The 56881-nt window shown below is 66.3% G+C and carries 54 protein-coding genes, 1 tRNA gene and 2 pseudogenes (2 of these 57 cut by a window edge); 48 read left to right on the top strand and 9 right to left on the bottom strand.

Annotation, left to right across the window (positions count from 1 at the left end; all coding sequences use genetic code 11):
* Nucleotides 1-430: the 5' portion of an AmmeMemoRadiSam system protein B gene (amrB, locus tag IPM20_05455; GenBank protein ID MBK9131071.1), read on the bottom strand. It extends 365 nt beyond the left edge of the window; only the first 430 of its 795 coding nucleotides appear in the window; its start codon is at nucleotides 428-430; the stop codon falls past the left edge of the window.
* 259 nt (nucleotides 431-689) lie between these two features.
* Between amrB and amrS the strand changes: the two genes are divergently transcribed.
* Nucleotides 690-1805 (top strand): AmmeMemoRadiSam system radical SAM enzyme, encoded by a 1116-nt coding sequence (gene amrS, locus IPM20_05450; protein ID MBK9131070.1) that lies wholly within the window; start codon nucleotides 690-692, stop codon nucleotides 1803-1805.
* A 52-nt stretch (nucleotides 1806-1857) separates the two neighbouring features.
* On the opposite strand, the gene IPM20_05445 is transcribed toward amrS, so the two are convergent.
* Nucleotides 1858-3423 carry an AAA family ATPase gene (locus tag IPM20_05445; GenBank protein MBK9131069.1) on the bottom strand — a complete coding sequence of 522 codons (1566 nt, stop codon included), beginning with the start codon at nucleotides 3421-3423 and terminating at the stop codon, nucleotides 1858-1860.
* 191 nt (nucleotides 3424-3614) lie between these two features.
* Between IPM20_05445 and IPM20_05440 the strand changes: the two genes are divergently transcribed.
* From IPM20_05440 to greA, 10 genes and pseudogenes are all read left to right on the top strand, one after another.
* The gene (locus IPM20_05440; GenBank protein ID MBK9131068.1) at nucleotides 3615-4121 is read left to right on the top strand and encodes a hypothetical protein; all 507 of its coding nucleotides are present in this window, start codon (nucleotides 3615-3617) and stop codon (nucleotides 4119-4121) included.
* A gap of 15 nt (nucleotides 4122-4136) precedes the next feature.
* Nucleotides 4137-6131, top strand: coding sequence for an ATP-dependent DNA helicase (locus IPM20_05435; GenBank protein ID MBK9131067.1), 1995 nt, complete (start codon nucleotides 4137-4139; stop codon nucleotides 6129-6131).
* A 145-nt stretch (nucleotides 6132-6276) separates the two neighbouring features.
* Nucleotides 6277-6975 carry a tRNA (adenosine(37)-N6)-threonylcarbamoyltransferase complex dimerization subunit type 1 TsaB gene (gene tsaB / locus IPM20_05430; protein MBK9131066.1) on the top strand — a complete coding sequence of 233 codons (699 nt, stop codon included), beginning with the start codon at nucleotides 6277-6279 and terminating at the stop codon, nucleotides 6973-6975.
* Between the two features lie 213 nt (nucleotides 6976-7188).
* Nucleotides 7189-7533, top strand: coding sequence for a histidine triad nucleotide-binding protein (locus tag IPM20_05425; GenBank protein MBK9131065.1), 345 nt, complete (start codon nucleotides 7189-7191; stop codon nucleotides 7531-7533).
* 434 nt (nucleotides 7534-7967) lie between these two features.
* Nucleotides 7968-8261: a VanZ family protein gene (gene vanZ / locus IPM20_05420; protein ID MBK9131064.1), complete on the top strand. Its 294-nt coding sequence runs from the start codon at nucleotides 7968-7970 to the stop codon at nucleotides 8259-8261.
* Nucleotides 8262-8359: 98 nt separating this feature from the next.
* Nucleotides 8360-8509 (top strand): hypothetical protein, encoded by a 150-nt coding sequence (locus tag IPM20_05415; GenBank protein ID MBK9131063.1) that lies wholly within the window; start codon nucleotides 8360-8362, stop codon nucleotides 8507-8509.
* A 173-nt stretch (nucleotides 8510-8682) separates the two neighbouring features.
* Nucleotides 8683-9117, top strand: a complete 435-nt coding sequence (locus IPM20_05410; protein MBK9131062.1) for a DUF1249 domain-containing protein — start codon at nucleotides 8683-8685, stop codon at nucleotides 9115-9117.
* 292 nt (nucleotides 9118-9409) lie between these two features.
* Nucleotides 9410-10546 carry a glutamine-hydrolyzing carbamoyl-phosphate synthase small subunit gene (gene carA / locus IPM20_05405; protein ID MBK9131061.1) on the top strand — a complete coding sequence of 379 codons (1137 nt, stop codon included), beginning with the start codon at nucleotides 9410-9412 and terminating at the stop codon, nucleotides 10544-10546.
* 37 nt (nucleotides 10547-10583) lie between these two features.
* Entirely contained in the window at nucleotides 10584-13859 is a 3276-nt protein-coding gene (carB, locus tag IPM20_05400; GenBank protein ID MBK9131060.1) for a carbamoyl-phosphate synthase large subunit, read from the top strand.
* Nucleotides 13801-14278 (top strand): annotated as a pseudogene (gene greA, locus IPM20_05395) (transcription elongation factor GreA). The gene carB and the pseudogene greA overlap by 59 nt, the downstream one beginning before the upstream one ends.
* Before the next feature lie 13 nt (nucleotides 14279-14291).
* On the opposite strand, the gene yhbY reads toward greA, so the two are convergent.
* Nucleotides 14292-14591: a ribosome assembly RNA-binding protein YhbY gene (yhbY, locus tag IPM20_05390; GenBank protein ID MBK9131059.1), complete on the bottom strand. Its 300-nt coding sequence runs from the start codon at nucleotides 14589-14591 to the stop codon at nucleotides 14292-14294.
* A 48-nt stretch (nucleotides 14592-14639) separates the two neighbouring features.
* On the opposite strand from yhbY, the gene rlmE reads away from it, so the two are divergent.
* The 24 genes from rlmE to IPM20_05270 all read left to right on the top strand — a co-directional run bounded on the left by rlmE (nucleotide 14640) and on the right by IPM20_05270 (nucleotide 38294).
* A complete protein-coding gene (rlmE, locus tag IPM20_05385; protein MBK9131058.1) occupies nucleotides 14640-15263 on the top strand; it encodes a 23S rRNA (uridine(2552)-2'-O)-methyltransferase RlmE in 624 nt (207 codons plus the stop codon).
* 106 nt (nucleotides 15264-15369) lie between these two features.
* A complete protein-coding gene (gene ftsH, locus IPM20_05380) occupies nucleotides 15370-17289 on the top strand; it encodes an ATP-dependent zinc metalloprotease FtsH (GenBank protein MBK9131057.1) in 1920 nt (639 codons plus the stop codon).
* Between the two features lie 126 nt (nucleotides 17290-17415).
* Nucleotides 17416-18198: a dihydropteroate synthase gene (folP, locus tag IPM20_05375; protein MBK9131056.1), complete on the top strand. Its 783-nt coding sequence runs from the start codon at nucleotides 17416-17418 to the stop codon at nucleotides 18196-18198.
* Nucleotides 18199-18356: 158 nt separating this feature from the next.
* On the top strand, nucleotides 18357-19727 hold the full coding sequence (gene glmM, locus IPM20_05370) for a phosphoglucosamine mutase (protein MBK9131055.1): 1371 nt from the start codon (nucleotides 18357-18359) through the stop codon (nucleotides 19725-19727).
* A 115-nt stretch (nucleotides 19728-19842) separates the two neighbouring features.
* Nucleotides 19843-20607 (top strand): triose-phosphate isomerase, encoded by a 765-nt coding sequence (locus tag IPM20_05365; GenBank protein ID MBK9131054.1) that lies wholly within the window; start codon nucleotides 19843-19845, stop codon nucleotides 20605-20607.
* A gap of 41 nt (nucleotides 20608-20648) precedes the next feature.
* A complete protein-coding gene (secG, locus tag IPM20_05360) occupies nucleotides 20649-21020 on the top strand; it encodes a preprotein translocase subunit SecG (GenBank protein ID MBK9131053.1) in 372 nt (123 codons plus the stop codon).
* A gap of 63 nt (nucleotides 21021-21083) precedes the next feature.
* Nucleotides 21084-21168, top strand: a tRNA-Leu gene (locus IPM20_05355).
* A gap of 269 nt (nucleotides 21169-21437) precedes the next feature.
* Nucleotides 21438-21794 carry an NADH-quinone oxidoreductase subunit A gene (locus tag IPM20_05350; protein ID MBK9131052.1) on the top strand — a complete coding sequence of 119 codons (357 nt, stop codon included), beginning with the start codon at nucleotides 21438-21440 and terminating at the stop codon, nucleotides 21792-21794.
* On the top strand, nucleotides 21785-22261 hold the full coding sequence (locus tag IPM20_05345; GenBank protein MBK9131051.1) for an NADH-quinone oxidoreductase subunit B: 477 nt from the start codon (nucleotides 21785-21787) through the stop codon (nucleotides 22259-22261). Before IPM20_05350 ends, IPM20_05345 begins: the two co-directional genes overlap by 10 nt.
* Before the next feature lie 6 nt (nucleotides 22262-22267).
* Complete coding sequence (locus IPM20_05340) at nucleotides 22268-22900, top strand: NADH-quinone oxidoreductase subunit C (GenBank protein ID MBK9131050.1); 633 nt, start codon at nucleotides 22268-22270, stop codon at nucleotides 22898-22900.
* Complete coding sequence (locus IPM20_05335) at nucleotides 22893-24146, top strand: NADH-quinone oxidoreductase subunit D (protein ID MBK9131049.1); 1254 nt, start codon at nucleotides 22893-22895, stop codon at nucleotides 24144-24146. Before IPM20_05340 ends, IPM20_05335 begins: the two co-directional genes overlap by 8 nt.
* On the top strand, nucleotides 24146-24649 hold the full coding sequence (locus IPM20_05330) for an NAD(P)H-dependent oxidoreductase subunit E (protein MBK9131048.1): 504 nt from the start codon (nucleotides 24146-24148) through the stop codon (nucleotides 24647-24649). The genes IPM20_05335 and IPM20_05330 overlap by 1 nt, the downstream gene beginning before the upstream one ends.
* A 19-nt stretch (nucleotides 24650-24668) precedes the next feature.
* Entirely contained in the window at nucleotides 24669-25958 is a 1290-nt protein-coding gene (nuoF, locus tag IPM20_05325) for an NADH-quinone oxidoreductase subunit NuoF (protein ID MBK9131047.1), read from the top strand.
* The gene (locus IPM20_05320; protein MBK9131046.1) at nucleotides 25955-28369 is read left to right on the top strand and encodes an NADH-quinone oxidoreductase subunit G; all 2415 of its coding nucleotides are present in this window, start codon (nucleotides 25955-25957) and stop codon (nucleotides 28367-28369) included. The genes nuoF and IPM20_05320 overlap by 4 nt, the downstream gene beginning before the upstream one ends.
* A gap of 3 nt (nucleotides 28370-28372) precedes the next feature.
* The gene (nuoH, locus tag IPM20_05315) at nucleotides 28373-29431 is read left to right on the top strand and encodes an NADH-quinone oxidoreductase subunit NuoH (GenBank protein MBK9131045.1); all 1059 of its coding nucleotides are present in this window, start codon (nucleotides 28373-28375) and stop codon (nucleotides 29429-29431) included.
* A 16-nt stretch (nucleotides 29432-29447) separates the two neighbouring features.
* On the top strand, nucleotides 29448-29936 hold the full coding sequence (nuoI, locus tag IPM20_05310) for an NADH-quinone oxidoreductase subunit NuoI (GenBank protein MBK9131044.1): 489 nt from the start codon (nucleotides 29448-29450) through the stop codon (nucleotides 29934-29936).
* Nucleotides 29937-30021: 85 nt separating this feature from the next.
* Nucleotides 30022-30639, top strand: coding sequence for an NADH-quinone oxidoreductase subunit J (locus tag IPM20_05305; GenBank protein MBK9131043.1), 618 nt, complete (start codon nucleotides 30022-30024; stop codon nucleotides 30637-30639).
* 8 nt (nucleotides 30640-30647) lie between these two features.
* Nucleotides 30648-30953, top strand: coding sequence for an NADH-quinone oxidoreductase subunit NuoK (gene nuoK / locus IPM20_05300; GenBank protein ID MBK9131042.1), 306 nt, complete (start codon nucleotides 30648-30650; stop codon nucleotides 30951-30953).
* A 23-nt stretch (nucleotides 30954-30976) separates the two neighbouring features.
* The gene (nuoL, locus tag IPM20_05295) at nucleotides 30977-32929 is read left to right on the top strand and encodes an NADH-quinone oxidoreductase subunit L (protein ID MBK9131041.1); all 1953 of its coding nucleotides are present in this window, start codon (nucleotides 30977-30979) and stop codon (nucleotides 32927-32929) included.
* A 32-nt stretch (nucleotides 32930-32961) separates the two neighbouring features.
* Entirely contained in the window at nucleotides 32962-34482 is a 1521-nt protein-coding gene (locus tag IPM20_05290; GenBank protein MBK9131040.1) for an NADH-quinone oxidoreductase subunit M, read from the top strand.
* 43 nt (nucleotides 34483-34525) lie between these two features.
* A complete protein-coding gene (gene nuoN, locus IPM20_05285) occupies nucleotides 34526-35962 on the top strand; it encodes an NADH-quinone oxidoreductase subunit NuoN (protein ID MBK9131039.1) in 1437 nt (478 codons plus the stop codon).
* A gap of 134 nt (nucleotides 35963-36096) precedes the next feature.
* Nucleotides 36097-36849 (top strand): 5'/3'-nucleotidase SurE, encoded by a 753-nt coding sequence (gene surE, locus IPM20_05280; GenBank protein ID MBK9131038.1) that lies wholly within the window; start codon nucleotides 36097-36099, stop codon nucleotides 36847-36849.
* Nucleotides 36846-37502 (top strand): protein-L-isoaspartate(D-aspartate) O-methyltransferase, encoded by a 657-nt coding sequence (locus IPM20_05275; protein ID MBK9131037.1) that lies wholly within the window; start codon nucleotides 36846-36848, stop codon nucleotides 37500-37502. The genes surE and IPM20_05275 overlap by 4 nt, the downstream gene beginning before the upstream one ends.
* 6 nt (nucleotides 37503-37508) lie before the next feature.
* Nucleotides 37509-38294 carry a peptidoglycan DD-metalloendopeptidase family protein gene (locus IPM20_05270; protein MBK9131036.1) on the top strand — a complete coding sequence of 262 codons (786 nt, stop codon included), beginning with the start codon at nucleotides 37509-37511 and terminating at the stop codon, nucleotides 38292-38294.
* 148 nt (nucleotides 38295-38442) lie between these two features.
* On the opposite strand, the gene IPM20_05265 is transcribed toward IPM20_05270, so the two are convergent.
* The gene (locus IPM20_05265) at nucleotides 38443-38874 is read right to left on the bottom strand and encodes an Mth938-like domain-containing protein (protein MBK9131035.1); all 432 of its coding nucleotides are present in this window, start codon (nucleotides 38872-38874) and stop codon (nucleotides 38443-38445) included.
* A 156-nt stretch (nucleotides 38875-39030) separates the two neighbouring features.
* Here IPM20_05265 and alaC point away from each other — a divergent pair, with 156 nt between their 5' ends.
* The 4 genes and pseudogenes from alaC to IPM20_05245 all read left to right on the top strand — a co-directional run bounded on the left by alaC (nucleotide 39031) and on the right by IPM20_05245 (nucleotide 43770).
* Nucleotides 39031-40233 carry an alanine transaminase gene (gene alaC, locus IPM20_05260; GenBank protein MBK9131034.1) on the top strand — a complete coding sequence of 401 codons (1203 nt, stop codon included), beginning with the start codon at nucleotides 39031-39033 and terminating at the stop codon, nucleotides 40231-40233.
* A complete protein-coding gene (locus IPM20_05255; GenBank protein MBK9131033.1) occupies nucleotides 40230-41552 on the top strand; it encodes a homoserine dehydrogenase in 1323 nt (440 codons plus the stop codon). The genes alaC and IPM20_05255 overlap by 4 nt, the downstream gene beginning before the upstream one ends.
* A gap of 45 nt (nucleotides 41553-41597) precedes the next feature.
* Nucleotides 41598-42665, top strand: a complete 1068-nt coding sequence (locus IPM20_05250) for a threonine synthase (GenBank protein ID MBK9131032.1) — start codon at nucleotides 41598-41600, stop codon at nucleotides 42663-42665.
* 283 nt (nucleotides 42666-42948) lie between these two features.
* Nucleotides 42949-43770, top strand: a pseudogene (locus tag IPM20_05245) (CHASE domain-containing protein).
* Between the two features lie 780 nt (nucleotides 43771-44550).
* On the opposite strand, the gene IPM20_05240 reads toward IPM20_05245, so the two are convergent.
* From IPM20_05240 to IPM20_05230, 3 genes are read right to left on the bottom strand one after another with little or no spacing between them, the layout of a single operon-like run.
* On the bottom strand, nucleotides 44551-45624 hold the full coding sequence (locus IPM20_05240; protein MBK9131031.1) for a hypothetical protein: 1074 nt from the start codon (nucleotides 45622-45624) through the stop codon (nucleotides 44551-44553).
* Nucleotides 45611-46258, bottom strand: coding sequence for a prepilin-type N-terminal cleavage/methylation domain-containing protein (locus IPM20_05235; protein MBK9131030.1), 648 nt, complete (start codon nucleotides 46256-46258; stop codon nucleotides 45611-45613). The genes IPM20_05240 and IPM20_05235 overlap by 14 nt, the downstream gene beginning before the upstream one ends.
* Nucleotides 46252-46770, bottom strand: a complete 519-nt coding sequence (locus IPM20_05230) for a GspH/FimT family pseudopilin (GenBank protein ID MBK9131029.1) — start codon at nucleotides 46768-46770, stop codon at nucleotides 46252-46254. The genes IPM20_05235 and IPM20_05230 overlap by 7 nt, the downstream gene beginning before the upstream one ends.
* A gap of 167 nt (nucleotides 46771-46937) precedes the next feature.
* On the opposite strand from IPM20_05230, the gene IPM20_05225 reads away from it, so the two are divergent.
* From IPM20_05225 to lysS, 5 genes are all read left to right on the top strand, one after another.
* Nucleotides 46938-47375, top strand: a complete 438-nt coding sequence (locus tag IPM20_05225) for a prepilin-type N-terminal cleavage/methylation domain-containing protein (protein ID MBK9131028.1) — start codon at nucleotides 46938-46940, stop codon at nucleotides 47373-47375.
* Between the two features lie 37 nt (nucleotides 47376-47412).
* Entirely contained in the window at nucleotides 47413-48471 is a 1059-nt protein-coding gene (locus tag IPM20_05220; protein MBK9131027.1) for a phosphoglycerate mutase, read from the top strand.
* A gap of 2 nt (nucleotides 48472-48473) precedes the next feature.
* Nucleotides 48474-50225, top strand: a complete 1752-nt coding sequence (recJ, locus tag IPM20_05215; GenBank protein MBK9131026.1) for a single-stranded-DNA-specific exonuclease RecJ — start codon at nucleotides 48474-48476, stop codon at nucleotides 50223-50225.
* 52 nt (nucleotides 50226-50277) lie between these two features.
* Nucleotides 50278-51405, top strand: coding sequence for a peptide chain release factor 2 (prfB, locus tag IPM20_05210; GenBank protein ID MBK9131025.1), 1128 nt, complete (start codon nucleotides 50278-50280; stop codon nucleotides 51403-51405).
* 62 nt (nucleotides 51406-51467) lie between these two features.
* Nucleotides 51468-52967 carry a lysine--tRNA ligase gene (lysS, locus tag IPM20_05205; protein ID MBK9131024.1) on the top strand — a complete coding sequence of 500 codons (1500 nt, stop codon included), beginning with the start codon at nucleotides 51468-51470 and terminating at the stop codon, nucleotides 52965-52967.
* A gap of 85 nt (nucleotides 52968-53052) precedes the next feature.
* Here lysS and IPM20_05200 read toward each other — a convergent pair whose 3' ends face one another.
* Entirely contained in the window at nucleotides 53053-53232 is a 180-nt protein-coding gene (locus IPM20_05200) for a hypothetical protein (GenBank protein ID MBK9131023.1), read from the bottom strand.
* A 143-nt stretch (nucleotides 53233-53375) separates the two neighbouring features.
* Between IPM20_05200 and IPM20_05195 the strand changes: the two genes are divergently transcribed.
* From IPM20_05195 to IPM20_05180, 4 genes are all read left to right on the top strand, one after another.
* Entirely contained in the window at nucleotides 53376-54098 is a 723-nt protein-coding gene (locus IPM20_05195; GenBank protein MBK9131022.1) for a hypothetical protein, read from the top strand.
* Nucleotides 54099-54178: 80 nt separating this feature from the next.
* On the top strand, nucleotides 54179-54757 hold the full coding sequence (locus tag IPM20_05190; protein ID MBK9131021.1) for a hypothetical protein: 579 nt from the start codon (nucleotides 54179-54181) through the stop codon (nucleotides 54755-54757).
* A 118-nt stretch (nucleotides 54758-54875) separates the two neighbouring features.
* Complete coding sequence (locus IPM20_05185; protein ID MBK9131020.1) at nucleotides 54876-55547, top strand: hypothetical protein; 672 nt, start codon at nucleotides 54876-54878, stop codon at nucleotides 55545-55547.
* Between the two features lie 274 nt (nucleotides 55548-55821).
* Nucleotides 55822-56595 (top strand): 2OG-Fe(II) oxygenase, encoded by a 774-nt coding sequence (locus IPM20_05180; GenBank protein ID MBK9131019.1) that lies wholly within the window; start codon nucleotides 55822-55824, stop codon nucleotides 56593-56595.
* 29 nt (nucleotides 56596-56624) lie between these two features.
* On the opposite strand, the gene IPM20_05175 is transcribed toward IPM20_05180, so the two are convergent.
* A protein-coding gene (locus IPM20_05175; GenBank protein ID MBK9131018.1) for an HDOD domain-containing protein crosses the window boundary here: on the bottom strand, nucleotides 56625-56881 show its 3' portion. The gene runs 595 nt beyond the window's last position; only the last 257 of its 852 coding nucleotides appear in the window; the start codon falls outside the window, past its right edge — the gene reads right to left on this strand; its stop codon occupies nucleotides 56625-56627.

The raw sequence follows: 56881 nt of genomic DNA, 5'->3' as shown, positions 1-56881 counted from the left end.
GCACTTCCTGCAGGAAGGGCAACTGCACTTCCAGGCTGTGCTCGGCGCGATGCGCCTCGTCCAGGATGCGGACCTGGGGCAGGTTCAGCAGTCGCGCGCGGGCGGCGGTATCGAGCGGGACATCGCCCAGCGGCGTGCTGAAGGCCGCGGCGCTGCTCAGCGCGAGGCCGTCGAAGGCGACGCGGTGGGCGGGTCCGAGCAGCACGACGCGCCGGATGCGGCCACGCGCCGGCGCCAGTCGGGCGTACAGGCTTGCCGCCACCGGCCCCGAGTAGACATAGCCGGCGTGCGGGGCGATGACGGCCTTGGGCACGGAGTCCGCCGCGGCCGTGTGCACCGCGTCGAGCAGCGCACGAACCTGGACACGCAGCTCACGCGCGTCGGCGGGATAGAACTGGCCGGCCACAGCCGGGGCTCTGACAGTATGCATCGTCGTTTCCTTCCCTGCGGCGGGTGGTCGCCGGTGCTGGGGACAGGAGCTAACTGGGGGCGGATCACCGCGATTTCCAGGGCGTGCCCCGATCAAATCCATCGGTCTCGGAGCGCATCCACGCCGCATTCCCTCCGGAATGATGTGCCTGCCGTCGCCCTCAGGCAAGCGTCCGCTTGCGAATTGTGATGATTGCCCCCATTTTGCCAGTCATGATGACTGAATGTGTCCATGCTCGTGCTGACCGGGAGGCCGCGCCATGACCGAGCCCTCCGGTAGGGAATCCGACAGCGCCGCCACGGTGCCGACCCGCCACTGGCACGCGCTGGACGACGGTCGCGTGCAGTGCGACCTGTGTCCACGCTTCTGCAAGCTGCACGAGGGCCAGCGCGGACTGTGCTTCGTGCGCGCCCGCTGGGACGGTGGCGTCGTGCTGACCACCTATGGTCGTTCCAGCGGTTTCTGCATCGATCCGATCGAGAAGAAGCCGCTCAATCATTTCCTGCCCGGCACGCCGGTGCTGTCCTTCGGCACCGCCGGCTGCAACCTGGCGTGCAAGTTCTGCCAGAACTGGGATATCAGCAAGTCGCGCGAATTCGACACCCTGGCCGATGCCGCCGCGCCAGCGACCATCGCGCGCGCGGCGCGCGAGCTCGGCTGCCGCAGCGTGGCCTTCACCTATAACGACCCGGTCATCTTTCACGAGTACGCCATCGACGTCGCGCAGGCCTGCCATGAACAGGGCATCAGGACGGTCGCAGTGACCGCAGGTTATGTCTGCCCCGAGCCGCGCGCCGAATTCTACCGCCACATGGACGCCGCCAACGTCGACCTGAAGGCCTTCAGCGAGCGCTTCTACCGCAATATCGCCGGCGCGCAACTCGGCGCGGTGCTGGATTCCCTGGTGTACCTGAAACATCAGACCCAGGTCTGGTTCGAGCTGACTACGCTGCTGATTCCGGGCGAGAACGACAGCGAGGGGGAGATCGATGCGATGACGCGCTGGGTGGTCGCGGAGCTGGGGCCCGACGTGCCCATGCACTTCACCGCCTTCCACCCGGACTGGAAGATGCGCGACCATCCGCCGACGCCGCCCGCCACACTGACACGCGCGCGGGAGATCGCCCGGGCCAACGGCGTGCATCATGTCTACACCGGCAACGTGCACGACGCCACCGGCGGCAGCACGTTCTGTCATCACTGCGGCGAGGTGCTGATCCAGCGCGACTGGTATGTGCTGGGTGCGTGGAATCTGACCGCCGACGGCCGCTGCGGATCCTGCGGCACGCGCTGTGCCGGCGTGTTCGAGGAAGCGCCGGGCAGCTGGGGCGCGCGACGGCTGCCGGTGCGGCTTAAGGATTACGCCATCGATTAGAAATCGGGGACGGACTTAAGTCTGTCCCCGAATGACCGGATCCGTCCCCGATTTATCTGGCGATGCGCCGGGTGATCTCTGCCGCGATCAGCGCGGCATCCACGGGCTGGCCGGTGTCGATGGTAATTGTGTCGGCGCATTCCTCCGTCGTCAGCGCCTCCTGGGTGTCCATCTGCCGCTTCAATACCCCCGGCGTGGCCTCGGAGGCATCGCGGCCGACGCGCATGCGCCCCTCGACGCGCGCCCTCAGGACGGCCGCATCGGCCTGGAAATCCAGGATCATAAAGGGCACGCCGAGCTGCGCGGCGAGGGCGCGGAACGGCGCCCGCTGCGCCGCCTTGAGAAAGGTCGCATCGATCAGCGCCGTGAACCCCGCATCGATGATCGCGGCCGCGAGCTCTTCCAGGCGCCGGTAGGTACGCGCGCCGGCGTCAGCGCTGTAGAGGTCGGCGTCGAGCCCGGATTGCGTGCGCGCCTCGGGCGTGTAGCCGAACAGGCGTTTGCGCTCGACGTCGGAGCGGGCGCGGATCATGGCGCAGGGCGCGAGCAGGGCGTTGGTATGCGTCGTCTTGCCCGAGCCGGACGGGCCATGGGTGATCACCAGGGCGCGCGGTCGCGGGCGAAGGTAGTCGCGGGCCAGACGGATGTAGGCGCGCAGGGCGTCAAAGGCCGTCGCAGCCGTCGCGCCGCTCTGGCGCAGGCGGATGCTCTCGACCTTGGCGCGCACCAGCGCGCGATAGGCCTGATAGTAACGCAACAGGACTAGTCCCGCGTAATCGCCACTGTGGTGCAGGTACTCGTTCAGAAAGCCCAGGCCGAGATCGGCGCGCCCGTGCGCGTCGAGGTCCATGACCAGGAATGCGATCTCGCTCATGACATCGATCCAGCGCAGGCGGTCGTTGAACTCCAGGCAGTCGAAGGCCAGCGGTTCACCCGCGTGGAGCGTGATGTTGCCGAGATGCAGGTCGCCGTGGCACTCCCGCACGTGGCCAGCGGCCTTGCGCTGTTGCAGCACCGGGCGCAGCGCCGCGCCCGCGCGCACGGATTCGTCGTGCAATTCCCGCAGCAGCGCCGTCTCGGCCGGAAACTCCGGCGGCAGGCGGATCTGCGCGAAGTTTTCCTCCACCGGTTCGGCCACGGCCGCCGGCGTGCCATAGCGATCGCCGGCCGTCGCACGCGCGGCCGCGGCGTGAAAGCGGGCGAGGCCGGCGGCGAAGCGGGCGAGCAGTTCCGGTGTCAGTCGGTCCGCGGCGAGCAGGTGGTCGAACTGCTGCGCCGGATCGAACTGGATCATCCTGACGGCGTATTCGAGCGCCGCGCCCGCGCCGTTCAGTACGGGCCGGGCCGGGGTGCCGGTGATGGTCACGACATCGCGATAGAGCGCGGGGGCGAGGCGGCGGTTGAGCCGCAGTTCCTCCTCGCAGTAGTGACGCCGCTTGTCGAGCGTGGAGAAATCGAGGAAGCCGAGATCGACGGCCTTCTTGATCTTGTAGGCATAGGGCCCGGTGAGCAGCACCCAGGAGATGTGCGTCTCAATGACGCGAAAGCCCGCGACCGGGTGATCGTAGAGCGCGGCGTCCTGCAGCGCCTGTATCAGTGAAGGATCCTGCGCATTCATGACCTGGATGCATGTTGCGTCGTGCACTCGGCGGGGACAGATTTTCAAATCTGTCCCCGTGCCCGGTTTGTACCGCCTGATTCGGAGACAGACTTGGAACCTGCCCCAGACATTCCGGCATTATAGCCTCTGCACGACATGCCGCATCCTTAATGCTAGAATCGCCCCAATCAATACCTGACCGGAAAACCGTGGAATTTTATTCCGTCGACAAACTCATCGCCGAGGCGCGCCGCCTTGCCGCCGCCTACCGGCGGACCACCGGCCGGCCGCTCGCCGGTGTCAGCGCCGAGATCTGCCAGCATGATGCCGCGCGCCTGCTCGATCTCGAGCTGTGCCAGCCGCCGGTCAGCGGCTATGACGCTATCGGGCGCGGCGCGCGCGCCGGCAAGCGCGTGCAGATCAAGGGGCGCGCGATCTTCGATGAGAGTCGGGGCGGCCATCGCATCGGCCAGCTCAAGATCGAGCAGGAATGGGACAGTGTCGTGCTGGTCCTGATGGACGAGAATTTCGAGTCGTTCGAGATCTACGAGGCGGAACGCGCGGACATCCTGGACGACCTCGGGCGTTCCGACAGCCGGCGCAGCAAGCGCGGCGCGATGTCGGTGGCCCGTTTCAAGAATCTCGGCCGCCTCGTCTGGGAGCGCGCGGCCGGCGCGGTCGGAGACGGGGTGTGGGACAATCAGGCCAGCGCCTGATTCGTCGCGCGGGCCATGCCGGATCCCCTGATCGGCTCCGCTGAACTGCTCGGGCGCGACGGCCCGTTCGCGCACCGGATCCCGCACTTCGCGCCGCGCGCGCAGCAGCAGGCGATGGCCGCCGCGGTGGCCGCAACGCTCGACGCCGGCGGGCTGCTGGTCGCCGAGGCCGGCACCGGCACCGGCAAGACCTTCGCCTATCTGGCGCCCGTGTTCCAGCGCGCGGGCAAGGTCGTCATCTCGACCGGCACCAAGGCCCTGCAGGACCAGCTGTTCCAGCGTGACATCCCGGTGGTGAAGCAGGCGCTCGCAAGTCCGCTGCACGTCGCGCTGCTCAAGGGACGCGCCAACTACCTGTGCCTGTACCGCCTCGACCTGGCCGGCCAGTCGCGCGAGATCGCGCTCCCGCGCGCGGCGGCGCGCATGCACGAGGTGCGCGCCTGGGCCGGACGCACGCGCAGCGGCGAGATCAGCGAGGTCGCCGACATCCCCGGCAACGATCCGTTCTGGTACCTGGTCACCTCGAATGCCGAGAACTGTCTGGGCCAGGACTGCCCGGCCTACGCCGACTGTCATGTGATCAGGGCGCGGCGCGCGGCGCAGGAGGCGGATGTGGTGGTGATCAATCATCACCTGCTGTTTTCCGACATCCTGCTGCGCCAGGAAGGCTTCGGCGAGCTGCTGCCGCAGGCGCAGGCCTTTATCCTCGACGAGGCACACCAGTTGCCCGAGCTCGCCTCGCGCTTCTTCGGTACCGCATTGAGCGGACGCCAGCTCGGCGAATTGGCCCGCGATTCCCAGCGCGCCCTGTACGCGCTCAGCGCCGATACGCCGCAACTGGAGGCCGCCGCGCGCGCGCTCGAGCAGTGCGTGGAGGCGTTCCGGCTCGCGCTCGGCGACGGGCAGCGCCAGGCGGCGTGGCCGGCGGCATCCCTCCCGCCGGCGCTCGACGCCGCCATGCACCGCCTGCAGGACGGCGTGCTCGCGCTGCTCGAGCAGCTCGAGGCGGCGGCCGGGCGCGACAAGGAGCTGGAGAACTGCTGGCGGCGGGCGCAGCTGCTGGGCGCGCGGCTGCGCCAGTTCGCCGGCAGCACGGACGCGGCGGAGGACGACGCGGAGCCGGGCGAGCGCATCACCTGGTTCGAGACCGGCGCGCGCTCGTTCACCCTGCACGTCACACCGATGGATTTCGCCGCCACCTTCCGCGCCAGCGTGGAACGCTATCAGAGTGCCTGGGTGTTCACCTCGGCGACCTTGGCGGTCGGGGAGGATTTCAGTCATTTCTGCACTCGCCTCGGCATCGGGGACGCGCGCACCGCGCGCTGGGACAGCCCGTTCGACTACGCCGCCAACGCCGTGGCGTATCTGCCGCGCGGCCTGCCCGAGCCCGGCACGCCGGGTTATACCGCGGCCGTGGTGCAGGCTGCGTGCCCGGTGCTGGCGGCCAGCGGCGGGCGCGCGTTCATCCTCTTCACCAGCCACCATGCACTGCAGGAAGCGGCGCGGCTGTTCGCCCGCATGGAAGGGTTCGACTATCCGGTGTTCGTGCAGGGCACCTTGCCGCACAATGAGTTGCTCGAGCGCTTCCGCCGCGCCGGCAACGGCGTCCTGCTCGGTACCGGGAGTTTCTGGGAAGGGGTCGACGTGCGCGGGCCGGCGCTGTCCTGCGTCATCATCGACAAGCTGCCGTTCGCCCCCCCGGACGACCCGGTGTTCCAGGCGCGCGCGTCCCTGATGAGAGCGCGCGGCGGCAATCCGTTCCGCGACTACCAGCTGCCGGCGGCGGTCATCGCCCTTAAACAGGGAGTCGGGCGTTTGATCCGCGACGTCGACGACCGCGGCGTGCTGATGCTGTGCGACCCGCGTCTGTTCAGCAAATCCTACGGCCAGGTTTTCCTGCGCAATCTGCCGCCCATGCGCCGTGTGCGGGAGCTGGCGGAGATAGAACGATTCTATGCGGGCCCTGCAGGGGAGATCCCGCCGCCGGACGCCTTCGGTGTGCCCGGCTGATGGATATTAAAAAATAATCCATCTGTCCGATTCACGTGCGCCGGCTAATCCAGTAATCTGATGAACAGCCCGCGCCGGCGTTTGCTCCGCGGGGTGTTTCTACTGAAGAAAAAATAATTCTGTGCTGCACGGCAACACGCATTCCATGAAGATGCTCGCCATCGAGACCTCGACGATCGCCTGCTCGGCGGCGTTGTTCGATGGCGGCGACCCGATCGAGCGCTTCGAGATCGCCCCGCGGGGTCACGCCGAGTTGTTACTCCCCATGCTGGACGAGTTGCTTGCCGAGGCCGGCTGGTCGCGCGAGCAGATCGACGTGGTCGCCTTCGGGCGCGGTCCCGGCGCATTCACCGGCCTGCGCATCGCCGCCGGCGTGGCGCAGGGCATCGCCTTCGGTCTCGATACCCCGGTGGTGCCGGTTTCCACGCTCGCCGCGCTTGCCTACGGCGCCACGCGCGAGGGCAAGGGGTCGCGCATCCTCGCCGCCATGGATGCGCGCATGCACGAGATCTACTGGGGCGCATACGAGCTGGACGAGGGCGGGGCACCGGCCTTGTCCGGCACGGAGCAGGTCTGCGCGCCGATGGACGCTATGCTGCCCGCCGGCGCCGGCTGGTTCGGCGCCGGCGACGCCTGGGAGGTGTATGGCGAGGTCATGCGCCTGCGCCTGGGCCGGCGCCTCGCCGGTTGGGACGCCGGACGCTATCCCCGCGCCCGCGACGTTGCCCTGCTGGCGGCGCCCATATATAAGGTAGGCGGCGGATTGCCTCCCGAGCAGGCCCTGCCCGTCTACCTGCGCGACAACGTCGCGCAACCCAAGCGCAAACCTTCTCCCTCCGAGTGAGCCCGTAGCCCGGATGAAGCGCAGCATAAACCGGGACATTCCCCGGGTTCCAGCGCCGCGCGCTTGCATCCGGGCGACATGAGTCGCACCGTCATTTCTGCGCCCCGGCTTGCCGCGCCGCGGCCCGATGGGGGATCATACCCGGCATATCGTACGGGGACGGACTTCAGTCCGTCCCCACCCCGTTACCCGTGAATGGAAAGGTGCGTAACGATGAAAGACTGCCTGTTCTGCAAGATGGTCCGGGGCGAGATCCAGCCCAGCAAGGTGTACGAGGACGACCGCGTGCTGGCCTTCCGCGACATCAATCCTCAGGCGCCGACCCATGTGCTGGTCATCCCCAAGCAGCACATCGCCACCATCAACGATCTGGGTTCCGGGCATACCAGCCTGGTCGGTGAGCTCTATCTTGCCGCGCAGGAGGTGGCGCGCAGCGAAGGCCTTGCCGAGTCCGGCTACCGCACCGTCATGAACTGCGGTCGCGACGCCGGCCAGGCCGTGTTCCACATCCACCTGCATGTGCTCGGCGGCCGGCCGCTGCACTGGCCGCCGGGGTGAACGCGTGGCCTGTCCCTGCTTGATGCCGGCTGGGCCCTTGCGGCTTGCGCAGCGCTGACAGTGCATCGGCGTGAAGTCAGGGCTGGCACGCGGGGCGCGCGCCGGTCTTCAGGATGACGATAGCGCTGCATACGCTCGCCGCTCTCACTGTCCAGTGAATGGTGGCCAGGCATCCCCGACTGAATCCTGTGGCGGCGGAGATCGGGGCCTGCCGCACGGTCGCTTGCCTGTCCTGCCCCGGCATCCATCGGGATACAACCGGATTTTTTTGTTTCGCCGTCTCGGTGCGATACGGGCGCCGGTATATACTCCTGCCACCGGTAGGGTGGGGATGAAACGGCGACGTTGTTGGCATCATGATGGAATCGATCCAGATACACATCTTTCGCGCCCTGCTGGTGCTGGCCTTGCTGACGGTGGCCCTGCTGGCGTTCATGCAGATGCCGGAGATGGGGCCGCAGCGGGTGTCGGACAAACTGAATCACGCCTGCGCATTCTACGCGCTTGCGCTCCTGCTCGATTTCGCCCGTCCACAGACCGGGTTCGGCGTACGCAAGTTCGCCGTGCTGATGGCGTACGGCGTGGCGATTGAATGCGTGCAGTACTTTCTCCCCTGGCGGGAGTTCTCGCTGCTGGACATGGTGGCCGATGCCGTCGGCCTGCTGCTGTACGTCGCCAGTATCCCGCTGCTGATGCGGCTTCCGCTGTTGCGGCGGCGCTGGCAGTAGGCGGGGCGCTTCGCTCCGGCGCCCGGCCGGCCAGTCCGTCGTCCCGATGTTATACTCGCCGCGGTGATCAATCGTCGCCCGGCATCGAGGTGAGCATCATGGATTCCATCGTCATCAAACTCGTCGTGATCTCACTGATGGTCGGTGTGCTGATCGCCATCGCACTGGGGGACCGGCGCATTCGCAAGGAGCGCGAGCAGGAGGAGCGCGAGAAACGGGAGCGTGAGGCGGCCGGGCAATCCGAGTAGTTTCCGCCTACTCCTGTTCGCCGCCGTCGTCAAGCGATCTTGGTTGATCCGCGTTTCGCCGCGTTTGCGCTGACCCAAAAGTCGTAGGCCGGTGGTATAATTTCCCCAGACTTGCGGGCGCGTCTTCGCGCCCGATCCGAATGGTCCACGCGGCAGGAAGTCCATCACAGGTGATGACGGTACGGACGGCGCCCGGGCTGCGTAGCCTGATGCCGATATACGAGGGCAACTACCGGAGCCTCGCGCAACTGGTGCCCGGTCTGCGTTCGATGCAGGCCCCGGTCAGTTTCGTCCTCAGTGACCTGCCCCGTATCCGCCTGAGCATCGTCGAAACCTGCAAGTACACCGCGATGCTCGCCTTCAGCCATTCGCTCGCGCCCGGGGCGGACCGGATCCCCGACCTGGCGTTGGCGGTACGCATGTGCCACGACGCGCGCGTCGCCGAGGTGATCGGCTATCAGGGGCGCGCGCGCTTCGCGGCGGTGTATCCCTACCCCAACAAGGACATGCACGGCGTGTTCGAAAAGCGTCAGGTGAACCTGTTCCTCGGCGAGTGGCTGCGCTTCTGCCGCCTCGGCGGCCGCCAGCCCCTGATTGCCGCCGGCTAGGGTTCGGTCCGCTCACCCCGCAGTCGTTCCGGCGATCACCGGCCCGCCGTCCGTGGCGCCGGGTTCTGATGCGCGGGTTTAGCAGAGTCCATTAACTGTTCGCTGATCATCGGTTTTTTCATGGTTGTATCCCAGATGCCCGTGTCCGGGCGCCGCGTCCGCGCGTGGACACATCGAAGCGTCCTGAGTTAGAATCGCCAAGCTTTGAAAACTGGTCGTTTTCGGGTTTCCGACAACGGGAGGGGTGTGGCCGCTTCTCCCGTTTTGCGTATCTGTAAGGAGGGGATCTGCTTTGCATCAACCGGCCCTGTTAGCGCTTGCGGACGGTAATCTGTTTCGAGGGGTTTCCATCGGGGTCCCGGGACAGACGGTCGGTGAGGTGGTGTTCAACACCGCCATGACGGGTTACCAGGAGATCCTCACCGACCCGTCCTACAGTCGGCAGATCGTCACCTTCACCTATCCCCATATCGGCAACACCGGCGCCAACCCGGACGACGAGGAGTCGTCCCGCGTGTACGTGAGCGGCCTGATCGTGCGCGAGCCCTCGCCGATCGCGAGCAGCTGGCGCGCACGCGAACGGCTGGAGGATTATCTGCTCCGGCACGAGGTGGTCGGCATCGCCGACATCGATACCCGGCGCCTGACCCGCCTGCTGCGCGAGGGCGGCGCGCAGAGCGGCTGCATCATGGCCGGCGAGCATATCGATGAGCATGCCGCCGTCGAGATGGCGCGCGGCTTCCCGGGCCTGAACGGCATGGATCTCGCGCGCGTGGTGTCGACCGAGATCCGCTACGAATGGGCGCAGGGCAGCTGGACGCTGGAGCCCGCCTCCGCCTCCGCTGCCGGCCGCGCGCAGCCCTATCATGTGGTGGCCTACGATTACGGCGTCAAGCGCAACATCCTCTGCCTGCTGGTCGACCGCGGCTGCCGCGTGACGGTGGTCCCGGCCCAGACGCCGGTGGAGGAAGTGCTGGCGCTCAGACCCCACGGCGTGTTCCTGTCCAACGGACCGGGCGATCCGGCGGCCTGCGCGTACGCGATCGAGTCGATCCGTGTGCTGCTGGAGCGGCGCATCCCGCTGTTCGGCATCTGTCTCGGCCATCAGCTCCTCGGCCTGGCGAGCGGGGCGCGCACGATCAAGATGAAGTTCGGCCATCACGGCGCGAACCACCCGGTGCTGGACCTCGACAGTAAGCGGGTGATGATCACCAGCCAGAATCACGGCTTCGCGGTGGACGAGTCGACGCTGCCGGCCACCCTGCGCGTCACGCACCGCTCGCTCTTCGACGGCTCCAACCAGGGGATTCGGCGGACCGACGTACCAGCCTTCGGTTTCCAGGGCCATCCGGAGGCGAGTCCCGGTCCCCACGACGCCGCGCCGCTGTTCGATCATTTTATCGAGCTGATGCGGCAGCAGGGCCGTTGAACGGCGCCGATCCCGGATGATTTTTTGCTGAAAGAAAATGCCAAAACGTACTGATATAAAAAGTATTCTTATCATCGGCGCGGGGCCGATCGTGATCGGACAGGCGTGCGAGTTCGATTATTCGGGCGCGCAGGCCTGCAAGGCGCTGCGGGAGGAGGGCTACCGGGTCATCCTGGTCAATTCCAATCCGGCCACGATCATGACCGATCCGGGGCTGGCGGATGCCACCTATATCGAGCCGATCAACTGGCGCACGCTCGCCAGGATCATCGCGCAGGAGCGCCCCGACGCGCTGCTGCCCACGATGGGCGGCCAGACCGCGCTGAACTGCTCGCTCGACCTGGTGCGCGAGGGCGTGCTGGAGCAGTTTGGCGTGGAGATGATCGGCGCCTCGCGCGACGCCATCGACACCGCCGAGGATCGCGATCTGTTCCGCAAGGCGATGGCCGAGATCGGCCTGGCCTGCCCGCGCGCGGCCGTCGCCCACAGCATGGAAGAGGCCCTGCAGGTGCAGGCGCCGATCGGCTATCCGACCATCATCCGGCCGTCGTTCACGATGGGCGGCAGCGGCGGCGGCATCGCCTACAACCGCGAGGAATTCGTCGAGATCTGCGAGCGCGGCTTCGACCTGTCGCCGACCCACGAGCTGCTGATCGAGGAGTCGGTGCTGGGCTGGAAGGAATTCGAGATGGAGGTCGTGCGCGACCGCAATGACAACTGCATCATCGTGTGCTCCATCGAGAACCTGGACCCGATGGGCGTGCACACCGGCGATTCCATCACCGTCGCGCCGGCGCAGACCCTCACCGACAAGGAATACCAGCTGCTGCGCAACGCCTCCATCGCCGTGCTGCGCAAGATCGGTGTCGACACCGGCGGTTCCAATGTGCAATTCGCCATCAGCCCGGACGACGGGCGCTGCCTGGTGATCGAGATGAATCCGCGCGTGTCGCGCTCCTCGGCGCTGGCCTCCAAGGCGACCGGGTTCCCGATCGCCAAGGTCGCGGCCAAGCTCGCTGTCGGCTACACGCTGGACGAGCTGCGCAACGAAATCACCGGCGGCGCCAGCCCGGCCTCGTTCGAGCCCTCGATCGACTATGTGGTGACCAAGGTGCCGCGCTTTGCCTTCGAGAAGTTCCCCCAGGCGAAGCCGCTGCTGACCACGCAGATGAAGTCCGTGGGCGAAGTCATGGCGATGGGAAGGAATTTCCAGGAATCGCTGCAGAAGGCGCTGCGCGGACTGGAGACGGGTATCGACGGCCTGGACGAGATCGCCGACCTGTCCACGGAAGGCGCCGAGGCGGCCATCGTGCATCATCTGCGCACGCCGACGCCGGATCGCCTGCGTTACCTGGCCGATGCCTTCCGCAGCGGCATGGCGATCGAGCGCGTGCACGAACTCTGCCGCATCGACCCCTGGTTCCTGGTGCAGATCAAGGAACTGGTCGATCTCGAGAACGCCTTGCGCGGTCGCGCGCCGTCCGACCTCGATGCGGGCGCCCTGCGCGCGCTCAAGCGCAAGGGTTTTTCCGACCGCCGTCTGGCGCACCTGCTCGGGACGCGCGAGGACGAAGTGCGCGCGCTGCGCCACCGGCTCGGCGTGCGCCCGGTCTACAAGCGCGTGGATACCTGCGCGGCGGAGTTCGCCACCACCACGGCCTATCTCTACTCGAGCTATGACGAGGAGAGCGAGGCGGCGCCGACCGCGCGCGACAAGATCATGGTGCTGGGCGGCGGCCCCAACCGCATCGGCCAGGGCATCGAGTTCGACTACTGCTGCGTGCACGCCGCGCTCGCCCTGCGCGAGGACGGCTTCGAGACCATCATGGTCAACTGCAACCCCGAGACGGTGTCGACCGACTATGACACCTCCGACCGCCTGTACTTCGAGCCCCTCACGCTGGAAGACGTGCTGGAGATCATCGCGGTCGAGCAACCGCGCGGCATCATCGTGCAATACGGCGGGCAGACGCCGCTCAAGCTGGCGCGCGCACTGGAAGCGGCGGGCGCGCCCATCATCGGTACCACGCCGGACGCCATCGACCTGGCCGAGGACCGCGAACGTTTCCAGCAGTTGATCGAACGCCTCGGACTGCGCCAGCCGCCGAACCGCACCGCGCGCACGGTCGAGGCGGCGCTGGCCGCGGCGGCCGAGATCGGGTATCCGCTGGTGGTGCGGCCGTCCTACGTGCTCGGTGGCCGTGCCATGGAGATCGTCTACAACGAGGACGATCTGGCGCGCTACATGCGCACCGCGGTCTCCGTGTCGAACGAATCGCCGGTGCTGCTCGACCGCTTCCTCGACGACGCCATCGAGGTCGATGTCGACGCGGTCAGCGACGGCGCGGACGTGGTGATCGGCGGCATCATGGAACACATCGAGCAGGCCGGGGTGCATTCGGGCGATTCCGCCTGTTCGCTGCCGCCGTTCAGCCTGCCGGCCGCGTTGCAGGACGAGATGCGGCGCCAGGCCGAACTGCTCGCGCGCAGCCTCGGCGTGGTCGGCCTGATGAACATCCAGTTCGCCATCAAGGGCGCCGACATCTACGTGCTGGAGGTCAACCCGCGCGCCTCGCGCACCATCCCCTTCGTGTCCAAGGCCTGCGGCGTGTCGCTCGCCAAGGTGGGCGCGCGCTGCATGGCGGGCGCGACCCTCCGCGCCCAGGGCGTCACGCGCGAGATCGTGCCCCCGTTCTACTCGGTCAAGGAGGCGGTGTTCCCCTTCGCGAAGTTCCAGGGCGTGGACCCGATCCTGGGGCCGGAGATGAAATCCACCGGAGAGGTGATGGGCATCGGCCGGAGCTTCGCCGAGGCCTTCGCCAAGTCGCAGGCGGCGGCCGGCATCGATCTCCCGTCGGGCGGTAAGGCGTTCATCAGCGTGCGCGACGTCGACAAGGAGCGCGCCGTGTCCGTCGCGCGTGATCTCGTCGCGCTCGGTTTCGAGCTGCTCGCGACGGGCGGCACGGCCAAGACCCTTGAATCCGCAGGGGTGCCCTGTGCTAAAGTTATGAAGGTCGGCGAGGGGCGTCCCCACATCGCCGACATGATCAAGAACGACGAGATCAGCCTGATCATCAACACCACGGAAGGCAAGCAGGCGATCGCGGATTCCTATGAAATAAGGCGGGCGGCGCTGCAGCACAAGGTCACCTACACCACCACCATCGCCGGGGCCCGTGCCACCTGCATGGCGCTCAGGCAGTCGGGTGATTTCACGGTGAATGCCTTGCAGAAGCTGACGGAGTGGAATCTTTATGAACAAGGTACCGATGACGGTTCAGGGCGCCGAACGCCTGCGCCAGGAACTGCATGAACTGAAGACCGTGAAGCGCCCGCGCGTGATCCAGGCGATCGCCGAGGCGCGCGCGCACGGCGACCTGCAAGGAAAATGCCGAATACCACGCCGCGAAGGAGCAGCAGTCTTTCATCGAGGGACGCATCTCCGAACTGGAGGATAAGCTCGGCAACGCGGAGATCATCGACGTCCGCAGGCTCAATGCCGGCGGCAAGATCGTGTTCGGCGCCACCGTCGACCTGATCGACGAGGCCTCGGGCGAGGAAGCGACCTACCAGATCGTCGGCAACGACGAGGCGGACATCAAGGAGGGGAGGATCTCGCTCAGTTCCCCCATCGCGCGCGCGCTGATCGGCAAGGAAGAGGGCGACCTCGCCACGGTCCACGCGCCGGGCGGCGTCAAGAAATACGAGATCGTGGCGGTGCGCTACGTCTGACGCCGGGCGCCGCTCACTGCGCGACGGGCAGGACGATCAGCGGTTTCCGGGCCGGGCGGTACAGGACGGCGATGTGGCCGATGCTCTGCACCCAGGCGCAGCCGGTGGCGCGGCAGATCTCCTCCATCATCTCCCGGCGCGCTTCCCGGTCGGGGGCATTCAGTCTGACCTTCACCAGCTCATGATGGCCGAGTGCCTGCTCGATCTCGTTGACGACGGCGGGCGTCAGCCCGCGCTGTCCGGTGCTCACCACCGGCTTGCGCGCATGGGCGAGCGCGCGCAGGTGGGTCCGTTGTCGGGGGGTCAGTTCCATGGTGCGGGGCATTGTAATGGCAATCGGCGGTGATCGTAAGGTCCACACATGAAAAAAACCCCCAGTAGCCGGCGCTGGCTGCGCGAGCATCACAGCGACGCGTTCGTCCTCCAGGCGAAGAAGGAGGGCTACCGTTCGCGTGCCGCCTACAAGCTGCTCGAGATCGACCGGCGTGACCGTCTGTTCCGTCCCGGCATGGTGGTCCTCGATCTGGGGGCCGCGCCGGGCGGGTGGTCGCAGATCGCCGCGCGCCGTGTCGGTCCCAAGGGCCGCGTGGTCGCGCTCGACCGCCTGGCCATGCCGCCGCTGCCCGGAGTCGAGTTCCACCAGGGTGACATCGATGATGAGGAATGCATGGATAAGATATTGAAAAGCCTGGACGGCCGGGGCATCGACCTTGTAATTTCCGACATGGCGCCCAATATCAGTGGGGTGGACGCAATCGATCAGCCGCGCTCCCTCTATCTGGCGGAACTGGCGCTGGAGGTGGCGCGTAAAGTTCTCCATCCGGGGGGCGATATGCTGATTAAGATGTTCCAGGGGGCGGGGCTGGATGATTATATAAAGGAGCTGCGTCGTTCGTTCCGCAAAGTGATCCATCGCAAACCCCAGGCCTCGCGCGCGCGTTCCCGCGAGGTGTATGTCCTGGGACGGGATTTCCACCGCGAGTGACGCCGGCCGCACGGTTGGTTAATGCGGTCAAAGCAAGTAAGATGGAACAGGCGGACGGACAGGTCCGGCGCAACAGTATCCGGGGAGATACAGGACATTGAGTGACATGGCGAAAAATATCATCCTGTGGGTCGTGATCGCGGTCGTGCTGATCTCGGTATTCAACAACTTCAGTCCGCCGCAGGTCAGTTCGCAGCAGATCCCCTATTCCGAATTCATCCAGCGCGTCGAGAACGGCGAGATCAAGGAGGTCGTGATCGACGATCGCACCATCCACGGCTCGACGCAGGGCGGCGAAAAGTTCTCCACCTATAGCCCGGGCGATCCCGGCCTCGTGGGCGACCTGCTCGACAACAAGGTGCTGATCCAGGCGCGGCCGCGCGAGCAGCAGAGCGTGCTGATGCAGATCTTCATTTCCTGGTTCCCCATGCTGCTGCTGATCGCGGTGTGGATCTTCTTCATGCGCCAGATGCAGGGCGGGGGCGGCGGGCGCGGCGCCATGTCCTTCGGCCGCAGCCGCGCGCGCATGCTCGGCGAGGATCAGGTCAAGGTGACCTTCGCCGATGTCGCCGGCGTGGAGGAGGCCAAGGAAGAGGTCGTCGAACTGGTCGAGTTCCTGCGCGACCCCAGCAAGTTCCAGAAGCTCGGCGGCAAGATCCCGCGCGGCGTGCTGATGGTCGGCTCGCCGGGTACCGGCAAGACGCTGCTCGCCAAGGCGATCGCCGGCGAGGCCAAGGTGCCGTTCTTCACCATTTCCGGCTCCGACTTTGTCGAGATGTTCGTCGGCGTCGGCGCGGCACGCGTGCGCGACATGTTCGAGCAGGCCAAGAAGCACGCCCCCTGCATCATCTTCATCGACGAGATCGACGCGGTCGGCCGCCATCGCGGCGCCGGCCTCGGCGGTGGCCATGACGAACGCGAGCAGACCCTCAACCAGCTGCTGGTCGAGATGGACGGCTTCGAGGGCAACGAGGGCGTGATCGTCATCGCGGCGACCAACCGTCCCGACGTGCTCGACCCGGCGCTGCTGCGCCCGGGCCGCTTCGACCGCCAGGTCGTGGTGCCGCTGCCCGACATCCGCGGCCGCGAGCAGATCCTCAAGGTGCACATGCGCAAGGTGCCGATCAGCGACGACGTCGAGCCCGCCATCATCGCGCGCGGCACGCCCGGCTTCTCCGGCGCCGATCTCGCCAACCTGGTGAACGAGGCCGCGCTGTTCGCCGCCCGCGCCAACAAGCGCACGGTCGACATGATCGATTTCGAGAAGGCCAAGGACAAGGTCATGATGGGCGCCGAGCGCCGCTCGATGGTGATGAGCGACGAGGAGAAGCGCCTGACCGCCTATCACGAGTCCGGCCACGCCATCGTCGGCCGCCTGGTGCCGGCGCACGATCCGGTGCACAAGGTGACCATCATCCCGCGCGGCCGTGCCTTGGGTCTCACCATGTTCCTGCCCGAGGAAGACCGCTACAGCTACAGCAAGCAGCGGCTGGAGAGCCAGATCTCCAGCATGTTCGGCGGGCGTATCGCCGAGGAACTGATCTTCGGGGCCGATGCCGTCACCACCGGCGCCTCCAACGATATCAAGCGCGCGACGGATATCGCCCGCAACATGGTCACCAAGTGGGGTCTGTCCGAGAAGCTCGGCCCGCTGACCTACAGCGAGGAGGAGGGCGAGGTGTTTCTCGGCCATTCCGTGACGCAGCACAAGAACGTCTCGGACGAGACCGCGCACGCGATCGACAAGGAGATCCGCGCGTTCATCGACCGCAACTACGAGCGGTCGCGCCGGATCCTGACCGAGAACATCGACAAGCTGCACGCCATGGCCGAGGCGCTCATCAAGTACGAGACCATCGACAGCCAGCAGATCGACGACATCATGAAGGGCAAGGAACCGCGTCCGCCGCGCGACTGGGGCCGCTACGAAGGACCCAAGGCCGGGCCGGGCGTGAGCGGCGAGAAGTCCGGGGAAAAGGACAAGCCGGCCGACGGCGCCATCGGCGGGCCGGCGGGGCAGCACTGACGGGCTGAGCTTCATGCGCGCGGCGCGCGAACGGCGTGGCTGCGGCCGATGACGGACGCCAGCCCGCGTACGGGCCGAATGCTGGACTGCGGCGACCGCCGGCTCGACCTGACCCGGCCCGCGGTCATGGGCATACTCAATATCACCCCCGATTCCTTCTCGGACGGGGGTGATTTTTTTTCGGTGGACGCGGCGCTGGCCCAGGCCCGGCGCATGGCCGCGGAAGGCGCGGCGATCATCGATGTCGGCGGCGAATCGACCCGCCCCGGCGCGGCGGCCGTGAACGAGGCGGAGGAGATCCGGCGCGTCGTTCCGGTGATCGCGGCCATACGCGCGGCCGTCCCCGCCCTGGTCGTCTCGATCGATACCAGCAAGCCCGCGGTGATGCGCGCGGCGGTCGCCGCCGGCGCCGGACTGATCAACGACGTGCGGGCGCTGCGTGAGCCTGATGCGCTGGAAGTCGCGCGCGAGCTCGGCGTGCCGGTGTGTCTGATGCACATGCAGGGCGAGCCGCGCACCATGCAGCAGGCGCCGCGCTACGACGACGTGGCGCGCGAGGTGATGGAGTTCCTGGCCGCGCGCATCGAGGCCTGCCTGCGCGCCGGCATCCCGCGCGCCCGGCTGCTGATCGATCCGGGTTTCGGCTTCGGCAAGAGCGCGGTCCACAACCTGCAGTTGCTGCGCCGGCTCGACCGTTTCCGCGCGCTGGACTGTCCGCTGCTGGTCGGCCTGTCGCGCAAGTCGCTGATCGGGACGGTGCTCGGGCATCCGGTCGAGGATCGGCTTTATGGTAGTATCGCCCTTGCGACCATGGCGCTGTGGCAGGGAGCCGCCATCGTGCGCGCGCACGACGTCGGTCCGACCGTGGACGCGGCGCGGCTGTATACCGCGGTGATGGAGAGTGACTAGGTATTATGGGGACGGATTTGAAATCCGTCCCCCAACACCGCCGGAGGGGACAGATTTCACAATCTGTCCCCGGGTTAATGGGGACGGATTACAAATCCGTCTCGGGTTCAGCGATTTTGATTGAGGAGGCTGGGACGGATTTTAAATCTGTCCCCGATATGAGCAGCCGGCGTTATTTCGGTACGGACGGCATCCGCGGGCGGGTGGGCAGGGAGCCCATCACCGCCGATTTCGTCCTCAAGCTGGGCTGGGCGGCCGGCCGGGTGCTGGCGTCGCGCCAGCATGGCAAGGTGCTGATCGGAAAAGACACCCGCATCTCGGGCTACATGTTCGAGTCCGCCCTGCAGGCCGGCCTGTCGGCCGCCGGGGTCGACATCCTGCTGCTCGGCCCGATGCCGACCCCGGCGATCGCCTATCTGACGCGCACCCTGCACGCGCAGGCCGGCATCGTGATCAGCGCCTCGCACAACCCCTACTATGACAACGGCATCAAGTTCTTTTCCGCGCGCGGGCACAAGCTGCCGGACGAGACCGAGATGGCGATCGAGGCGATGCTGGACGAACCGATGGTGACGCGCGATTCCGCCGAGCTCGGCAAGGCGGAGCGGGTGGTGGACGCGGCCGGACGCTACATCGAATTCTGCAAGAGCACGATCTCCTCGGGCATCGAACTGCGCGGGCTGAAGATCGTGGTCGACTGCGCACACGGTGCCACCTATCACGTCGCGCCAAGCGTGTTCAGCGAACTGGGCGCCGAGGTGATCCGCATCGGCGCGTCCCCGAACGGACTCAACATCAATGATCAATGCGGCGCCACCCGGCCGCAGACCATCCAGGCCGCCGTGCTGGAGCACAAGGCCGATCTCGGCATCGCGCTCGACGGCGACGGCGACCGCGTCATCATGGTCGATCACTGCGGCGAAGCGGTGGACGGCGACGAGTTGCTGTACATCATCACGCGCGCGCGCCTGAAGGCGGGGCAGGAGATCGCCACGACGGTCGGTACCGTGATGAGCAACCTGGGGCTGGAGCATGCGCTGACGGAGCTGGGCGTGGAGCTGAAGCGGGCGCCGGTCGGCGACCGTTATGTCATGGACCTGCTGCTGCAGGGCGGCTGGACGCTGGGCGGGGAGTCTTCCGGCCACATCATCTGCCTTGATCGCACCACCACCGGCGACGGCATCGTCGCCGCGCTGCAGGTGCTCGAGTTCATGGTGCGCTCCGGCTGCACCCTGCACGAGCTGAAGGCCGGCATGAGCAAGTACCCGCAGCACATGATCAACGTCCCGATCGAGAAGGGCTTCAATCATGCGCGCTCGCCGGCCGTCACGGCCGCCGTCGCCGAGGCGGAATCCGCGCTGGGCAGCCAGGGTCGCCTGCTGCTGCGCCCCTCCGGCACCGAGCCGGTGGTGCGTGTGATGGTGGAGGGGACGGATCCGCAGCAGGTCAAGGCCATCGCGCAGCGCCTGGCGACGGTCATCGGCGAGGAACAGGCGCGCCAGTCCGGCGGCCGCGCCGGTCAGGTCTGAACCCGGTCCGGGCTTCCCCATTTTCCTCACTTCCCTGATTTGATTTATTCGGGCGGGGGCGGTAAGCTTCAGCGTTTTCCGCTGACTCGACGCCTTTTGTTATTGGGGTTTATCGATGCGACGACCGCTGGTTGCCGGCAACTGGAAGATGAATGGCTCGCGGGCAGGGAACAAGGGCCTGCTTGATGCCGTGCGCGCGGGCGCCGCGCAGACTCCGGGCGTGGACATCGCGGTGTGCCCGCCGTTCGTCTATCTGGCGGATGTCGAGGCCGCTCTCGCGGGCGGCGCCGTCGCCTGGGGCGGCCAGAACCTGTGCCAGGAGACCGGGGCGGGCGCCTTCACCGGCGAGATCTCCGGCGCGATGCTGCGCGATTTCGGTTGCCGCTACGTCATCATCGGCCATTCCGAGCGCCGCACCCTGTACGGCGAGAGCGACGCGGCGGTGGCGCGGAAATTCCTCGCCGCGAATGCCGCGGGGCTGATCCCCGTCGTGTGCGTCGGCGAGCTGCTGGAAGAGCGCGAGGCCGGTACGACGGAGGCCGTCATCGCGCGCCAGCTCGACGCCGTGCTCGATACGGCGGGCGACACGGGTGCGCTGGAGCGCGCCGTCATCGCCTACGAACCGGTGTGGGCGATCGGCACCGGCCGCACGGCGACGCCGGCGCAGGCGCAGGAAGTGCACGACTTCATCCGCCGCCGCGTGGCGGGGCGGGACAAGCGCGCGGCGTCCGCGCTGCGCATTCTGTACGGCGGCAGCGTGAAAGGATCGAATGCCGCGGAGCTGTTCGCGATGGCGGATATCGACGGCGGGCTGATCGGCGGCGCCTCGCTGAAGGCGGAAGAATTTCTGGAGATCTGCCGGGCGGCGCAGTCCGCCTGAGATTTCCGGCGCGATTGCGCCATTGCATACGGGTGAATGAAATGTTGCCGTTCCTGATTGTGTTGCACATCCTGATCGCCGTCGCGCTGGTCGGCCTGGTCCTGGTCCAGCGCGGTCGCGGCGCCGACATTGGCGCGGCCTTCGGCAGCGGCGCGTCGCAAACGGTATTCGGCGCGCGCGGTTCGGCTTCCTTCCTGACGCGGGCCACCGCAATCCTGGCCACGCTGTTTTTCATTTCCAGTCTGGCGCTGGCCTATTTCTACAGCCAGAAGACCGAGCGCCGAAGCGTGACGGAGCTGACGGCGCCGGTATCCAGTGATGAAACTCCCGCCGGCCCGGCCGACCTTCCGAGCCTGCCGGACGATCCGTCCTCGATGCCGGGGGAAGCGCCCGACCAGAGCGGGCAGCAGTAAGCAGCAACAGACGGGTTCCTGAGCGGAGCCCGCCACGCGCGCCGTGCGCCGCGTGAACGAATTGCCGATGTGGTGAAATTGGTAGACACGCTATCTTGAGGGGGTAGTGGCGCAAGCCGTGCCGGTTCGAGTCCGGCCATCGGCACCATTTGCGGGGCTTCACTCCTGAATCTCCCGCGCTAGTTAAATACCTTCGTATTTACCTGTTTATCCAGATAATTCCGGATTGTTTCCGGCTTGACACCGCGTAAAGCGCTGGCCTAGACTGGGCAGCTCTGGTGCGCAAATACTGCGGCCAAACATAATAAAAAACGCAGTCCAGTCCATTTGCAGGGGGGAGTCATCTTCGAGAGGTGAGCCGTAAGCCGGTGCGCCTCGGCGCAGGGTCATCCGGGCCTTAAGAATCCGACTGTATTCATGCTGGAAAATTATCTGCCAATACTGGTTTTCCTCGTTCTGGGGCTGTTCTTCGGAATCGCGCCCATGATCGCGGGCTTCGTGCTGGCGCCGAACCGCCCCGACAGTGAAAAACTGTCGCCCTACGAGTGCGGCTTCGAGGCGTTCGAGGATTCGCGCATGAAGTTCGACGTGCGCTACTACCTGGTCGCCATCCTGTTCATCATCTTCGACCTCGAGATCGCCTTCCTGTTTCCCTGGGCCGTGGTGCTCGATGAGATCGGTATGTTCGGCTTCATCGCGATGGTCGTGTTCCTGGCCATTCTCGTCATCGGCTTCATCTACGAGTGGAAGAAGGGTGCGCTGGAATGGGAATAGAAGGGGTCTTCAAGGAAGGAGTGGTTACCACCACCGCCGACAAGCTGATCAACTGGGCGCGCACCGGCTCGCTGTGGCCGATGACCTTCGGGCTGGCCTGCTGCGCCGTCGAGATGATGCATGCCGGCGCCGCGCGCTACGATCTCGACCGTTTCGGGGTGGTGTTCCGGCCGAGTCCGCGCCAGTCCGATGTCATGATCGTCGCCGGCACCCTGGTCAACAAGATGGCGCCGGCGCTGCGCAAGGTCTACGACCAGATGAGCGAGCCGCGCTGGGTGATCTCGATGGGCTCGTGCGCCAACGGGGGCGGCTACTACCACTACTCCTATTCCGTGGTGCGCGGCTGCGACCGCATCGTGCCGGTCGATATCTACGTCCCGGGCTGCCCGCCGACGGCGGAGGCGCTGCTGTACGGCGTCATCCAGCTGCAGAACAAGATCAAGCGCACCAATACGATCGCCCGCTGATCCGCCATGACCGATTCCCCGATCCATTCCCCCGAGACATTGAGCGAACGCCTGCGCCGGCGCTTCGCCGACGAGCTCGTTTCCTGTGACCTCGCGCTCGGCGAGCTGACCGCCGAGGTCGCGCCGGGGCGCCTCATGGCGGTGTGCCGGGCGCTGCACGACGAGCCGGAATTCAGCTTCAAGCTGCTGATCGACCTGTGCGGCGTCGATTACCTGGATTATGGCGACGGCAGCCGCGGCGGGCCGCGCTATGCCGTCGTCTATCATCTGCTGTCCATCGACCACAATCAGCGCCTCCGCCTGCGCGTGCGGCTCGACGACGAGTATCCGCGGGTGAGTTCCGTGATCGAGGTGTGGGCGTCGGCGAACTGGTACGAGCGCGAGGCCTTCGATCTGTTCGGCATCCTGTTCGACGGCCATCCCGACCTGCGCCGCATCCTCACCGACTACGGCTTCATCGGCCATCCGTTCCGCAAGGATTTCCCGCTCTCGGGCAATGTCGAGATGCGCTACGATCCGGAGAAGAAGCGCGTGATCTACGAGCCGGTGAGCATCGAACCGCGCATCAACATACCGAAGGTGATCCGTCACGATCACCGCTACCTGGTCAGGAACGGAACGGCGCGCGAAAATGGCTGAGATCCGCAACTACACCATGAATTTCGGTCCCCAGCATCCGTCCGCGCACGGCGTGCTGCGGCTGGTGCTCGAGCTGGACGGCGAGGTGATCGAACGCGCCGATCCCCACATCGGGCTGTTGCACCGCGCCACCGAGAAGCTGGCCGAGACCAAGCCCTACAACCAGAGCATCGGCTACATGGACCGGCTCGATTACGTGTCGATGATGTGCAACGAGCACGGCTACGTGCTGGCGATCGAGAAGCTGCTCGGGATGGAGCCGCCGCTGCGCGCGCAGTACATCCGCGTCATGTACGCCGAGATCACCCGCATCCTGAACCATCTGCTGTGGGTCGGCGCGCACGCGCTCGACATCGGCGCGATGACGGTGTTCCTGTACGCGTTCCGCGAGCGCGAGGATCTGCTCGACTGCTACGAGGCGGTGTCGGGGGCGCGCATGCACGCGACCTACCTGCGCCCCGGCGGCGTCTACCGCGACCTGCCGCCGAACATGCCGCAGTATCGTGAATCGCAGTGGCACAATGCGAAGGAGACCGCGGCGCGGAACCGCGACCGCCAGGGCTCCCTGCTGGATTTTCTCGAGGCCTTCACCGCGCGTTTCCCCGGCTACGTCGACGAGTACGAGACCCTGTTGACCGACAACCGGATCTGGAAGCAGCGCACGGTCGGCATCGGCGTGGTGAGCCCGGAGCGGGCGCTCCAGCTCGGCTTCACCGGCCCCATGCTGCGCGGTTCCGGTATCGAGTGGGACCTGCGCAAGAAGCAGCCCTACGAGGTGTACGACCGCCTCGATTTCGATGTTCCGGTGGGCGTGGAGGGCGACTGCTACGATCGCTATCTGGTGCGGGTCGAGGAGATGCGGCAGTCCAATCGCATCATCCGCCAGTGCATCGACTGGCTGCGCGCGAACCCCGGTCCGGTCATGATCGACGACCACAAGGTCATGCCGCCGCGGCGCGCCGAGATGAAGGGCGACATGGAGGCGCTGATCCACCACTTCAAGCTGTTCACCGAGGGGTACTGCGTGCCGGCGGGCGAGGCCTACGCGGCGGTCGAGCACCCCAAGGGTGAGTTCGGCGTGTACATCGTCTCCGACGGTTCCAACAAGCCGTACCGGCTCAAGATCCGCGCGCCCGGTTTCGCCCACATCTCCGCGCTCGACGAGATGTGCCGCGGCCACATGATCGCGGACGTGGTGGCCATCATCGGGACCCAGGACATCGTATTCGGGGAGGTCGACCGCTGATGAGCGGCAAGGAAAGCAAACGGGATCTGATCTCGGCGCACGCGCGCGGCGAAATCGAGGCATGGCTCGCCAAGTATCCGGCCGATCGCAGGCGTTCCGCGCTGCTGCCCGCCCTCAGCATCGTGCAGGAGCAGAACGGCGGCTGGCTCAGCACCGAACTGATGGACGCGGTGGCGGAGTATCTGGGGCTGCCGCCGATCGCGGTATACGAGGTGGCGAGCTTCTACAGCATGTTCGAGCTGGAACCGGTCGGACGGCACATGGTATCGGTGTGCAATAATATTTCCTGCATGCTGTGCGGCGCCGACGATATCATCAAGCACATCGAGCGCAAGTATGGCGTCAAGACCGGCGGCACGACGGCCGACGGCAGGTTCACCCTCAAGCGCGAGGAAGAGTGCCTGGCCGCGTGCTGCGGGGCTCCGATGATGGCCGTCGACGGCCATTACCACGAGAACCTGACGCCGGAGCAGGTCGATGCCGTGCTGGGCGCGTTGAAGTGATGCGGCGGGGAGCGATGTGATGGCCAACGAAGTCTGCTTTCGAACCCTGAAACACGCCGTCCCGTGGTCGCTCGAGACCTATCTGAAGGAAGACGGCTACCAGGCCTGGAAAAAGGTGCTCTCCGAGCGCATACCGCCCGAGGAGATCATCAACGAGTTGAAGAAATCGGCGCTGCGCGGCCGTGGCGGCGCGGGATTCCCGACCGGCCTCAAATGGAGCTTCATGCCGCGCAATTCGCCCGCGCAGAAATACATCGTCTGCAATTCGGACGAAAGCGAGCCCGGCACCTGCAAGGACCGCGACATCCTCCGCTTCAACCCGCACGCGCTGATCGAGGGCATGGCCATCGCGGGTTACGCGATCGGGGCCACGGTCGGCTTCAACTACATGCGCGGCGAATTTCACCACGAGCCCTATGAGCGATTCGAGGCGGCGCTGAAGGAGGCCCGCGCGGCCGGCCTGATCGGCAGGAACATCCTCGGCTCGGGCGTGGATTTCGAGCTGCACTCGCATCTCGGCGCGGGCGCCTACATCTGCGGCGAGGAGACCGCCCTGCTCGAGTCGCTCGAGGGCAAGAAGGGCCAGCCGCGCTTCAAGCCGCCGTTCCCGGCCAACTTCGGCCTCTACGGCTGCCCGACCACGATCAACAATACCGAGACACTGGCCTCGGTGCCGTCCATCATCCACAACGGCGGCGAGTGGTTCCTCAATCTCGGCAAACCCAACAACGGCGGCGTGAAGATCTTTTCGGTGTCGGGGCACGTCAACCGGCCCGGCAATTACGAAGTGCCGATGGGCACGCCGTTCCGGGATCTGCTCGAAATGGCGGGCGGCGTGCGCTCGGGCCGCAAGCTCAAGGCCGTGATCCCCGGGGGCTCCTCCATGCCGGTGATGCCGGCGGACGTCATCATGGAGTGCAATATGGACTACGACTCGCTGTCCAAGGCCGGTTCGGCGCTGGGCTCCGGCGGCGTGATCGTGATGGATGACTCGACCTGCATGGTGAACGCCCTGCTGCGCATCTCACGCTTCTATTACGCGGAATCCTGCGGTCAGTGCACGCCGTGCCGCGAAGGCACCGGGTGGCTGTGGCGCGTGGTCAAGCGCATCGAGGAAGGGGCCGGCCGGGCGGAGGACCTCGAACTGCTGCGCAAGACCGCCGGGCGCATCGAGGGGCGCACCATCTGCGCCTTCGGCGACGCCGCCGCGTGGCCGGTGCAGAGTTTCCTCAAGCACTTCCACGACGAGTTCGAATACCACATCAGGCATAAGCGCTGCCTGGTCGGCGCGGCGGAGCGGGCGGCATGACGGCGGCGACGGAACAGGCGCAGGACCCGAACGCGGTCAACCTGACCATCGACGGCGTGCGGTGCAAGGCCCGCCGTGGCGACATGATCATCGAGGCGGCGGACGCCGCCGGCATCATCATCCCGCGCTTCTGTTACCACAAGAAACTGTCCATCGCGGCCAACTGCCGCATGTGTCTCATCGAGGTGGAGAAGGTCCCCAAGCCCTTGCCCGCCTGCGCCACCCCGGTGGCGGAGGGGATGAACGTCCTGACCCGCTCGCCCAAGGCGATCGAGGCGCAGAAGGGCACGATGGAATTCCTCCTCATCAATCATCCGCTCGACTGCCCGATCTGCGACCAGGGCGGCGAGTGCGAGTTGCAGGAGATGTCGATCGGCTACGGTTCCGACCGCTCCGAGTACGCCGAGGCCAAGCGTGTCGTCAAGGACAAGGATATCGGTCCGCTGATCGAGACCGAGATGACGCGCTGCATCCATTGCACGCGCTGCGTGCGTTTCGGCGACGAGATCGCCGGGCTGCGCGAGCTCGGCGCCACCGGGCGCGGCGAGAACATGCGCATCGGCACCTATATCGAGAAGGCGGTCGGTTCCGAACTGTCGGGCAACGTCATCGACCTGTGTCCGGTCGGCGCGCTCACCTCGAAGCCGTTCCGCTACACGGCGCGCGCCTGGGAGATGCAGCGGCGGCCGTCGGTGGCGCCGCACGACTGCGTCGGGTCCAATCTCACCCTGCTCACGCGCGGCCAGAAGGTCATGCGCGCGGATCCGCGCGAGAATGAGGCGGTCAACGAATGCTGGATCTCCGACCGCGACCGCTACAGCTACCAGGCGCTGGGCGGCCCCGAGCGCCTGCTTCGGCCGATGGTCAAGCGCGACGGGCGCTGGCGGGAGACCGACTGGAACGATGCGCTCGCGTTCGCGCGCGACCGCCTGCGCCAGGTCATCGAGGCGCACGGTCCGGGCGCGTTCGGCACCCTGATCTCGCCCTCGGCGACGCTGGAGGAACTGTACCTGGCGCAGCGCCTCACGCGCAGCCTGGGCAGCCAAAACGTCGATCACCGCCTGCGCCAGGTCGATTTCCGAGACCAGGACTTCGCGCCCGTGTTCCCCTGGCTGGGCCAGTCCCTGGCCGAGTTGCAGGACGTCGACGCCGCGCTGCTGGTCGGCGCCTGGCCGCGCAAGGAGCAGCCGCTGGTCTCGCATCGCCTGCGCAAGGCCGCGCTGCATGGCGCCGCCGTGATGTGCGTCAATCCGGTGGCCTACGATTTCAATTTCCCGCTGGCGGCCAACCTCGCCGCCGGCCCGGCCGGCATGGAGCGCCACCTCGCGGCGATTGCCCGCGCGCTCTTCGTCGAGAAGGGCCGGGAGCCGTCGGACGAATTCGCCCGCGCGCTGGGCGCCGCCACCGTGCAGGATTCGCATCGCGCCATCGCCGAACGCCTGGCGGCGGCGCAGCGCGGCACTGTTCTGCTCGGTATGACCGCCTTCATGCATCCGGCCTTCGCCAGCCTGCAGTCGCTCGCGCGCCTGATCGCGCACGGGGCCGGCTTCACATACGGGTATCTCGCCGAGGGCGGCAACGCCGCCGGTGCATGGCTCGCCGGCGCGGTGCCGCACCGCGAGGCGGCGGGCGCGCGCGCGGTGAAACCGGGGCTGCCGGCGGCGCAGATGTTCGCCGCGCCGTTGAAGGGCTTCCTGCTGCACGGCGTCGAGCCCGAATTCGACGCCGCCGCGCCGGCCGCTGCGGTGGCCGCGCTCAAGGCGGCGGAATGTGTCGTCGCGCTGACCGCGTTCAAGGGCGGGGCGATGCAGGAATACGCCGATGTGCTGCTGCCGGTGTCTCCCTTCAGCGAGACCTCGGGCACCTTCGTCAACGGCGAAGGCCGCTGGCAGAGCTTCGCCGCCGCGGTGGCGCCGGCGGGCGAGGCGCGGCCGGGCTGGAAGGTGCTGCGCGTGCTCGGCAACCTGTTCGAACTGAACGGCTTCGATTACATGTCGTCCGAGGACGTGCGCGAGGAGCTGCGGCAGCAGGTCGGCGATCTGGCGCCGTCGAATTACGCGACCGGATCGTTCGCGCCGCCGGCCGCCGGCACCGATCCGATGCTGACGCGGGTCGCTTACGTGCCGATCTACGCGACCGACCCGATTGTGCGGCGCGCGGACGCGCTGCAACAGACCGCCGACGCGCGTGGTCTGGCGGTCGCCGCGCTGAACGCCGCGACCGCCGGCCGTCTCGGCCTGCGGGCCGGCATGTCCGCACGCTTCCGCCAGGACGGCGGCGAGGCCGAACTGCCGGTGGCGATCGACGAAGCGGTACCGGAGGGATGCGTGCTGATCCCCGCCGCGCTGCCGGAAACCGCTGCCCTGGGCGCGGCCTTCGGGCCCCTCGGTCTGCTGACGGGACGGGAGTAGGGGATGATCGAGTTTTTTCTCGCGCTGTGGACCGGAGTGCCGCCGTCGCTGCAGGCCCTCATCGTGATCGTGGCGAAGATCGTCGCGATCGTGGTGCCGATCATGCTGTCGGTGGCCTACCTGACCCTGGCCGAGCGCAAGGTGATCGGCTATATCCAGGTGCGCATCGGCCCCAACCGCGTCGGCCCGCGCGGCTGGCTGCAGCCGATCGCCGACGGCATCAAGCTGGCGTTCAAGGAAATCATCATCCCGACGCAGTCCAACCGCTTCCTGTTCCTGTTCGCGCCGCTGCTGGCGCTGGCGCCGGCGCTGGCGGCATGGGCGGTGATCCCGTTCGACGACGGCATGGTGCTGTCCGATATCGACGCCGGGCTCCTGTATATCCTCGCGCTCACCTCGATGGGGGTGTACGGCATCATCATCGCCGGCTGGGCCTCCAATTCGAAATACGCCTTCCTCGGCGCCATCCGTTCCGCCGCGCAGATGGTGGCCTACGAGATCGCGATGGGCTTCGCCCTGGTCGGCGTGCTGATGGCCGCGGGCAGCCTGAACCTGGGCGAGATCGTGCGCAGCCAGCAGGGCAGTTTCCTGCACTGGTTCTGGTTGCCGCTGCTGCCGCTGTTCTTCGTCTATTTCATCGCCGGCGTGGCGGAGACCAATCGCGCGCCTTTCGATGTCGCCGAGGGCGAGTCGGAGATCGTGGCGGGGTTCCACGTGGAATACTCCGGCATGACCTTCGCGTTGTTCTTCCTCGCCGAGTATGCCAACATGATCCTGATCTCGGCGCTGACCACGCTGATGTTCCTGGGCGGCTGGCTGTCGCCGTTCGAGGGCATCCCCGTGCTGGGGCCGCTGCTCGCCTGGGTGCCCGGGATCTTCTGGCTGCTGGCGAAGACGGCGTTTCTGCTGTTTCTGTTTCTGTGGTTCCGCGCCACCTTCCCGCGCTACCGCTACGACCAGATCATGCGGCTGGGCTGGAAGGTGTTCATCCCGCTGACCATCGTCTGGCTGCTGGTGATCGGGGTGGCGGTGATGGCGCATCTGGGTCCCTGGTTCGACTGAGCATGGGTGAGGCACGGTGAAAGACCTCCAGTTCTATTTCAAGAGCTTCGTCCTGTGGGAGCTGTTCCGCGGCCTCAAGCTGACGGGCAAGTACCTGTTCGCGAAGAAGATCACCGTGCAGTATCCGGAGGAGAAGACGCCGCAGTCGCCGCGTTTCCGCGGACTGCACGCGCTGCGCCGTTACGGCAACGGGGAGGAACGCTGCATCGCCTGCAAGCTGTGCGAGGCGGTGTGCCCGGCGCTTGCCATCACCATCGAGGCGGAGCCGCGCGAGGACGGATCGCGCCGCACCACGCGCTATGACATCGACCTGTTCAAGTGCATCTACTGCGGCTTCTGCGAGGAGGCCTGCCCGGTCGACGCCATCGTCGAGACGCGCGTGTTCGAATATCACTTCGAGAAGCGCGGCGAGAACATCATGACCAAGGACAAGCTGCTCGCGATCGGGGACAAGTTCGAGGCGCAGATCGCCGCGGATCGCGCGCAGGACGCGCAGTTCCGCTGAGCGGACCGCGCGCGGGGGGAGGGCGCCGCGGAGGCGGCGCGACGGATCGGACCGTTGGGGATATAAGACAAAAACAGGCATGAACATGGAACCGGTACTCTTTTACCTCTTCGCGGCCATCCTGGTCGCCGCGGCCATCGCGGTGATCACCGTGCGCAATCCGGTGCATGCCGCGCTGTTCCTGGTGCTGGCCTTTTTCACCAGCGCCGCGGTCTGGCTGCTGCTGGAGGCGGAATTCCTCGCCATCGTGCTGGTGCTGGTCTACGTCGGCGCGGTCATGGTGCTGTTCCTCTTCGTCGTGATGATGCTCGACATCAATATCGTCCCGCTGCGCGAGGGTTTCATCCGCTTCCTGCCGGTGGGCGCGCTGGTCGCGCTGCTGATCCTGACCGAGATGGCGCTGGTGGTGGGTCCGCAGTACTTCGGGCTGGACAGCGTCGCCGCGCCGGCGCGGCACGGGGCGGACTACAGCAACACCAAGGAACTGGGCGGCCTGCTCTATACCGTCTATGTCTATCCGTTCGAGATCGCGGCGGCGATCCTGCTGGTGGCCATCGTGGCCGCGATCGCGCTGACCATGCGCCGGCGGCCGGAGACCAAGTACCAGAACCCCGCCGAGCAGGTCGGCGTGCGGCGCGACGACCGCGTGCGCATTGTCAAGATGGCGGCGGAAAAGAAGCCGGGCAAACGGGCCGCGCCCTGAGGGGAATCATGATCGCCTTGTCGCATTTTCTCATCCTCGGCGCCGTGCTGTTCTGCATCAGCATGGCGGGCATATTCCTCAACCGCAAAAACCTCATCATCCTGTTGATGGCGATCGAGCTGATGCTGCTCGCCGTCAACATGAACTTCGTCGCCTTCGCGCATTACCTCGGCGATACCGGCGGCCAGGTCTTCGTGTTCTTCATCCTGACGGTGGCGGCGGCGGAGGCGGCGATCGGGCTGGCCCTGCTGATCGTGCTGTTCCGCAACCGGCGCACCATCAACGTGACCAACCTGGACTCCCTCAAGGGCTGAGGCGGCGGGACATCATGGACGCAATGGAAAAAGTCTACCTCGCGATCCCGCTCGCGCCGCTCGCCGGCGCCATCGTCGCCGGACTGTTCGGCCGCCGGATCGGCCGCGCCGGCGCGCACTGGGCGACCATCCTCGGGGTGGCCGTATCCTTCGTGCTGTCGCTGGTGGTGTTCAAATACATCGTGCTGGACGGCAACCCGGCCTATAACGGCGCGGTCTACACCTGGATGGTCAGCGACGGCATCCGCTTCGAGGTTGGGTTTCTGGTCGACCGCCTGACCACCCTGATGCTGCTGGTGGTGACCTTCGTCTCGCTGATGGTCCATATCTACACCGTGGGCTATATGCACGACGACCCGGGCTACCAGCGCTTCTTCAGCTACATCGCCCTGTTCACCTTCTCCATGCTGATGCTGGTGATGTCCAACAACTTCATGCAGCTGTTCTTCGGCTGGGAGGCGGTGGGCCTGGTCTCCTACCTGCTGATCGGCTTCTGGTACCAGCGCGAGAGCGCCATCTACGCCAACCTCAAGGCCTTCCTGGTCAACCGCGTGGGCGACTTCGGCTTCGTGCTCGGCATCGCCGCGGTGCTGGCCTATTTCAACACCCTGGATTACGCCGAGGCCTTCGCCGCGGCGCCGCTGATGAAGGACACGATGATCGAGATCATCCCCGGGCATCAGTGGTCGCTGCTGACGGTCATCTGCATCCTGCTGTTCATCGGCGCCATGGGCAAGTCGGCCCAGGTCCCGCTGCACGTCTGGCTGCCGGATTCGATGGAAGGCCCGACGCCGATCTCGGCGCTGATCCACGCCGCAACGATGGTGACCGCCGGCATCTTCATGGTGGCGCGCATGTCGCCGCTGTACGAGCTGTCCGCGACCGCGCTCAGCGTGGTGCTGGTGATCGGGGCGATCACCGCCTTCTTCATGGGCCTGCTCGGCATCGTGCAGAACGACATCAAGCGCGTGGTGGCCTATTCGACGCTGTCGCAGCTCGGCTACATGGTGGTGGCGCTGGGGGCCTCGGCCTACGCCGCCGGCATCTTCCACCTGATGACGCACGCCTTCTTCAAGGCGCTGCTGTTCCTCGCCGCCGGTTCGGTGATCATCGCCATGCATCACGACCAGGATATCCGCAACATGGGCGGCCTGAAGAAATACATGCCGGTCACCTACTGGACGGCGCTGATCGGTTCGCTGGCGCTGATCGGGTTTCCGGGCACCTCGGGCTTCTTCTCGAAGGACGCCATCATCGAGGCGGTGCATGCCTCGCACCTGCCGGGCGCCGGTTTCGCCTACGTCGCGGTCCTGCTCGGCGTGTTCGTCACCGCGCTGTACTCCTTCCGCATGTTCTTCCTGGTGTTCCACGGCGAGGAGCGCATGGACCACCACACGCGCGAACACCTGCACGAGTCGCCCTGGGTGGTGACGCTGCCGCTGGTGCTGCTCGCGGTGCCCTCGCTGGCGATCGGCGCGTTCACCATCGGCCCGCTGCTGTTCGGCGGCTGGTTCGGCGACGCGATCACTGTCGATCCCGCGCGCGACACCCTGGCGCACCTGGGCGAGCACTTCACCGGCGCCGCCGGCTTCGTCCTCCACGGAATGCTCGGCCTGCCGTTCTGGTTCGCCATGGCCGGGCTGGCCACCGCATGGTTCGTCTATATGAAGCGGCCCGACATCGCCGACACCGTCAAGCGCAATCTCGCGCCGCTCAACCGGCTGCTGGAGCGCAACTACTATGCCGACCAGTTCAACGATTTCTTCTTCGCCGGCGGCGGGCGCCGCATCGGCCGCCTGTTCTGGCGCGCCGGTGACGTGACGGTGATCGACGGCGCGATGGTGAACGGCACCGCGCGCGGCATCGGCTGGATCGCCGCGCGGATCCGGCACATGCAGAGCGGATTCCTGTATCATTACGCCTTCGCGATGATACTCGGACTCCTGCTCCTGCTGTTCGTGTTCGTCATCGTGTGAACGCCACGGGGGCCTGATCCAGGGATAGCTGCATGATGACGGAACTTCCTCTGCTGAGTCTGGTGATCTGGCTGCCCATCGTCGGCGGCGCGCTGGTGCTGGCGCTCGGCGCCGGCCGCAACAGCGACAACGCCGTGCGCTGGGTTTCGCTGCTGGTCGCGCTGGCGACCTTCCTGCTGTCCATCCCGCTGTACACCGGTTTCGATCGCGGCACCTATCACATGCAGTTCGAGGAGAACGCGGCCTGGATCCCGGTATTCGACATCTACTACGCGCTCGGCGTGGACGGCATCTCGATGCCGCTGATCCTGCTCACCACCTTCTTCACCGTGGTGGTGGTGATCGCCGGCTGGGAGGTGATCGAATACAAGCGCGCGCAGTATTTCGCCGCCTTCCTCATCATGGGCGGCATGATGGCGGGCGTGTTCGCCGCGCTCGACGCCATCCTGTTCTATGTGTTCTGGGAAGGCATGCTGATCCCGATGTTCCTGATCATCGGCATCTGGGGCGGGGCACGCCGGGTATACGCGGCGCTCAAGTTCTTTCTCTACACCTTCCTCGGCTCGGTGCTGCTGCTGGTCGCGCTGATCTATCTCTATTTCCAGACCGGCAGCTTCTCCATCCTCGATTTCCACGTCCTGCACATCGGCATGACCGCGCAGACGCTGATCTTCATCGCCTTCCTGATCGCCTTCGCCGTCAAGGTGCCGATGTGGCCGGTGCACACCTGGCTGCCGGACGCCCACGTCGAGGCGCCGACCGGGGGCTCGGTGATCCTCGCGGCCATCATGCTGAAGATGGGCGCCTACGGCTTCATCCGCTTTTCCCTGCCGATCGCGCCCGACGCGAGCGCCCAGCTTGACGGCCTGATGATCGCCCTGTCGCTGGTGGCGGTGGTGTACATCGCGCTGGTCGCCCTGGTGCAGGAGGACATGAAGAAGCTGATCGCCTATTCCTCGATCTCGCACATGGGGTTCGTGACGCTGGGCTTCTTCGCCGTATTCTCCATTCTCGAGGCCGGGAACGGCGCACGTGGCGCGGCGCTGGGCGTGGAGGGCGCGCTGGTGCAGATGATCTCGCACGGCTTCGTCTCCGGCGCGCTGTTCCTCTGCGTCGGCGTCATGTATGACCGCATGCACAGCCGCCAGATCAGCGATTACGGCGGCGTGGTCAACACCATGCCCGTGTTCGCCGCCTTCATGGTGCTGTTCGCGCTCGCCAATACCGGCCTGCCCGGCACCTCCGGCTTCGTCGGCGAGTTCATGGTGATCCTGGGCGTGTTCAAGGCAAACTTCTGGTACGCGCTGCTGGCGGCCCTGACCCTGATCCTGGGCGCGGCCTACACCCTGTGGATGGTGAAACGGGTGATCTTCGGCAAGGTCGCCAACGAGAATGTGGCGGGGCTGAAGGACCTGAATCCGCGCGAGGCGCTGGTGCTCGGCACCCTCGCCGCGCTGGTGCTGCTGCTCGGCGTCTGGCCGGCGCCGCTGGTCGATGTCATGCACGCCTCGGTCAATCACCTGCTGGAGCATGTCTCCGAATCGAAACTGTGATGGATACTCCAACCACGACAGCCAAGGCCGACCCGGAACGCCCATGGATTTCATAAGTCCCAACTTCGCCCCGGCGCTGCCCGAGATCTTCCTGCTCGGGATGATCTGCGTCGTGATCGTCGCCGATCTCTTCGTCGACGACCGCAATCGCATCATCACCTATCTGCTCGCGCAGGCGAGCCTGCTCGGGACCGCCGTGCTGACCGTCGCGCTGCATTCCCCCGCGCCCGTCGTGACTTTCTCCGGCATGTTCATCAGCGACAACATGAGCGACGTGCTGAAGGTGTTTCTCTATCTGATCACCGCGGTGGTGTTCCTCTATTCGCGCGAATACCTCAGCGTGCGCGGGATCTTCAAGGGGGAATTCTTCGTGCTCGGGCTGTCCGCGCTGCTCGGCATGATGATCATGACCTCGGCCTACAACCTGCTCACGCTCTATCTCGGGCTCGAGCTGCTGTCGCTGTCGCTGTACGCGATGACCGCGATCAACCGCGATTCGATCGCCGCCTCGGAGGCGGCGATGAAATACTTCGTGCTCGGCGCGATCGCCTCCGGCATGCTGCTCTACGGCATGTCCATGCTGTACGGCGCCACCGGCAACCTGGGCCTCGAGGAGATCGCCGACTACGTCCGCCGCAGCCCGGCCGACGACAAGGTGCTGCTGTTCGGCATGACCTTCGTGGTGGTGGGCCTCGCCTTCAAGCTGGGCGCGGTCCCGTTCCACATGTGGATCCCCGACGTCTACCATGGCGCGCCGACCGCGGTCACGCTGCTGATCGGCACCGCGCCCAAGATCGCCGCCTTCGCCATGGTCATGCGCCTGCTGGCCGACGGCCTGGGCGGCCTGCACGTCGAGTGGCGCACCATGCTGATGGTGCTGGCGGTGCTGTCGATCGGCATCGGCAACGTGATCGCCATCGCGCAGCGCAACATCAAGCGCATGCTCGCCTACTCGACCATCGCCCATGTGGGGTTCCTGCTGCTCGGCATCCTGGCCGGTACGCGCGTGGGCAACGCGGCCGCGATGTTCTACGTGCTGGTCTACTCGCTGATGACGCTGGGCGCCTTCGGCATGGTGATCCTGCTCAGCCGGGCCGGCTTCGAGGCCGACGAACTGGAGGACTTCAAGGGGCTCAACGAGCGCAATCCCTGGTTCGCCTTCCTGATGCTCATCATCATGTTCTCGATGGCGGGGGTGCCGCCGACGGTCGGTTTCTACGCCAAGCTGTCCGTGCTGCGCGCCGTCATCGACGTCGGCCTGGTCTGGCTGGCGGTGTTCGCGGTGCTGTTCTCGGTCATCGGGGCGTTCTATTACCTGCGCCTGATCAAGTTCATGTATTTCGACAAACCGGAGGATTCCGCGCCACTGGCGGTCAATTTCGACATGCGCGCGGTGATGAGCGCGAACGGCCTGCTCGTCCTGGGGCTGGGGATTTATCCGGGGGCGCTGATGGGCCTGTGCGCCGCCGTGATGAACTAGCCGGCCCGGTTTCCGCCCGTTTGCCTGGTTTCCTCCCGCGCGGCTTGTGCGGTTCCGTCCGTTCGAGGCAAAATGCCTGCCATGAAGATTGGCCGCACCCGCCCGCCTGAAGGACGCGCCGGCGTCCCGCACAGATGAAGATCCTGATCAGTAACGACGACGGTTACCGCGCCCCCGGGCTCGCGCGCCTGGTGGAGGGCTTGAGCGACCTGGCCGAGCTCACCGTGGTGGTGCCCGATCGCGACCGTAGCGGGGCCAGCAATTCGCTCACCCTGGAGAATCCGATCCGCGCCCAGGTGCTGGACAACGGCTTCATCCGGGTCAACGGCACGCCGACCGACTGCGTCCATCTGGCCATCACCGGCCTGCTGGACGAGGAGCCGGACATGGTCATATCCGGCATCAACGCCGGGGCGAATCTGGGCGACGACGTGATCTATTCGGGCACGGTGGCGGCCGCGATGGAGGGCCGTTTCCTCGGCCTGCCCGCCGTGGCGGTCTCGCTGGTCGGCCGGAACCTGGAGCATTACGCCACGGCGGCGGAGGCCGCGCGGCGTATCGTCACCCGCCTGCAGCGCGACCCGCTGCCTCCCGATGTGATCCTGAACGTGAACGTGCCGGACCTGCCGTGGGAGTATCTGGCGGGGTTCATGGTCACGCGCCTGGGACACCGCCACAAGTCCGAACCGGTCATCATGTCCACCGATCCGCGCGGTCGCCCGATCTACTGGATCGGCGAATCCGGCCCGGAGCAGGACGCCGGGCCGGGCACGGATTTCCATGCCGTGCGCAACGGCTATGTCTCGGTGACCCCGCTGCAGGTGGATCTGACCCGGCACTCGGCGCTCGAGCGCCTGCAGGGCTGGATGAAGGATATCGCGACATGACCCAGCACGAGGGCATCGGCATGACCTCGCGGCGCACGCGCAGCCGCCTGATCGAGCGCCTGCGCGGGCAGGGCATCACCAATGAGGCCGTGCTGGAGGCGATCTGGGAGACGCCGCGCCATATCTTCGTCGACGAGGCGCTCGCCAGCCGCGCCTACGAGGACACCTCGCTGCCGATCGGTTTCGGCCAGACCATCTCGGCCCCGGTGACGGTGGCGCGCATGACCGAGGCCCTGCTGCAGGGCGGCGCCCCGCGCAAGGTGCTCGAGATCGGCACCGGATCCGGATACCAGGCGGCGATCCTGGCGCGCCTGATACCGGAGGTCTACACGGTCGAACGCATCCAGGCCCTGCAGCGCAAGGCGCAGCAACGCTTCTACAACCTGCGCCTGCGCAACATCCGTCTCAAGCACAGCGACGGCAAGCAGGGCTGGCCGGAATACGCCCCCTATGACGGGATCATCGCCACCGCCGCGCCGGCCGTCGTGCCGGAGGCGCTGCTCGAACAGCTCACCGTGGGCGGACATCTGATCATCCCGGTCGGCAGCGGCGTGCAGCAGGAACTGCGGCGGATCGTCCGGACCGAGACCGGCTACCGGGACGAGCGCCTGCATGAGGCGACCTTCGTGCCGATGCTGACGGGGAACAAATAAATGCGCATGCGCGCGGGCGCGCTCGCCCTGGTGCTGCTCCTGACGGCCGCCTGCGGCGCGCCCGTCTATCACGTGGTGCGCCCCGGCGAGACCCTGTATTCGATCAGTTTCCGCTACGGCAAGGATTACCACCAGATGGCGCGGTGGAACAATCTGGCGGAACCCTACCAGATCAGCTCGGGACAGTATCTGCGCATCATCCCCCCGCGCCGGGACGCCTTCGCGCCACGCCCAGCGGCGACGCCGCCGCAGGCGGGCGCCCCCGCGCCGCGGACCACGGCCGCGCCCGCGTCCGAAACGGTCGAGGTGTTCGGCCTGAATGAGGCCCCGCCGTCCGGCGCGACGGCGGCACAGGGCCGGCCCGCGCCGGCGCCGTCCGCCGCCGCACCCGCAGCCGCCGCGCCCACCGCCGGCGCATCGGGCTGGCTGTGGCCGACGGCGCGTCCGCCCGCCCGCTCGGCGGTGACCTCCGGAACGGCCGACAAGGGCATCGACATCCGGGGCGAACGCGGTGAGGCGGTGCGCGCCGCCGCGGGCGGCAGCGTGGTGTACAGCGGCAACGGCATCCCGCACTACGGCAATCTGCTGATCATCAAGCACGACGAGCATTATCTCAGCGCCTACGCGCACAACGAGCGCCTGCTGGTGGGCGAGGGCGCAACGGTCGCGGCCGGGGAGCCGATCGCCGAGATGGGCGACAGCGGCACCGGCACCGACGCCGTGAAGCTGCATTTCGAGATCCGCCGCGACGGTGAACCGGTCGATCCGCTGAAATACCTGCCCGGGCTGTAGGTCCAGGGACTGAGGACTAAGGACTGAAGCGGGCGGGAATACTGCTTCAGGATCGTAGCCCGGATGGAGCGCAGCGGAATCCGGGGGAATCGGGCGGGACGTTCCAGATCGAGACGCGGGGCGGCGTGATCGGGACCGGAGGCCGGTCTCAGGACGGTGAGATCATCAGCAGGGCGGCGACGACGCGGCGGCGGTCGGACATCAGGAAGTTGTAGGTCCGGCAGGCGGAGCCGGTGTCCATGACCTCGACCCCGATGCCACGGTCGGTGAGGCCGGCCAGCAGCGCGGGATGCGGTCGCTGCAGGCGGGCGCCGGAACCGAACAGCACGACCTCGGGCGCGTAGGCGGCGAGCAGCTCGAAATGCGCCCGCTCCAGATCCTCGAAGCGCTGGGGCGGCCAGTCGCCGACGAGCCGGTCGGGCATGATGACGAGGCTCTGGCGCAGCACCTCCCGCCGCGGCGCGGCGTCCCCGCCCGCCGCGGGCGCGACGGGTTCGTACGGCAGGGCGACGGTGATCTCCCCGGCGGAATAGGAATGAATGCTGTAGCTGTCGAGGTCGAGGTTGCGGTTGACCTGCATCGGTGGGTGTCTCCGTCATGCGCCGCCGGCGCGAGCGGGCGGCCGCGCCGGTCCCGACAGCTTAACGCAGCCGGGCGGCGGGCGAAAGGCGCGGCTTGCCTGTCGCCGGGAAAAGCAACGATAATAGCGGTCTTTATTTCAACGGTTTAAACCCACATGTTCGAAGAATTTGCCAGGATCAACCGACTCCCGCCCTACGTCTTCAACATCGTCAACGAGTTGAAGGCCAAGGCGCGCGCGCGCGGGGAAGACATCATCGACTTCGGCATGGGCAACCCCGACCAGCCGACGCCGCCCCACATCGTGCAGAAGCTGATCGAGGTCGCGCAGCGCGAGGACACGCACCGCTATTCGGTGTCGCGCGGCATCCCGCGCCTGCGCCGCGCGATCTGCCGCTGGTACAAGCAGCGCTTCGACGTCGATCTCGATCAGGAGACCGAGTCCATCGTGACTATCGGCTCCAAGGAGGGCCTGGTGCACCTGGCGCTGGCGACCGTCGGTCCCGGCGACGCCGTGCTGGTGCCGAACCCCGCCTATCCGGTGCATCCCTACGGATTCGTCATCGCCGGCGCCGACATCCGCCACGTGCCGCTGGTGCCGGGCGTCGATTTCTTCGGCGAGCTGGTCAAGGCGATCAAGGACTCGTGGCCGAAGCCCAAGATGCTGGTGCTGAACTTTCCCGGCAATCCGACCACGCAGTGCGTCGACCTGCCGTTCTTCGAGCAGGTGGTGGAGATCGCGCGCGAGCACGAAATCTGGGTGATCCACGACCTCGCCTACGCGGACATTGCCTTCGACGGCTACGTGGCGCCCTCGATCCTGCAGGTGAAGGGCGCGAAGGACGTCGCGGTCGAGTTCTTCACGCTGTCCAAGAGCTACAACATGCCGGGCTGGCGCATCGGCTTCATGTGCGGCAACCGCGTCCTCGTCTCGGCGCTGGCGCGCATCAAGTCCTATCTGGACTACGGCATGTTCACGCCGATCCAGGTGGCGGCCATCGCCGCGCTGGAAGGCCCGCAGGACTGCGTGCGGGAAATCTCCGAACTCTACCGCGTGCGGCGCGACGTGCTGTGCGACGGCCTCAACTCCATCGGCTGGGAGGTGGAGCGACCGAAGGCGACGATGTTCGTGTGGGCGCAGATCCCGGAGCAGTACCGCCACCTCGGCTCGCTGGAGTTCGCCAAGAAGCTGATCGAGGACGCCAAGGTCGCGGTGTCTCCGGGCATCGGCTTCGGTTCCTACGGCGACGACCACGTGCGCTTCGGCCTGATCGAGAACGAACACCGCACGCGCCAGGCGATCCGCGGCATCCGCCAGATGTTCCGCAAGGACGCCAATCCGAAGGCGGCCTCGGCATGAAACAGCTCGAACCCGTACGCGTGGGCCTGCTCGGCCTGGGCACCGTCGGCGGCGGCGTCGTCAACGTGCTCAGGCGCAACCAGTCGGAGATCGCGCGTCGCGCCGGCCGCGGCATCGTGATCACCCATGCCGCCGCGCGCGAAACGAACTTCCCCGGCGTCGATGCCGCCGGCATCGAGATCAGCGCCGACGCCTTCGCGGTGGTCGACCGGCCCGACATCCAGATCGTGGTCGAGCTGATCGGCGGCTATGAACCGGCGCGCGAGCTGGTGCTGCGCGCCATCGCCAGCGGCAAGCACGTGGTCACCGCCAACAAGGCGCTGATCGCGCGCCACGGCAACGAGATCTTCGCCGCGGCGCAGAAGAAGGGCGTCATGGTGGCCTTCGAGGCCGCGGTCGCCGGCGGCATACCGATCATCAAGGCGCTGCGCGAGGGCCTGGCGGCCAACCGCATCGAGTGGGTGGCGGGCATCATCAACGGCACGACCAATTTCATCCTGACCGAGATGCGCGACAAGGGCCGCGCCTTCGCCGACGTGCTGGCCGAGGCGCAGAAGCTCGGCTACGCCGAGGCCGACCCGACCTTCGATGTCGAGGGGATCGACGCGGCGCACAAGCTGACCATCCTCGCCGCGATCGCGTTCGGCATCCCGCTGCAGTTCGACAAGGCCTACACCGAAGGGATCAGCGTCATCACCCCGGAGGACGTCGGCTATGCCGAACAGCTCGGCTACCGCATCAAGCACCTCGGCATCACGCGCCGCACGGACAAGGGCATCGAGCTGCGCGTGCACCCGACGCTGGTGCCGGAGCGCCGCCTGATCGCCAACGTCGACGGCGTCATGAACGCGGTGCTGGTGAAGGGCGACGCGGTCGGGCCGACGCTGTACTACGGCGCCGGCGCCGGGCGCGAGCCGACCGCGTCCGCGGTGGTCGCCGACCTGGTCGACGTGACGCGCACGCTGACCTCCGATCCGGGCAACCGGGTGCCGCACCTGGCCTTCCAGCCGGACCGCCTGTCCGATATCCCGCTGCTGCCGATGGACGCGGTGGAGACGGCCTATTACCTGCGCATGCGCGCCGCCGACCGCCCGGGCGTGCTGGCGGACGTGACGCGCATCCTGGCCGACTCCGGCATCAGCATCGAGGCCGTGGTGCAGAAGGAGCCCGATCCCTCCGCGCGCGAGGCCAGCGTGATCATGCTGACCCACCGCGTGCCGGAGCGCCGCATGAACGAGGCGATCGCGCGCATCGAGGCGCTGGAATCCATCGTCGGCAAGGTGACGCGCATCCGGCTGGAAGCGCTCGCCGCCAACTGAGGCCCGGCACCGGGCCATCGAATCCGCAGTCCCGAGGAAAGACCCATGCGTTATACCGGATTGATCGAGAAATACCGCGACCGCCTGCCGGTCGGTCCCGACACCCGCATCATCAGCCTGGGCGAGGGCAACACGCCGCTGATCCGTCTCGAGAACATCCCGCGCCAGATCGGCAAGGACGTGGAGATCTACGTCAAATTCGAAGGGCTGAACCCGACCGGTTCGTTCAAGGACCGCGGCATGACCATGGCCGTGACCAAGGCGGTGGAAGAGGGCAGTCGTGCCATCATCTGCGCCTCCACCGGCAATACCTCGGCCGCTGCCGCCGCCTATGCCGCGCGCGCCGGCGTGACTGCCTTCGTGCTGATCCCGGACGGCAAGATCGCGCTCGGCAAGCTCGCGCAGGCGATGATGCACGGCGCCTGCGTGATCCAGATCAAGGGCAACTTCGACGCCGGCATGGAGCTGGTCAAGCAGGTCGGCCGGGCGGCGCCGATCGCGATCGTCAATTCGATCAATCCGTTCCGCCTGCAGGGGCAGAAGACGGCGGCCTTCGAGATCATCGAGGCGCTGGGCAACGCCCCCGATTATCACTGTCTGCCGGTGGGCAACGCCGGCAACATCAGCGCCTACTGGATGGGCTACAAGGAATATCACGCCGACGGCATCGCGGCGAAACGCCCGGTCATGGCCGGCTACCAGGCGGCGGGAGCGGCCCCGTTCCTGCGCGGCCACATGGTCGACGAGCCGGAAACGGTGGCCACCGCCATCCGCATCGGGCACCCGCAGAGCTGGGACCTGGCCTGGCAGGCGAACCGCGAATCGGGCGGCTGGTTCGACGAGTTCACCGACGAGGATATCCTCGCGGCGCAGAAGCTGCTCGCCGCCCACGAGGGCGTGTTCTGCGAACCGGCCTCCGCGATCTCCCTTGCCGGCGCGTTGCGTGACATCCGCAGCGGCCGCATCCCGGAGGGCAGCCGCGTGGCCTGCACCCTGACCGGCCACGGCCTGAAGGATCCGGATACCGCCATCAAGCAGAACCAGGGCGCCGTGCTGACGGTCGAGGCCAAACTCGACGCGGTCAAGCAGGCGATCCTGAGTCGGATGGACTGATCCCGGCGAAGTTTCTGAGTGGTATCATAAATAATATTTATAATAATCAATAAATTGTAATTAATATCTTAAGTTGTATCTCATGATATCCGGTCTTCCCGTACGGTGTGCGGCGCCGCGCATCGAACGCGCCGCCGGCAGAAGCGGGAATTTTCCCGTCATTCCGCCCAGTTGGCAGACCGGCGCCTAACACCCCGCCGTCCACGAACCGATATAGAAGAGGGTTGATACGCGGGTCCGCGCGGGACCCCGGAGCGGGGGCAGAGTGTCTGCGCCGGATCGAATGACTCACGCATGGGGGAAGGATGGCCTGCCGGCCCGCTTTCCCACCGTCCAGGCGGTGGTGCTGCTTGCCGGTATCGCCGTCTCCGTCCTGCTCGCCCTTCAGGCGCATGAATGGGAATACGAGATCAACCAGGCGGAGTTCGAATTCCTCGCCGGCACCCACGCCTCCGACATCGCCAAGGAACTGGAACGCCACCTCGACCTGATGAACTCGCTGGTCGGCCTCTACAGCGCCTCGGAGGTCGTCAGCCGCGAGGAATTCAGGCGTTTCGTCGACCACAATCTCGCCCATCACGCCGACCTGCAGATGATTGCCTGGGTGCCGCGTGTGCCGGCCGGCGCGCGCGCCGATCTGGAGGGCCGGGCCCGGCGTTCCGGCCTGCCCGGTTTCCGCTTCACCGAACTGAACGACGAGGCCCGCTTCGCGGCGGCCGCGACGCGCCCGGTCTATTTCCCGATCTATTTCGCCGAGCCGCTGGCGCAGAACAGTCACCTGCTCGGATATGACCTCGCCTCGGATCCCGCCATGCACGCGGATCTGGATCTCGCGCGCGACAGCGGGGACTGGGTCAACGCCGAGAAGCTGGTGTTCGACAACGGCGGCACAGAGCAATACGGGGCCCTGCTGATGCAGCCCGTCTACGCGCGCGCCGTCGGGCTGGACAGCGTGGAGCAGCGCCGGCTGAACCTCGGCGGTTATCTGCTGGAGGTATTCCGGATCGGCGACATGCTGAAGGCCGCGCTCCGCCGCAGCGCGGTGCAGGGGATCGACATCTGGGTCTACGACGAGAACGCCGCCCCCGAGGAACGCTTTCTGTACCGCTACCATGGCGCGAATGAAGCGGTCGCGGCGAGCGTGATCAGGACCTCGATCAGCGCGAAACCGCGCGTGGAGGTAATGCGCCTGTCCCGGGGGGGGGGGGGGGGGGGGGGGGGGGGGGGGCGGGGGGGGGCGGCCGCGGGGGGGCGGCGGCGGGGGCCGCCGGGCGGGCCCCCCCCGGGCGGGCGCGGGGGCCCCCCCCCCCGCCGGCGCCGCCCCCCCGCGCGCGGGGGCCCGGCGCCCGCGGCGCGGCCGGCCCGCGCCGCCGGGGGCCCCCGGCCGGCCGGGGCCGCCGCGGGCCCCCGCCGCCGCCGGCCCCGCCGGGCCCCCCGCGCGCCGGCGGCGCCCCCCCCGCGGGCGCCGGCGCGCGCGGCCGGGCGGGGCCGGGCCGGCCCCCCCCGCCGCGGGCCGCCCCGGCGGCCCGCCCGCGCGCGGCCCCGCCGCGGCCGCGGCCCCCGGCCGCCGCGCCGGGGCCCCCCCCCCCCGCCCCCGCCGGGCGCCGGCCGGCGCCCGCCCGGGCCGCCCGCCCCCCCCCCCCCGGGGGGGCCCCCGCCCCGGCCCCGGGGGCCGGCGCCGGGCCCCGCGCCCCCCCCGGGGCCGGCCCCGGCGGCCGGCCCGGCCGGGGGCCGGGCCCGCGCGGCCGCGGCCGGGGGGGGGCGCGGCGCGCGCGGCGCCGGGCCGGCCCCCCCCCCCCGCCCCGGGGGGGCCCCCCCGCCCCGGCCGCCCCGGCCCGCCCGGGCCGCGGCGGCGGGGGTTTGCGCATGTCGGGCGGATTCATGCTCAGGAGTCGATCCAACTGCCGGGCACGAAGGCGTAGCGCCCGGACTGGTGCAGGATTTCCAGGGCGCCGCTGTCGTAGACCAGCTCGGCCGGGCCGATGCCGGAGATCTCGCCCGCGACGATCACGGCCCCCTCGACCGTCAGCGGGGCGCCGCCGCCGGTCCAGTCGCCGAGCACGAACAGCAGTCCGTGGATGTGCAGCGCGCCCGCCGGCGCGAAGTCGCCCGCGACGATCGTGATGAGCGGATGCGTCGCCGTCCCCAGTTGTCCTTCCGCGATCGTGACGGGTGCGCCGTCATTTTCGTACCAGACGAGCCGGGCCCCGGCGGGTACCGCTGCGGGATCGCAGGGCGTGCAGCGGACGATCTCGGCGTCCGAGCGCAGGGCCGGCGGCGGGCGACCGAAGGTATTGGCGAAGAAGGGCTCCGGCGCCAGCGCGCCGAGGCGGGCGTCGCCCGCGCAGATCCCGAACGGCGGACAGGATGCGGGTTCGCCGAAGCGCGGGTCGAGAATTCCGCCCGGGGTGTACAGGCCGCCGAGCCAGGCGCCGACCGGACGGGCGGAGTTCGTCAGCGTCAGCGGGTCGGTGTGCGACAGGCTGCCGCGCGTCACCAGCGGTGCGGGCGGCACGTTTGGCAGCAGGGACGCGAATGCCGCCAGCAGCGTCACCGAGCGCGCGCCGCCGCCCGCCCCGGTGGAGCCGCGCGCATCGAGCCGGAGCAGTCCGGCGTCGAACGGGACCAGCGCGAGATTGTTCACCTCCGTGTGGTATTCGGACCCGTTGGCGAGTGCTTCGTCCCCGGCATCGAACACGGTCCAGCCCGCGGCGTCGTAGACCAGCGATTCCCGGTCGAGCGTGGCGAGTTCGCCGAGCGTCCGTTCGAGTCCGGCCTGGGCGGCGGCGAAGGCCGCGCGCGCCCGCGCATCATTCGCCGCGAGGCGTTGCTCGACGACGCCCACGCGCGCGGCGTAGAGCATCATCAGGCTCATCGAGAACAGCAGCAGGAGCGTGATCACCAGTGTCGCCGCGCCGCGCTGGCGAGCGGAGGATGTGAATGCTTCAGCGGATCTCATGATTGCGCACGCTGACGCGGCCGGTCAGGCTCTGATGCACGGAAGGATCGCTGGCGATCTCGCCCTCGAGGCGGATGCCGACCTCGCGCGCGACGATCTCGCGTCCGGTGCCATCGAAGGGGCGGGCGTGCTCGGTGAGGGTGAAGGACAGGGCGGTGACGCGGATGCCCTGCGCGTCGTTCATCAGCCACCAGGTACCGCTCCCGCAGTCCGTGCAGGTCGTGCCGGCGCAGGTCTCGTCGGTGGTCTTGAGCTGAAGTCCGGCGCCGTTCAGGCGGAAACCCTGATGGTCTTCGGGATCCGGCGCGCCGTCCGCATCGTCGCGCTGTTCGTCGTAGCTGTACAGCAGGCAGTCGCCGTCGAGGACATGGATCGGCGCGTAGCGGTTGACGGCGGACCCGTCGAGGGCGAGTTCGGCGCGACTCCAGTAGCCGGCGCGCCGGACATCGTCCGTGATCAGCGTCATCAGCGACCACAGGGTCTGCTGCAGGTGCGCGGTCCTGAGTACCGCCGCGTTGGACCGGACCACCTCGGCGTAGAGCGAGGAAACGCCGGCGAGCACGAACAGGCCGAGGGTGATCGCCACCATCAGCTCGACCAGGCTGAAGCCGCGCGGGACGGCGCCGTTCAGCACGGCGGATAGCCCCCCAGGCTGTCGGAGCACAGCCTGACCCGGCCCAGCGCGCTCAGCACGACGTCCACCTCCGAGACCCCGACGTTCAGCGTCACCGTGCCCGCATTGGCCGTGCCGCGCGCGGGCTGAAAACTCGTCATGCCATGCGGGAAGCTGGTCGCGAGACCGACGCGGGGAAAGCGTTCCGCCGCGGCGCCGTGCGCGGGCGCGCCATCGAGGCGACAGTCACCGTCCGTCGCACAGTCGCACGGACCGGTATCGCTCAGGCCGTAACACCAGCCCCCGCCCTCGATGTCGATCCAGAACGCGACGCTGACCGCCGTATTCAGTCGCAGCGCCTCGGCGCGCGCGAGCATCAGGTCGCTGCGGAGATTTTCCGCGGCCCCGCGCAGCCGGTGGCGGTCGAGCAGATCGAGCAACGAGGGTGTGGCGGATACCGCCAGCACGGAGAGTACGCCGAGCGTCAACACCAGCTCGATGAGGGTGAGGCCCTGTGATAGAGTGCATCGCATAGGCAAATCCGTTTGCCAACGATTTCGTTGCGTAGCGGCGGTCAGGGAGGCCGCGGCCGCGATCCATGCGGTTGACCGTAGTCTACCCCCGTGTGTAGCGCGTGACAAACACGGAGATCGCGCGACTCACGTACGACCCGGGCATGACTCAGGGAGGAGGGCGACACATGCGACATGGGAAGGGTTACGGACACCATAAGGACGGTTTCACCTTGATCGAACTGCTGGCCGTGATGGCCATCCTGAGCATCCTGGTCACCATCGCATTGCCCACGTATCACGATCTGGTGCGCAAGAGCCGGCGCGCGGACGCGACGACGGAACTGTTCCGGATACAGCTCGAGCAGGAACGCTATCGCGCCATACATCAGTATTACGCCGAAGGACTTACGACGTTGGGATGGCCCGCCGATGAGGTCGACTCACCGGGCGGTCATTACCGCCTCGCGCTGGTCTCCGTGGAGGATCCGTTGACCGAGTTCCTGGCGCGCGCCGTGCCCCGTTCCGATTCCGACCAGATTCACGATGCCTGCGGGACCCTGACGATCGATCAGGACGGTCCCGGTCTCGACGATCCGGAACAGGCGGACTGCTGGCCGCGCTGAGGCGCCGGACGCAGCGAACACCCGAGGACGTCTGCGCGTGGCCGTCAATCCCGAGCTGGTGCTGCTGATCCCCGGTCTGTTCGGTCCGCGCGGCGCGGATGAGGCCACGCTGGCGGCGGCGGACATGCCGGCGCGCGTGCTGGGGCGGCTGCTCTCCCGCGCCGAGGCGCGGGCGGCCGCGGGTGACGACCTGGCGGCCGCCCTGTTCACGGCGTTCGGCATGGACACGCAGCATGCGGACGGTTTACCGGAGGCGCCGTTGCGGTTGTGCTCGGACGGCGGCGACCCCGGCGGCGACTATTGTCTGAGCGCCGATCCCGTGCATCTGCGCGTCGGCCAGGACCGGGTCGTGCTGACCGGGGCCGGGACGGTGAGCCGGGCGGAGGCGGAGGCCCTGTGCGGCGAGATCGCCGCCCATTTCGTCGAGACCGGGATCCGGCTCGAGGCGCCGGCGCCGGAGCGCTGGTATCTCCGCCTGCCGCAGCCTCCCGCCGTGGCCTTTACGCCGCTGGAGGCGGTGCTGGGACAGGATATCCGGCCGCATCTGCCGACGGGCGCGGACGCGCGCACCTGGCGCCGCCTGCTCAACGAGGTCCAGATGCTGCTGCACGCGAGCGAGGTCAATCGGGCCCGCCTGGCGCGCGGGGAGGTCGAGATCAACAGCGTCTGGTTCTGGGGCGGCGGGCGCCTGCCGCCGCCGGGTGACTGCCGGTTCACGCAGGTCTGGGGCGATCACCCCCTCGCGCGCGGGCTCGCGCTGACCGCCGGTCTTGCGCCGCATCCGCTGCCGGCGGACGCCGCGGCCTGGGGCGCCGTCGCCGCGGGCGGCCGCCACCTCATCGTGCTCGATCGCCTCGCCGTTGCGGCGCGGCTCGGCGCGGTGGAGGAATGGCAGGAGGCGATGCGGGCCCTGCAGGAACACTGGCTCGGTCCGCTGTGGGCGCGGCTGCGCGCCGGCCGGCTCGCGGCGCTGACCATAGGCGGGGCCGGCGCGCTCGATTATCATATCCGCCCGGGACAGGCGCGCCGCTGGTGGCGGCGCGCGCGGCCGTTCGCCGCCCATGCCCGGGAATCGCGACAGGGTCCGGAAGAATAACGATGACGAGCTTTCTGATCGAACGCCGGCAGCCCGCCGCCGCGATCGCGGGGGACGGCCTGCCGGCGGATCTCCATCCCGTGCTGAAGCGTGTCTACGCCGGTCGCCGGGTCGCCACCGCGCAGGAACTGGAGCGCTCGCTCGAATCCCTGCTGCCGGTGGAAATGCTGTCCGGCTGCGACGCCGCGGCGGTGCTGCTGCACGATGTGCTGGCGGCCGATGGCCGCATCCTGATCGTCGGCGATTTCGACGCCGACGGCGCGACCAGCTGCGCGCTCGGCGTGCGCGCCCTGCGCATGATGGGCGCGCGCGAGGTCGGCTACCTGGTGCCGAACCGCTTCGAATACGGCTACGGCCTCACGCCCGAGATCGTCGACCTGGCGCAGCGCCAGAATCCCGCCCGGCCTCCCGAGCTGATCATCACGGTGGACAACGGCATCTCCAGCCTCGAGGGTGTCGCGGCGGCCCGGGCGCGCGGCATCCGGGTGCTGATCACGGACCATCACCTGCCGGGGCGGGAGCTGCCCGCGGCGGACGTGATCGTGAATCCGAACCAGCCCGGCGACACCTTCCCCAGCAAGAGCCTGGCCGGCGTCGGGGTGATCTTCTACGTCATGTTGGCCCTGCGCCGGCGCCTGCGCGACGCGGGCTGGTTCGCCGCCCGCGGCAGCGAGGAGCCGCGTCTCGCCGAGCTGCTCGACCTGGTGGCGCTGGGCACGGTGGCGGACGTCGCCGTCCTCGACCGGAACAACCGCATCCTGGTGGCGCAGGGGCTGGCGCGCATCCGCCGCGGCAAGGGCTGCGCCGGGATTCGCGCCCTGGTCCGGGTCGCCAAGCGCGAACTGGAGCGGCTGACCGCGACCGATCTCGGCTTCGCCCTCGGTCCGCGCCTGAATGCCGCCGGCCGGCTGGAGGACATGTCGCTCGGCATCGAATGCCTGCTGTGCGACGACGAGGCCGACGCCTTCGCGATGGCGGAACGGCTCGACGGGCTGAATCAGGAGCGGCGGCGCATCGAGGACGAAATGAAGACGCAGGCCCAGTCCTGCCTGGATGAGCTGCCCGGGGAGGTCGGCCCGGCCTCCGGCGGCGTGAGCCTGTGCCTGTATCACGCGGACTGGCATCAGGGGGTGATCGGGATCCTGGCCTCGCGCCTGAAGGAGCAGCTGCACCGTCCGGTCATCGCCTTCGCGCCGGCGGGGGAGGACGAGATCAAGGGGTCGGCGCGCTCGATCCCGGGCCTGCATATCCGTGATGCGCTCGACGCGGTGGCGACGCGCCACCCCGGCCTGATCGTCAAGTTCGGCGGCCATGCGATGGCGGCCGGCCTGACCCTGCGGCCGGCGGATTTTCCGGCCTTCCAGGCGGCCTTCGAGGAAGAGGTGCGCCGCCACCTCGATCCGGCCGAGCTGCGCGGCGTGATCTACAGCGACGGGGAGCTCGCCGCGGACGAGATCTCGCTCGACGTCGCGGAGCTGCTGCGCGACGCCGGGCCGTGGGGCCAGGGTTTCCCCGAGCCGGTCTTCGACGGCCGCTTCGAGGTGGCGGAGCGGCGCTGCGTCGGGGCGCGTCACGTCAAGATGGTGCTGCGCCTGCCCGGCACGCGGCGCCACGTCGACGCCATCGCCTTCAATACCCGCGTGGACCAGTGCCCGGCCGTGAGCGGGGAGATCCGCATCGCCTACCGGCTGGACGTCAACGAGTACCGGGGGCAGCGCAGCCCGCAGCTGATCATCGAACACATCGTGGACTGAGCGCGGACTCCGCGTCGGCGGCATTTCCGTTTGGGTTTTTCCCTGTAGTACAATGCCGTGTTTTATCCAACGGCGGACACCATGCTCGAACTCAATCTCGTATTCACGCGCATCAAGGACATGCAGGGTCGCCTCGCCGACCTGGGGAGGTATCTTTGACCTCGCCAGCAAGCAGGAGCGACTGATTGAGGTCGGGCGCGAGCTGGAGGATCCGGCCGTGTGGGGCAACCCGCAGCGCGCCCAGGAGCTGGGTCGCGAGCGGGTGCGCCTGCAGGAGACGGTCAACGGCTGCGCCGAGGTCGAGGACAGCCTGAACGAGGCGCGCGAACTGCTCGAGCTCGCCGACGAGGAGGGCGACGCGACCACCGCCAACGCGGTGATCGCGGACCTCGACGAGACCGAGCGCAAGCTGGCCGCGATGGAGTTCCGCCGCATGTTCGCCGGCGAGATGGACCCCAGCAACGCCTTCCTCGACATCCAGGCCGGCTCCGGCGGCACCGAGGCGCAGGACTGGGCCGAGATGCTGCTGCGCATGTATCTGCGCTGGGGCGAGGCGCACGGCTTCAAGACCGAACTGATCGAGGTGTCGCCGGGCGAGGTGGCGGGGATCAAGAGCGCCACCATCAAGCTCGACGGCGAGTACGCCTACGGCTGGCTGCGCACCGAGACCGGCGTGCACCGCCTGGTGCGCAAGTCCCCCTTCGATTCCGGCAACCGCCGCCACACCTCCTTCGCCGCGGTGTACGTCTCGCCGGAGGTGGACGACGATATCGAGATCGACATCAACCCGGCCGACCTCAAGGTCGACACCTATCGCGCCAGCGGCGCCGGCGGCCAGCACGTCAACCGCACCGAATCGGCGATCCGCATAACACATATCCCCTCCGGCATCGTCGTGGCGTGCCAGAGCGACCGCTCGCAGCATAAAAACCGCTCCACCGCGATGAAGCAGCTGCAGGCCAAGCTGTACGAGCGCGAGCTCAACGCGCGCAACGCGGCGGCGCAGGCGCTGGAGGACAGCAAGAGCGACATCGGCTGGGGCAACCAGATCCGGTCCTACGTGCTCGACCAGTCGCGCATCAAGGATCTGCGCACCGGCATCGAGACCGGCAACACGCAGGCGGTGCTCGACGGCGCGCTGGATCAGTTCATCGAGGCGAGCCTGAAGCAGGGCTTATAGGGGATAGACCCCGTTTTTCGTTTGTTCAAAAACGGGGTCCGTCCCCAAAGACGAGGAATGACATGCAATCCGACGACGTGACGCCGCAGGACGAACAGGAACAGGTCGCGCAACGGCGCGAGAAGCTCGCCGCCCTGCGTGCGCGCGGCAACCCGTTCCCGACCGATTTCCGCCGCAACGTCGTCGCCGGCGAGCTGCACGCCGAGTACGGCGCGGCCGAGGCCGAGGCGCTCGAGCGCGACGCGCGGCGCGTCAGCGTGGCCGGCCGCATGATGACGCGCCGGCTGATGGGCAAGGCCAGCTTCGCCCACCTGCAGGACATGTCGGGGCAGATCCAGCTCTACATCCAGCGCGACGCGATCTCGCCCGAGGCCTACGACGAGTTCAAGCGCTGGGACATCGGCGACATCCTCGGCGCCGAGGGCGTGCTGTTCAAGACCAAGACCGGTGAGCTGTCGGTGAAGGTCGAGGCGATCCGCCTGCTGACCAAGGCGCTGCGCCCGCTGCCGGACAAGTACCACGGCATCGCCGACCAGGAGCTGCGCTACCGCCAGCGCTATCTCGACCTGATCATGAGCGACGTGACGCGGCGCACCTTCCGCGTGCGCACCGCCATCATCGATCATATCCGCCGCTTCCTGATCGACCGCGCCTTCATCGAGGTGGAGACGCCGATGATGCAGGTGCTGCCGGGCGGCGCGGCGGCGCGCCCGTTCAAGACGCATCACAACGCGCTCGACATCCCGCTCTACCTGCGCATCGCGCCCGAGCTGTACCTGAAGCGCCTGGTGGTCGGCGGCTTCGAGCGCGTGTTCGAGATCAACCGCAACTTCCGCAACGAGGGCCTGTCGACGCGCCACAACCCCGAGTTCACGATGCTCGAGTTCTACCAGGCCTACGCCGACTATCACGACCTGATGGACCTGACCGAGGAGATGCTGCGCGGACTCAGCCAGCACGTGCACGGCGCGACGACGTTCACCTACCAGGGCGCGGAGTTCGACTTCGGCCGCCCGTTCCGCCGCCTGACGCTGCCGGAGGCGATCCGGCACTACAACCCGGAGATCCCGGCGTCCGACCTCGCGGATGCCACGAAACTGCGCGCCCTGCTGCGCGCGCGCGGCTTCGCGGTGAAGGACGACTACGGCCTCGGCAAGCTGCAGCTGGAACTGTTCGAGCAGACGGTGGAGTCGAAACTGCACGAGCCGACCTTCATCACCTCGTATCCGACCGAGGTGTCGCCGCTGGCGCGCCGCAACGACGCCGACCCGGACGTGACCGACCGCTTCGAGTTGTTCATCGGCGGCCGCGAGATCGCCAACGGCTTCACCGAGCTGAACGACGCCGAGGACCAGGCGGAGCGTTTCCGCCAGCAGCTCGCGGCCCGCGAGGCCGGCGACGAGGAGGCGATGCTGTTCGACGCCGACTACATCCGCGCCCTGGAGCACGGCATGCCGCCCACCGCCGGCGAGGGCATCGGCATCGACAGGCTGGTGATGCTGTTCACCGATTCCGCGTCGATCCGCGACGTGCTACTGTTTCCGCATATGAAGCCGGAGTAATCCCGGTATTCGTTGTAATCGTAGGTTGGGCTGAGCACCGCGAAGCCCAACGATCCGGTATGGTTCATGTTGGGCTTCATTTCATTCAGCCCAACCTACCCGTACTCAATTTCCGTTTGAATGACTTCGCCCGCAGCACGTGCCAATGCTCCAGGGAAGGCTTAATGCCTTGGCGAACAATGGTATTTGTATAACGAACCCAAAACTGCCGCTCACGGGCGGCGCGCTCATCGTCATCCATGACGACACTCCAGCTTTCATCCATGAAAGAGTTGAGAGTATCCTACTGGAAACCGGACGAAGAGGCGAGGACATGCCGATGCTATACAGAATCCGCCTATCACCGATATCACCGACTCCGTCTAATTAACTGTTATGCCTAAAATGAGACATCGTGAGTACTAGGTTATGGAAGGACGCTGGGGCATCAGTATTGATATTGAGGGTTTCTCAAAGAACTACGAATACAGTGAAGAAAGGAAGACATTTGCAATATTAGCGCTAGCTGAGCTGATGCAAGCTATCGTCAACATCGGACGTGTCTGTTACCCGGGAAACCCGGATAAAAATTACTCGGATAGACTGTTTGTACATCAATTCGGGGACGGATTTATTATCTGTTCCGATTTTCCCGAAAAGGATGCATCAAGAGCAATTTCCATAGCTACTGCGCTAATGCGCCATATGATTATGAAAGGTTTTGCTACCAAAGCAGCCATTTCTAACGGTGATATGTCAGATATTAAAGGTTGTTATCCTAGGGCTGTGAGAGAATCCCAAGATGAAAGAGTTGATTTAGGTATGGGATTAATGACGGTAATTTCGGTAATGGGTACTGCTTTAACTAAAGCTCACAAACTTTCGAACACACATAAAGGATCTGTACTGATTATTGATGAAAGTCTAGTGGGGCTTGGGTTGCCTGAGAGTGTTGTAATTAAAAGTGAATCTAATTGTGTTGACTGGATCAATAGCTGTTTACCGTTGGCTGATGATATTGCGAAGAAAAGTAAATTATTGCTTGGCGGCCAAAACGCAATGATTGCAAAGCTTGAGGAATATTGCCGTATTGAGCCGGTGCCACCAAACGCCTGGATTGAGGCAACATTTGAAACTATAGGTAAGGCATAACCATGCGCACCACCCGACTAAAAACCGCTACGCGCTTTTCGTCGGGTGAGCTTGGCCGTTATGTGACAAAAGAAGGCTGAATGGACAAGAGCGAGTTCTACTTCGACAAGCTCGAATCGATACTCGATAAAGAGCAGGTCGAACTGCTTCAGACAAGGCGTGAACATCATTCCGGTTGGGGCAGCCATATTCTGACTTTGTCTACTGCGGCTGTCGGATTCTCATTTACGTTCCTTCCATTATCTGGCTTTAGCGTATTTTGGTTGGCTCTCGTTGGAATTCTGGCGTTTGTCTCATCCATCGTATTTTCTACATTCGGATTCTTGGTTTCGGATAAAGGGCTAGAGTCAGCGTCTGAGTCACACCTAGCACGCAGGCTTCAGCATGATAGAGTTCGTCACCGTGTAACTCGCCTGAAGCGAGAAATGGAAGAACTGAAACCAGACGACTTAAAGAACATTAATGCCGCAAGATACCAATGCTGGAGAGACGTCGAGAAAATTTACGCTGAACGAAATCCAGCGAAAGAAGTTGAGGATCTGAACAGAATCAACATGAAGGTTAACTTTCTTAACCGAGCGCGGACGTACTCGTTCCTGATCGGAGTCGCCACGATAACAATGTTCTCCTTTTGCAACATTGATGCGTTTGCTAACTAGGCACTATGTCACATAACACGTTGTTTGTGCAGACGCCCGAGACAGTGCGCCATGGTAGTGTCTATGGCGGGCGCAGCACAATAACACGTTATGCCAACAAATCAGAAGGTGCATAAGAATGAGTTTATTTAGCTGGTTAAAAAAGGGAAATAATCCAACAAGCGAAGCATCTTCTGTTGACACTTCCACTCAAACCTCAAGTGAGCCGTCCGAGAAAGAGGTTTTTAAATCACCGGTATTGTTGGCCGAATGGGTAAATAAATATCTGCTGGAAGCATTTCCGTTAGAGGACAATTACGAACACCTTCCAGATGAAGAGAGTCGAAAAGAATTGAATATCACTTATGAACAAAGAGAAAGGTATATAAGAGAAATTCCAATTTTACGAATCTCTGGTGTTTCTTTGTTCATTAAGCAGTATTACAACGATGAATTCTGGCTAAAATTCTCTAAAGCTATTTATCCGTTTTTATACCGCCATCTCCACAGCGATAACTACACTGATGAGCAACTTACATTATTAGCAAATGCTGTCGAAAAATATGTATCTTGTGCTGAAGATGGTGATGAGAAAGAAACATCATTGCATTATATGCGCCGGGTTTATGATGATAGTGACAATTTCGTTAAGCTACTAGCCGACGGTGTTGGCTATCTTTCAGTTCAATGGCTAATGGATGCTTATGAAATATTTCGCGATGCATATTGTACTGTAACCCAGGGTATGTCTTACGAAAGCTGTAAGACTATATTGGAAGCAATGGAAAAAATAGAAAATGAAAAGGCCTAACAAACGCATCAAAATCGCCCGTAAACAACGCGGGCTCGGACCTCGCTACCGCTCGGCCGTTTATGCGGGACGTTGAGCTTAATGCAGAACAAGACATAAACAGAGCTTGGGGTAACAGGGCTCAGCCAGCCCCCGGTTTATGGTAAATTAGACCGCAACCGGATTCGCCCCATCCTGTGGCACGATCCGGATCCACGATCTCTCAGTCTGGGGTTGCGTACTATGGATCACACCATATTCATCTCGTCCCGATTCCGGCAGAGAGCATAGTCCGATGCTGCCGGTCCATCCCTATTGGTGGTTCAAGAGTGCGATCTCTCCGGCGGACTGCCAGCGGATCATGGCGCGCGGCTTGGAGGTGCTGGAACAATTAAAGCAAAGCGGGGGCGACGCAACTGGCGTCACCCTGGGTGCTACGCACAAGGGCGCGGAAAATGCCGGCGCCAGCGCGCTGGCGGATCGGACGCTGGAGGATGCGGCGCAGGAGATCGGCACTTCCCAGCAGGAGGCCACGAAAGGGAAGTACATCCGCGACAGCGAGGTCTGTTTCCTCAACGACGCCTGGATCTACGACCTGGTGTTTCCGCTGATCGCCGAGGCCAATCAGCGCGCCGGCTGGAACTACGAGGTCGACTTCGCCGAACCGTTCCAGTTCGCGGCCTATCGGCCGGGCGGTTTCTACGGCTGGCACACCGACGGCTTCACCTGCCATTTCGGCGCCTATCAGAAGTTCGAGCCCGGCGTCACCCCGCTGGTGAACGGCAAGCCGCCGCCGAACTGCATCGACAATCCGAAGATGCTGGGTAAGGTCAGGAAGCTGAGCATGACGCTGAACCTGAACGAGCCCGGCGCCTATGAAGGCGGGAACCTCAAATTCGATTTCGGCCCGCATGTGCGCCACCGGGAACGTTACCACGAGTGCGAGGAGATCCGGCCGCAGGGCTCGATGATCGTGTTTCCGTCCTACGTCTACCACCAGGTCACGCCGGTGACCGCCGGGATCCGCTATTCCCTGGTGTTGTGGGTGCTGGGCAAGCCCTTTCGCTGAGCGTTGCGGCGTCGCGGACGCGGCCCGGCCTATCCCGCCAGCAGTTGCTTGATCTCGTGGATCTGCTCGCGCGCGTCCTTCATGACGGCGATGCTTTCCTCCGGCGTCAGCGCCAGGCGCTCGAAGGCGGGGATCACGGACCAGTCCAGCTTGGTGTAGGGGTGGTCGCTGCCGATGTAGCTGAGCAGGTTGGCGACGATGACGACGTCGGTGTAGTCGGCGTCGGTGCCCGGTTCGCGCTCGAGGTCCTCGTGTTCCGCCGCGGCGGCGATCAGCTCCGGCGGGA

Source organism: Gammaproteobacteria bacterium (assembly GCA_016716465.1).
Taxonomy (GTDB): Bacteria; Pseudomonadota; Gammaproteobacteria; order SZUA-140; family SZUA-140; genus JADJWH01.
Note: the sequence above shows the minus strand (reverse complement) of the source record. Positions and strands in the feature narration are given on the sequence as shown.

Coding starts and splice junctions, on each gene's coding strand:
- IPM20_05435 (MBK9131067.1), top strand. CDS start 4,137: ATGCCGGATCCCCTGATCGGCTCCGCTGAACTGCTCGGGCGCGACGGC.
- IPM20_05200 (MBK9131023.1), bottom strand. CDS start 53,232: ATGGATGAAAGCTGGAGTGTCGTCATGGATGACGATGAGCGCGCCGCC.
- vanZ (MBK9131064.1), top strand. CDS start 7,968: ATGCAGATGCCGGAGATGGGGCCGCAGCGGGTGTCGGACAAACTGAAT.
- alaC (MBK9131034.1), top strand. CDS start 39,031: ATGTTCGAAGAATTTGCCAGGATCAACCGACTCCCGCCCTACGTCTTC.
- IPM20_05320 (MBK9131046.1), top strand. CDS start 25,955: ATGACGGCGGCGACGGAACAGGCGCAGGACCCGAACGCGGTCAACCTG.
- nuoH (MBK9131045.1), top strand. CDS start 28,373: ATGATCGAGTTTTTTCTCGCGCTGTGGACCGGAGTGCCGCCGTCGCTG.
- IPM20_05230 (MBK9131029.1), bottom strand. CDS start 46,770: ATGCGATGCACTCTATCACAGGGCCTCACCCTCATCGAGCTGGTGTTG.
- IPM20_05195 (MBK9131022.1), top strand. CDS start 53,376: ATGGAAGGACGCTGGGGCATCAGTATTGATATTGAGGGTTTCTCAAAG.
- prfB (MBK9131025.1), top strand. CDS start 50,278: ATGCCGTGTTTTATCCAACGGCGGACACCATGCTCGAACTCAATCTCG.
- nuoN (MBK9131039.1), top strand. CDS start 34,526: ATGGATTTCATAAGTCCCAACTTCGCCCCGGCGCTGCCCGAGATCTTC.
- IPM20_05350 (MBK9131052.1), top strand. CDS start 21,438: ATGCTGGAAAATTATCTGCCAATACTGGTTTTCCTCGTTCTGGGGCTG.
- carB (MBK9131060.1), top strand. CDS start 10,584: ATGCCAAAACGTACTGATATAAAAAGTATTCTTATCATCGGCGCGGGG.
- IPM20_05305 (MBK9131043.1), top strand. CDS start 30,022: ATGGAACCGGTACTCTTTTACCTCTTCGCGGCCATCCTGGTCGCCGCG.
- IPM20_05185 (MBK9131020.1), top strand. CDS start 54,876: ATGAGTTTATTTAGCTGGTTAAAAAAGGGAAATAATCCAACAAGCGAA.
- ftsH (MBK9131057.1), top strand. CDS start 15,370: ATGGCGAAAAATATCATCCTGTGGGTCGTGATCGCGGTCGTGCTGATC.
- IPM20_05190 (MBK9131021.1), top strand. CDS start 54,179: ATGGACAAGAGCGAGTTCTACTTCGACAAGCTCGAATCGATACTCGAT.
- secG (MBK9131053.1), top strand. CDS start 20,649: ATGTTGCCGTTCCTGATTGTGTTGCACATCCTGATCGCCGTCGCGCTG.
- IPM20_05255 (MBK9131033.1), top strand. CDS start 40,230: ATGAAACAGCTCGAACCCGTACGCGTGGGCCTGCTCGGCCTGGGCACC.
- IPM20_05445 (MBK9131069.1), bottom strand. CDS start 3,423: ATGAATGCGCAGGATCCTTCACTGATACAGGCGCTGCAGGACGCCGCG.
- IPM20_05240 (MBK9131031.1), bottom strand. CDS start 45,624: ATGAGATCCGCTGAAGCATTCACATCCTCCGCTCGCCAGCGCGGCGCG.
- IPM20_05345 (MBK9131051.1), top strand. CDS start 21,785: ATGGGAATAGAAGGGGTCTTCAAGGAAGGAGTGGTTACCACCACCGCC.
- IPM20_05425 (MBK9131065.1), top strand. CDS start 7,189: ATGAAAGACTGCCTGTTCTGCAAGATGGTCCGGGGCGAGATCCAGCCC.
- yhbY (MBK9131059.1), bottom strand. CDS start 14,591: ATGGAACTGACCCCCCGACAACGGACCCACCTGCGCGCGCTCGCCCAT.
- glmM (MBK9131055.1), top strand. CDS start 18,357: ATGAGCAGCCGGCGTTATTTCGGTACGGACGGCATCCGCGGGCGGGTG.
- surE (MBK9131038.1), top strand. CDS start 36,097: ATGAAGATCCTGATCAGTAACGACGACGGTTACCGCGCCCCCGGGCTC.
- amrS (MBK9131070.1), top strand. CDS start 690: ATGACCGAGCCCTCCGGTAGGGAATCCGACAGCGCCGCCACGGTGCCG.
- IPM20_05180 (MBK9131019.1), top strand. CDS start 55,822: ATGCTGCCGGTCCATCCCTATTGGTGGTTCAAGAGTGCGATCTCTCCG.
- IPM20_05275 (MBK9131037.1), top strand. CDS start 36,846: ATGACCCAGCACGAGGGCATCGGCATGACCTCGCGGCGCACGCGCAGC.
- IPM20_05270 (MBK9131036.1), top strand. CDS start 37,509: ATGCGCGCGGGCGCGCTCGCCCTGGTGCTGCTCCTGACGGCCGCCTGC.
- IPM20_05225 (MBK9131028.1), top strand. CDS start 46,938: ATGCGACATGGGAAGGGTTACGGACACCATAAGGACGGTTTCACCTTG.
- tsaB (MBK9131066.1), top strand. CDS start 6,277: ATGAAGATGCTCGCCATCGAGACCTCGACGATCGCCTGCTCGGCGGCG.
- IPM20_05335 (MBK9131049.1), top strand. CDS start 22,893: ATGGCTGAGATCCGCAACTACACCATGAATTTCGGTCCCCAGCATCCG.
- nuoK (MBK9131042.1), top strand. CDS start 30,648: ATGATCGCCTTGTCGCATTTTCTCATCCTCGGCGCCGTGCTGTTCTGC.
- lysS (MBK9131024.1), top strand. CDS start 51,468: ATGCAATCCGACGACGTGACGCCGCAGGACGAACAGGAACAGGTCGCG.
- folP (MBK9131056.1), top strand. CDS start 17,416: ATGGGCATACTCAATATCACCCCCGATTCCTTCTCGGACGGGGGTGAT.
- IPM20_05415 (MBK9131063.1), top strand. CDS start 8,360: ATGGATTCCATCGTCATCAAACTCGTCGTGATCTCACTGATGGTCGGT.
- rlmE (MBK9131058.1), top strand. CDS start 14,640: ATGAAAAAAACCCCCAGTAGCCGGCGCTGGCTGCGCGAGCATCACAGC.
- IPM20_05365 (MBK9131054.1), top strand. CDS start 19,843: ATGCGACGACCGCTGGTTGCCGGCAACTGGAAGATGAATGGCTCGCGG.
- IPM20_05265 (MBK9131035.1), bottom strand. CDS start 38,874: ATGCAGGTCAACCGCAACCTCGACCTCGACAGCTACAGCATTCATTCC.
- IPM20_05290 (MBK9131040.1), top strand. CDS start 32,962: ATGATGACGGAACTTCCTCTGCTGAGTCTGGTGATCTGGCTGCCCATC.
- nuoF (MBK9131047.1), top strand. CDS start 24,669: ATGGCCAACGAAGTCTGCTTTCGAACCCTGAAACACGCCGTCCCGTGG.
- nuoL (MBK9131041.1), top strand. CDS start 30,977: ATGGAAAAAGTCTACCTCGCGATCCCGCTCGCGCCGCTCGCCGGCGCC.
- IPM20_05410 (MBK9131062.1), top strand. CDS start 8,683: ATGACGGTACGGACGGCGCCCGGGCTGCGTAGCCTGATGCCGATATAC.
- IPM20_05340 (MBK9131050.1), top strand. CDS start 22,268: ATGACCGATTCCCCGATCCATTCCCCCGAGACATTGAGCGAACGCCTG.
- IPM20_05250 (MBK9131032.1), top strand. CDS start 41,598: ATGCGTTATACCGGATTGATCGAGAAATACCGCGACCGCCTGCCGGTC.
- IPM20_05330 (MBK9131048.1), top strand. CDS start 24,146: ATGAGCGGCAAGGAAAGCAAACGGGATCTGATCTCGGCGCACGCGCGC.
- recJ (MBK9131026.1), top strand. CDS start 48,474: ATGACGAGCTTTCTGATCGAACGCCGGCAGCCCGCCGCCGCGATCGCG.